We start from the raw sequence: 57,671 nt of genomic DNA, 5'->3' as shown, positions 1-57,671 counted from the left end.
CCGAGGATGATCATCCAGGCATATACGCGTATCAGGAAGTTGCTCCAGAACGGCAGGATCACCAGCAGGATCAGCAGGTCGCGGTACTTCTTCGGGCTGCGCGCAATCAGCAGCGCCAGCGGATAGGCCATCAACAGGCAGCAGCAAGTGGTGATCACCGCATACATCAGTGACTTCAGGAAGATCGCGGTATAGATGAAATCCGATGTGAAACGCTGGAAATTTTCCAGCGTCAAGTCCAGCTTGCCGGCCTCGTCGAACACCGGCGCCAGGCCGCCGTAGTCGCCGGCATAGCGCACCGAGGCAAACACCATGATCAGGCTGGGGATGGCGAAGAACAGCAGCAGGTAGAACAGCGGCGGTCCGCTGATCAGCCAGCGCGCCGTGCGGCCGCGCTTGGCTGCGGCATTTGACAACTTACTCATACAAGAAATGCCCTGCGTCGAATTGCCAGGCGATGTCGACCATGTCGCCGACCTCGAAGAATTTGGCGCGGCCGGCGGCCGAATTCGCCAGCAAGGCTTCGATTGTGGTGCCGCCTTCGGTCTGCACGATGTACACGGTGACATCGCCCAGGTACAGCAGCTCCTTGACGAAGCCCTTGAAATGGTTTTCCGCGGTGTCGGTGCTGATCTCGGCGCTGATATGGATCTTTTCCGGACGCAGCGCCAGCGTGCCTTTCAGGCCGGCCGCGGCATTCGGCGGCACGGCGCTTTTCACCAGGCCGAGGCCGGGCACGTCCAGCTGCATGGCAGCGCCGTCTATGCTGGCGATGGCGCCGTCCAGCAGGTTGCAAGTGCCGATGAAATCGGCGACAAAACGGGTGCGCGGATAGCTGTAGATGCGCGAAGGCTCGTCCAGCTGTTCGACATTGCCGCGGTTCATGACCGCGATCCGGTGCGACAGCGCCAGCGCTTCGCCCTGGTCGTGGGTGACGTAGACGAAGGTGATATCGACTTCTTTTTGCAGATTGATCAGTTCGATCTGCATCTGCTCGCGCAGCTTGGCGTCCAGCGCCGACAAAGGCTCGTCCAGCAGCAGCAGCTTGGGACGCGACACCAGCGCCCGCGCCACCGCGACACGTTGCCGTTGACCGCCAGACAACTCATGCGGAAAGCGCGCCGCGAAGCCGGTCAGGCGCACGTCCTCCAACGCTTCCTCGACCCGGACGCGGATCTGCTCCGCCGGCACCTTGGCCATCTTCAGGGGGAAAGCGATGTTGGCCGAGACCGTCATGTGCGGAAACAGCGCGTAGTTCTGGAATACGGTGCATACCGGCCGGTGTTCCGGCGGGCTGCCCACCAGGTCGACGCCATCCAGCAGGATCTGGCCGGAATCCGGCAGATCGAAACCGGCGATCATGCGCAGCAAGGTGGTCTTGCCGCAGCCGGAAGGGCCCAGCAGGGTAAAGAATTCGCCGGCTTCAATTGACAGGCTGATATTGTCAACTGCGGCAAAGTCGCCAAAACGACGACTGACGTTACGGATTTCTAGCAGCGCCATATTTAGTCATTTCCAGAAGGGCGAAAAACCGCCAATTGTAGCAAGTTGACTGCAAATTATGTGAAAAAAGCCAGTGTATGTACCGTCGGACATACACTGGCTCGTATTTTGACAACTCCGGCGCCGAGACTGCCTGTCAGCCCCGGCGGCGCCATTCCATCCAGCGCTCCTTGCCTGCAAATACGGCAATGGAATCCGTCACATCCTGCTCATCGGCCAACTCGAAATCGGCATGCAATAAGCGTTCCAGTTCGGCCCGGCTGATGCCGAACGGCGGCCCTTTGGGCGAGTCGTCGAAAAAGAAGAAGCCGGCCAGCGTGGCGCCTGACGGCAACAGCTCTGCCCAGCGGCTGACGATATCGGCACGCCGGGCGGGCGGCAAAGCGCACAGAAAGGCGCGCTCGTAGATAAAGCCGAGCGGCTGCTGCGCTTCATAGGTAAAGAAATCGGCTTGCAGCACGCGCCCGGACCATTTGCCCAGCACTGCCCTTGCTGCGCCGACGGCAGCGCCGGAGAAGTCGATGGCGGTTACATCCCAGCCGGCCTCGGCCAGATAGGCTACTTCGTAGCCGGTGCCGCAACCTGGAATCAGGGTCGACGCCGGTTTACTGCGGTTCACGTACTGCTGCAGCGCCAGCGGCACGCCGCCGTTATCCCATGGCATGAAATCCTGCTCGAAACGCTCGCTCCAGAAATCGGGGTGCGAGGGATCGCGGCTGGCAAACTTGGGAGGAAAATCGGGGGGCGGCATGGCTACCACCAGATTCTGTGCGCGAAGCGAAGATAAAGCAGCGTCAGCAATACACCTGCGATGGCGCCGCCGCCGAGATAGACCACGATGCCCAGGAAGTGGTTGGTCTTGCGCTGCTCGGCAATCAGCTGCCACATCAGTTCATTACTGTGTTCGCCGCGCGGCTCGATGGCCTTGCTCATTACCTGATGCGCCAGCCGCGGCAGTTGCGGCAACAGCTTGCTGTAACGCGGCACTTCGATTTTCAGATGCTGCAGCAGGCCGCGCCAGCCCATCTGTTCGCTCATCCAGCGCTCCAGGTGCGGCTTGGCGGTTTTCCACAGGTCCAGCTCCGGATCCAGCTGGCGGCCCAGGCCCTCGACATTGAGCAAGGTCTTTTGCAGGAGCACCAGCTGCGGCTGCACTTCGACATTGAAGCGGCGCGAGGTCTGGAACAGGCGCAGCAGCACCTGGCCGAAGGAGATATCTTTCAGCGGCCGGTCGAAGATCGGTTCGCAGCAGGCACGCACCGCCGACTCCAACTCGTCGACCCGGGTTTCCTTGGGCGCCCAGCCGGATTCGATATGCGCTTCCGCCACGCGCTTGTAATCGCGCTGGAAAAACGCCAGGAAATTCTGCGACAGATAATCCTTGTCGAAATCGTTGAGGGTGCCGACGATGCCGAAATCGAGCGCGATGTAGCGGCCGAAAGTGGCCGGCGCTACCGACACCAGGATATTCCCGGGATGCATGTCGGCATGGAAAAAGCCGTCGCGGAACACCTGAGTGAAGAAAATCTCGACGCCGTCGCGCGACAGCTTGCCGAGATCGACGCCGGCGTCTCGCAGGCGGTCCAGCTGCGAAATCGGGATGCCGTGCATGCGTTCCATCACGATCACCGAAGGCGAGCAGTATTCCCAGTACATCTCGGGCACCACCAGCAAATCCGAATCGGCGAAATTGCGGCGCAGCTGGCTGCCGTTGGCGGCTTCGCGCATCAAGTCCAGCTCATCGTGCAGATACTTGTCGAATTCGCCCACCACTTCACGCGCCTTCAGGCGACGGCCGTCGGCCCACAGCCTCTCCACCAGGCCAGCGGCGATATGCATCAGCGCCACGTCTTCATCGATGGATTTTTTCATGCCGGGACGCAGCACCTTGACCGCTACTTCCTTGCCATTTCGCAGTGTCGCAAAGTGTACCTGCGCAATCGAGGCTGAGGCCACCGGTTCACGCTCGAAGCTGGCGAACAACTCATCCGGATGGGCCTTCAATGATTTTTCGATCTGTGCAATCGCCAGGTCCGAGCTGAAGGGCGGCACGCGATCCTGCAGGCGCGCCAACTCGTCGACCATGTCGCCCGGCACCAAATCGCGACGGGTCGACAGCACTTGTCCGAACTTGACGAAAATCGGCCCCAGTTCTTCCAGCGCCATGCGCAGGCGCTCGCCGCGCGGCGCCGAAATATCGCGCCAGAAAATCAGGGTATCGATCAGCTTGGAAATGCGCGGCGTATCAAAACCCGACATGGCGATATCGTCCAGGCCATAACGCACCGCAACGCGGACGATCTTAAGAACTCGCAAAAATTTCAGAATCATGGGGTTTTCAATTTGTTGATGCGTTTCGCCAGGCGCTCCAGATCGTCGCGCAGCCTGGTGACATCATTCGTAAAATCGGATACAGCTTGCGGCCGTACCAGCATCGGCTGTTCTTCCAGAAAATATTCGGCCAGGTTTTCCGTCAGTTTTTTATGCGTAGAGCGAACGCCGGCGATCAGCGCATTGCCGCCGGAGACGATGCGCACGGCGGCGATATCGCCGACCAGCTTGCTCAGGTCGTGCTCGGCATCCCAGTGCAAACCCTGGCTGACCTGGGAAATCGCATTGGCAAAATCAGCGTCGCCCTGGATCTTCACATAAGAGAAAGCACGCTCGCGGTTCTGCGCGATCAGCGGCAAATCCGCCAGATTGACTCGGATGGTGACATTGGGGACGTTCACCACCTGCTGGTCGCTGTCCGGCGGCGGCGCCTGCAGCAAGCCGTCGGCGCTGACCTGCCAGCTCAGCTTGACGGCGCCGCCGTCAAAACAGGCGACCTTGCCGGCATGCGACGCCAGGATACGCTGCGCCCACGGTTCTTGCGCCAACAGGTGATTGACAGACGCGGTAATCGGCTTGAAGTTTAGTGGTGAAGTCATCGTCATAAAATAAAACCGCCCATGATTATTCATGGGCGGTCCAAGTTTATCAGTTTGTCAGCCCCAGAGCCTGTTTATGCTCTGGGGCGCGGTAAATCAGCCTGCTTATGCTGCCACTTGCTGAATTCCCGCCAAAACCCAGCCACCCTGCCCCGACAAAGGCTTGGACATATTCCAGACTTCGGTGAACGGCTCGGCCGAGGCTTCCGGCACTTCCTTGATCAGGCCGGTGAACTTGACGCTGGCCAGGTAATCGTTGCCGACGGTTTCGATGCCCATCAGTTCGCCATCCAGCTGCACGACGTCGGTGTTATTCGGCGAAGCGCCGCGTTCCTGCAATTGCAGGCGTAGTTCGCCAAACATTTCCGGCGTGGTGAATTCGCGGATATCGTTGATGTCGGCCTTGTCCCAGGCGGCCTGCAGACGGATGAAGTAAGTCTTGGCGCTGCGGACGAAACCGGGTACGTCGAAATCCGCCGGAATTCCCCAAGGAGCGCTGTTAGCCGCGGCAGCCGGAGCGGCTGAGGATTGGAACGATGAAGCGGAATTGACGCGGGAACCGATTTCAGGGGTGAAACTGGACGAATTGCTATCGAAATTGGCCGCGGGAAGATTGCCTCCCAGGTTAGGCGCCGAGCCTGGACCGGAATATGCCGCCGGCGCAGGACTGTTCTTGCGCATTACCAATCGCACAACAAAAATTACCGCGACCGCCAGCAAGGCTATCATCAGGAATGAACCGAAAGCGCCGCCCATACCGAAATGCGACATCAGGGCGCCCAGGCCGAGACCCAGCAAGGCGCCGCCGAGGATGCCCTTCCATGGGCTGGCCGGTTTAGGCGGAACTGCAGACGGGGTGGCGGCAGGCGCTGCCGGCTTGGCCTGGTTGGCGTTGCCGAAATTCTGCGACGGCGCGCTTGGCGCCTGGCGCGAAATGCCGGACGACTGCTTGCCGAACGAGCCGCCGCCGCCGAGCCGACGGGCGTCGGCATTCGAGATTGTCATCGACAAAGTGGTTGCGACCATCAGCAACATCAGCAAAAACTTCTTCATGCGAGCTCCTACAGTTTTATGCCGGTATGCAAGGCCGCCACACCGGCAGTTAAATTGAAATACTCAACCCGCGCCAAGCCCGCATCCGTCATCATCTGTTTCAGAGTGTCCTGATCGGGATGCATGCGAATCGACTCCGCCAGGTAGCGATAGCTTTCAGAATCATTGGCAATCTGCTTGCCCAGCCACGGCAATACGGAAAACGAGTAAACGTCGTAGGGCTTTTTCAAAGGCTCCCATACTTTCGAAAACTCCAGCACCAGCAGTTTGCCGCCCGGCTTCAGCACACGGCGCATTTCCGCCAGTGCGGCATCCTTGTGCGTCATGTTGCGCAAACCGAAGGCCACCGAGACGCGGTCGAAATAATTGTCCGGGAACGGCAATTTCTCGGCGTCGCATAGCAAGGTGGGGGTGGACAAGCCATTATTCAAGAGACGATCACGGCCGACGCGCAGCATCGACTCGTTGATGTCGGTCAGCCAGACTTCGCCGGTAGGCCCGGCGCGCTTGGCGAACGCCTTGGCCAGGTCGCCGGTGCCGCCGGCGATATCCAGCACCTTGAAACCGGGGCGGATGGCGGCCTGGGCGATGGTGAAAATCTTCCAGACCCGATGCAGGCCGGCCGACATCAGATCGTTCATGACGTCGTATTTAGGCGCAACCGAGTGGAAAACTTCGGCGACTTTGTGGACTTTATCGTCCTCGGAGACGGTTTTATAACCGAAATGGGTGGTGTTGGTCATATCAGCAACCTTATTTGGCAGACTAGCATTATACAAGTCCGGCACTCAGGCGTTTGGCTTGTTGCACTTGATTTGCTGTATATCAAGCACAGGCAGATGCTCCTTGGTTCGACCGGCTGCCTGCCGCTTAATTCCGCATTGCGCGTAATTTACGGAAAAATCTGGTGAAAATCGACCAACGTGTGAGAAGAATGCCCGAACCTGGCCTAGGGTGATGTCGTTGCCAAAACCTGCTTATGCTTTATCGGCCTTGCCGGCCGCGTTGGCCAGCTTGCTCAGCATCTGGTCCAGCAGCCACGGTTTGCGGTCCTGGTCTTCCGCCAGTTCCTTGCGGCGGATGGCGTTGCGCACTACCAGCGAACCGAGATAGCGTACCGGCTCCGGCGGAAACTGTCCGCGCGGGCCGGCCGCCAGCGGGCTGCGGCTCCAGTCATTGTCCAGGCCGAGCACCAGCGATGACAGCAGTTGCCCGCCCATGTAGCTGGGGCCGACACCGTTGCCGGAATAGCCGAAACCGTAGAACACATTCGGCATATCGTTCAGCCGTCCGAAGAACGGAAAACCGGTGACCGAGCGGTCTGACGGTCCGTTCCAGCTGGCCGTGATCGGCACGCCGGCCAGCGCCGGGAAGAATTCATGCAGGCTGCGCTTGAGTTGCTGCTCATAGGGGGAACGCTGGTCGAATACCGGCAGGATGCGGCCGCGCCAGGCGAAGGTGTTGCCGCCCTTGCCCAGCATCAGGCGGCCGTCTTCGGTAGTGCGGTAATAGAACACGAAGGTGCGCGAATCGAGCACCGACACACCGTCTGTCAGGCCGATGCGCTGCAGCAGCTCGGGACATTTTTCCGTGATCACCATATCGCTGGACACCACCGCCAGCGTGCGCTCGAACTGCGGGAAGCGGCTGGCCATCCAGGCATTGATCGCCAACACCACCTTGCCGGCCTGCAGGCTGCCGGCGGGTGTTTGCAAGGTAACTCTGGCGCCAGGCGTGAACGACAGCATCGGCGTTCTTTCGTAAATCCGCACCCCCATCTGCAAGGCGACGCGGCGCAAACCGCGCACCAGCTTGCCCGGATGGACGGTCGCCGCCATCGGTGAAAACACGCCGGACAGATTGCGCGCCGAACCAGAGCGGCGCTGCACTTCGGCGTCCGGCAGAGAATGATAGGAACTGATGCCCTGGCGCTTCAGTTCATCCAGCACCGGATCCAGCACGCCCAGCTGCGCTTTGGTGGTGGCGGTGAAGAGCGTGCCGTCCTGGCGGAATTCGGCGTTGATCTTGTGCTCGCGGCAGAAATTGCCGATATGGTCGACCACTGCTTCCGAAGCCTTCACCAGCCTGATCGCTTCGGCCTCGCCGAACAGGCGGCGCAAGGTAAAGAATTTGGTCGACCAGGTCAGCAGGCAGCCGCCGTTGCGGCCGCTGGCGCCGGCGCCGCACAGGTCGCTTTCGACGATGGCGATGTCCAGCGCGGGATTTTGCTGCTTCAGCTGGATCGCGCTCCACAAGCCGGTAAAGCCGCCGCCGACGATCGCGACGTCGGCCTTTTGCTGGCCTTGCAGAGCGGGAGCCAGCTCGCCGTCGGTGAATAATGCATCTTCCAGCCAGAATGGGCGCATGGGGTATCTATCCTAGATAATCAAAAAAGAATGGCCCGGTAATGAGAACACTCTTAGACCTAAACAAATTTCCTCCACGTCATTTCCGCGAACGCGGGAATCCATTTTCGATCGCAATTTGGATTCCCGCGTTCGCGGGAATGACCGTGATTTTGAAGCAAGCTATGTCCTGACTGATGCACAGGCCGACATCAGTCTGGAGAAATGCTGCAGATCGGGCGTCTGCATTCCCGCCACCTTGGCCTGATCGTCCCAAAGACGCAGGCTGACAGCATCGGCAGCGTAGGGCCGGGCAATGAACTGCGCAGCGTCGGCCGCGGAAAATACACCGCCCTGCAATTCCAGGCTGCGCTTGGAATCTTCGGAAAGACGTCCCCAATAGGCGGCGTCTGTCGCGCATAGATAGCGCTTGGCGTCCACGTGCAGACGGATCGGCTCCAGCACCGCCGCGCTGAACAAGCCGCGCAAATAGGGGATGGCAAAATATTGATGGGTGTCGTCGACGCCGCGCGCCGACGGCGTCTCGCCTTGAGGATTGAGCAGATGGCCGAGGTCGTGCAGCAAGGCGGCGCATACCAGTTCAGTATCGGCGCCGGCCTGTTCGGCCAGGGTCGCAGATTGCAGGGCATGCTGCAGCTGATTGACCGGCTCGCCGCTATACATTTCATGGCCGCCCTGTTCGAACAGATCGCAGATTTGCGCAATAGTGAGCATGTTGGAAATCCGATCAGTTCCAGGGCAAGGAATAGGTCTTGGTGTTGCAGAAGCTCTTCATCGCTTCTTGCACGCCTTCCTTGTAGCCGAGGCCGGAATCCTTGATGCCGCCGAACGGCGTCAGCTCCAGCCGGTAACCCGGGACTTCGCGCACATTGATGCTGCCGACTTCCAGTTCGCGCACAAAGCGCGTGATGTAATCGAGCCGGTTGGTGCAGACCGAGGACGACAAACCATAAGGTGTGGAGTTAGAAATGCGGATCGCATCGGCGATATCGGTGCAGCGTATCACTGGCGAGACCGGACCGAAAGTTTCTTCCGCCACCAGCTGGCAGTCGGCCGGAACGTGATCCAGCACGGTCGGTGAATACACAGCGCCGTCGCGCTGGTTGCCGAACAACAGTTTGGCGCCGCGCTGGCAGGCGTCGTTCACCTTGGCTTCGAAGACGCTGGCGGAGCGGGCATCGATTACTGTACCCATGTCGTTCTGCAGATCCATCGGATTTCCGTACTTGACCGCTTTAGTCTTGCGCACCAGCAGATCGACGAATTCGTCCGCCACGGCCTGGTGCACGATCATGCGCTTGATGGCAGTACAGCGCTGGCCGGAATTCTTGTAGGAGCCGGACACCGCCAGCGTTGCCGCTTCTTCCAGGTCGGCGTCTTCCATCACGATGATGGGATCGTTACCGCCCAGTTCCAGCACCTGGCGCTTGTAGACGGCTTTGCCGGCGATGTATTTGCCGATCGGCACGCCGCCGGTAAAGGTCACCAGGTCGACATCCGGATTGACCAGCATCTCGTCGGCGATTTCAGCCGGATCGCCGGTCACCACCGAGAACATTTCCGGCGGCAAGCCTGCTTCATACAGGATATCGGCCAGCAGCAGCGCCGACAGCGGCGTTTTCTCAGTCGGCTTCAGCACCATCCGGTTATTGGTGGCGATGGATGGCGCAACCTTGTGGGCGACCTGGTTGAGCGGATGATTGAATGGCGTGATGGCCGAGATGGCGCCCAGCAGCGGTTCTTTCAGCGTGTAGACCTTGCGCTGCTTGCCATGCGGCGTCAGGTCGCAGGAAAACACTTGGCCGTCATCTACCAGCGCCTGGTTGGCGGCAAACACAAAAACGTCGCAAGCGCGGCCGACTTCGTACAGGCTGTCTTTCTTGCACAGGCCGGCTTCCGCCGTGATCAGGTCGGAGATGGCATCGGTATTGGCGCGCAGCAGTTCCGCAGTGCGCAGCATGATGCGCGAGCGCTCGTAGCGCGTCAGCGGCGAGCGGAATGCGCGCGCCGTCTTGAAGGCGTGACGGATGTCGTCCACCGTGGCTTTCGGCACCGAACCGACCAGCGCGCCATTGAAGGGGTTACGGATTTCTATGCGGCGCGGGTTGCCAACCAGCTTGCCGGCAATCCGCATGTCTTGATGTAAAGGTTCGCCCTGCTTGAGCTTGCTCAGTTCGGTCAGCATCATGTCCTCGAATCAATCGATGGTTGTGGTTTCTTGCTTACTGCGCGTGCTTATTGTGCATGATTCATGGCCAGATAGAACACATCGAAATTGCGCAGACGGTGATCGGCGGGAATCGCGCTCAGCTTGCGGTTGAACATCAGCGGCACTCTTTGTTCCGAGATGCCGCCGTGCGAGCGCAGCGGCAGCTTCAGCTCGGACAGGTCGTGGCGGCTGGCGGCAGTGCCGATCACGGTCAGGCGTTCGCTCACCACCACCAGGTCGCCGATGCGGTCTGGCGGCAGCTCGAAGCGCTGGGCCGCCTGTTCGCGCGTCAGCACCAGCTCGATGCCGGAGATGGCGCGGATCTTGTCGGCGATTTCAGCGGCATTGGCGGCGGCGCCCAGGTACACCGTTGCGTAGGAGCCAAGTGCGCCGTGGTGCACTACGTAAGGATCGGTGATCGGCAGGATGACGCGGGTCTTCTCGACGCCGACCTTGGCATCCAGCACGTCTTGCAGATAAATCACGTTCGGCTTACCGGCGCTGTCGGTCTTGGCGTTCATGCCATGGTCGGCGGTCAGGCCGATCACCGCACCCAAAGTATCGAGCTGGGTCAGGTAATGATCCATCATGGCGTAGAAGGCATTGGCGCCCGGCGTGCCCGGTGCGTACTTGTGCTGGATATAGTCAGTGGTCGACAGATACATGATGTCAGGCCGTTCGCTGGCCAGCAGCTTGACGCCGGCGGCGAACACGAACTCCGACAACTCGGCGCTGTACACTGACGGCAAAGGCATGCCGACCCGCTCCAGCAGATTGGCTATGCCATTCTGTTCCAGCGTGGCCTGGTCAGCCTTCTCCGCCGAGAAGCAGATGCCGCGCATCTTGTGGCCCAGCAGGCCGCGCAGCTTGTCCTTGGCGGTGATCACCGCCACCTTGGCGCCGGCGTCGGCAAAGGTGGCCAGGATGGTGGCGGCGCGCAGGTACTTGGCGTCGTTCATCATCACTTCCTGCTTGGTTTCCAGATCGTAGAAGTAGTTGCCGCAAATACCGTGCACCGCCGGCGGCACGCCGGTCACGATCGACAGGTTGTTGGGATTGGTGAAGCTGGGCACCACGCAATCGGCGCTCAGCACCGTGCCCTGCTCCACCATCTTTTTCATGAAGGGTGCGACGCCGGCCTGGATCGCCTGGTTGATGTATTCCTGCTCGCAGCCGTCAACACAGACCACCACCAGCGGTTGCTGCATCGCTTGATAGCTACGGCCATTAATGTTGAAAGAACCGTTGAAAGAGCCGCTGAGGGTTTTGGTATTGGACATGTGCTTGCCTTCGCTGTAAGTCTGAGGGGCTTGCTACTTCAAAGTGATCTGTTCGGCTGCCGCTGCGGCGGCCATCTTTTCCTGCGCCTTGTGCATGCGCTGGCGGCCGGCTTCGGCGTGTTCGCGCATGATGGCGCCGGCGGCCTGCGCATCGCCGGCGGCGATGGCGTCGACGATCTGGTGATGTTCGGTAGTGGAAGTCGGCAAGCTGCCCTTTTGCGCCAGCGCCGAACGGCGGAACAGGTTGAGTTCGTTGACCAGGCGGCGGTAGGTATGCAACAGCTTCTTATTGGCGCTGAACTGCACCAAGGCATCGTGGAAGGCCAGGTTCAGCTTCAGGTAGCCGTCGACATCGCCCAGGGCGACCATGCCATCCATGCGCTCCAGCAGCGTGCGCAGTTCCTGCACCTGGGCCGGCTTGATGGCGGCGGCCAGCTTGCGGCCGATCAGCTCATCCAGCGCTGCCCGCACTTCATAGATCTCGTCGGCTTCCTCGACCGAGATCTGGCGCACGAAGACGCCGCAATTCTTTTCCTGCTGCACCAGGCCAGCCTCTTCCAGCGCACGGAACGCTTCGCGCACCGGGCCGCGCGAAACACCCAGCATTTCCGCCAGCGACACTTCATTGAGCTTGTCGCCGGCGACCAGGTCGCCGGCCAGGATCATGCGCTCAAGCTCCTTCTGCACCAATGAAGGCAGCGAATTTTTCTGGACCAGGGCGATGGTGTTCATTGTGCGGTTGGTTGTCATGGCGTTTCTTTTTTTTGAGTTGGTGATTGCACTTTAATTTAACAACGTGTAGATTGTCAACAAAATACATAAAACATGATGCAATAAAAAGCGTCAGAAAGGAAAAGCTGGTGTCCATGACAACACAGCAACTGACCCAGGTTTCGGTATTTGCAACGGTGGACGATTTGCTCAACATCTGAGGAGATGAGAATGAAACAGCAATTTGCACGAATCCTGCGCGCCAGCGCAGCAGCCGGGGCAGCCGCTGCCCTGCTCGGCGCCGGCTCCATGCTGGCGGCATCCAGCAGCCATGCCCAGGGAAAAACAGCGCTGCTGGTGTACACCGCACTGGAAACCGATGCCATGAAGCAGTACAAGGATGGCTTCGAAAAGGCCAATCCGACGGTAGAGATCCGCTGGGTGCGCGATTCCACCGGCGTCGTGACCGCTAAACTGCTGGCTGAAAAAAACAATCCGCAAGCCGACGTGGTGGTCGGCCTGGCCGCCACCAGCCTGGCGCTGCTGGGCCAGGAAGGCATGCTGCTGCCGTATGAACCAAGCGGCATGAAAGAACTGAATCCGGCCTATGTCGACACGGCGCGGCCGCCAGCCTGGGTCGGCATGGATGTCTGGGGCGCCACCGTCTGCTTCAATACCGTCGAAGCCAAGAAACTCAACCTGCCCAAGCCAACCAGCTGGCAAGACCTGGCCAAGCCGGTCTACAAGGGCCAGATCGTGATGCCGCACCCGGCTTCCAGCGGCACCGGCTATCTGGACGTCACCGCCTGGCTGCAAATGTTCGGCGAAGCCAAGGGCTGGCAGTACATGGACGCCCTGCACCAGAACATCGCCCAATATACCCACTCCGGCTCCAAACCCTGCACCATGGCCGGCACCGGCGAATTCCCGATCGGCATCTCATTCGAATTCCGCGGCCACCAGGTCAAGCGCAGCGGCGCCCCCGTCGAATTGATTTTCCCGAAAGAAGGCCTGGGCTGGGATGTGGAAGCAAGCGGCATCATGAAGGGTACCAAGAACCTGGCCGCGGCCCAAAAACTGGTCGACTGGATGAGCAGCAAGGAAGCCAACCAGGTGAGCGCCAACTGGTGGGCCATCGTAGCCTATCCCGGCATCGCCAAGAAAGTGGAAGGGATTCCGGACGACTACGAAAAGCTGCTGATCAAACCCAACGATTTCAACTGGTCCGCCAAGAACCGCGAACGCATCCTGGCCGAATGGGGCACGCGCTACAACTCCAAAGCGGAAAAGAAGTAAGCCCACGAGCTATCCGGAGAATTGCCATGATGCCGCAGCAGAGTCCTTGTTCAACCAGCCAGCCGTATCTGGCGCTGGAAAATATCTCTAAGTCGTTCGGCAGTTTCCATGCTCTGCGCGACATCAACCTGAGCGTCGCCGAAGGCGAATTCGTCTGTTTCCTGGGGCCGTCCGGCTGCGGCAAGACCACTCTGCTGCGCATCATCGCCGGCCTCGAAAGCCAGGACCAGGGCCGCATCGTCCAGGGCGGCAAGGATATTTCCTGGCTGGCGCCGATCAAGCGCGACTACGGCATCGTGTTCCAGTCCTATGCGCTGTTTCCCAACCTGACCATCGCCGACAATGTCGCCTACGGCCTGGTGAACCGGCGCCAGAGCCGCAGCGCCAGCGCCGCGCGGGTGCAGGAACTGCTGGCGCTGGCGGGACTGCCGACCAGCGGCAGCAAATATCCTGGACAATTGTCCGGCGGCCAGCAGCAGCGGATTGCGCTGGTGCGGGCGCTGGCCACCTCGCCCGGCTTGCTGCTGCTGGATGAGCCGCTGTCGGCGCTGGATGCGCTGGAGCGGGTACGCTTGCGCAGCGAGATCCGCCAGCTGCAGCAGCGGCTGGGCGTGACCACCATCATGGTCACCCACGACCAGGAAGAAGCACTGACCATGGCCGACCGCATCGTAGTGATGAACCATGGCGTCATCGAGCAGTGCGGCAAGCCGCAGGATATCTACCTGCAACCCGGATCGCCTTTCGTTGCTTCGTTCGTCGGCAAGGTCAACATCCTGCGCGGCACTTCGCTCGGCGACGGCCGTTTCCGCGTCGGCCAGCTGGATTTCCATTGCGAATCGCGGGTCGATCATATTCCAGCGGGGGCGCCGGTCAAGGTCTATCTGCGGCCGGAAGACTTTGTCGCCCGCGACGTCGAGCAGCGCACCCGCAACCACACCATGGCGGAAGTGAAGAAGATCGAATTCCTGGGCGCCTTCAGCTATCTGACGGTGCTGCTGGAAGGCATGGAACAGCAGCCAGTGGTGGCCTCGATGTCGCTCAACCTGTTGAAAGAACTCGGCATCGTTGTCGGCAGCAAGCTGCGCTACGGCCTGCTGCCGGAACGCATCCGCGTGTATCCGGAACACGCACCATGCCAGACGGTGGCGGCGTGAGCAGGCCGGCCAGCACGCTCGGCATCTTGCCGCTGCCGGCCAGTGTCACAGCGGGCGGCCGCCAGCAAAGCCACTGGCACGACCGTATCGCTCATGGCTTGCTGTTGCTGGTATGCGCCGGGCTGGCGGTATTCCTGCTGATGCCGGTGCTGACGATCCTGATCCAGAGCGTACAGGACAAGGATGGCGCTTTCGTCGGCCTGCGCCAGTTCAGCGAATACATGGCGACCCCTGCCTTGCGGCAATCGGTGCTAAACACCTTGCTGGTGGCGGTTTCGGTGACGCTGCTGGTGATCCCGGCGGCCTTCACTTTCGCCTATGCGCTGACGCGCAGCATGATGCCGTTCAAGCGCTTGTTCCGCACCTTGTCGCTGATCCCTATCCTGGCGCCGTCGCTGCTGGCGGCGATTTCATTCATCCAGTGGTTCGGCACCCAGGGCCTGCTCAAGGGCTTGCTGGGCGGCGCTTCCATCTATGGTCCGATCGGCATCATCATCAGCGAATGCTACGCGGTGTTTCCGCACGCGCTGATGATCCTGATTACCGCGCTGTCGCTGGCCGACGGCCGCCTGTATGAAGTTGCGGAATCGCTCGGCACCAGCCGCCTGCGCAAATTCCGCACCATCACCCTGCCCGGCGCCAAGTACGGCCTGATCAGCGCAGCGCTGGTGGTGTTCACATTCACCGTCAACGACTTCGGCGTACCCAAGGTGATCGGCGGCGATTTCAATGTACTCGCCATCGATGTCTACCAGCTGGTGATCGGCCAGCAGAATTTCAACAAGGGGGCGGTAGTCAGCTTGCTGCTGCTGTTGCCGGCGCTGATGGCGTTTGCTGTCGATTTCAGTATACGGCGCAAGCTGCAATCGCAACTGTCGGCGCGCGCCGTGCCTTTCGTGCCGAAGCCACACCGCCTCTTCGACAGCCTGATGTTCTGCTATTGCGCCACGGTTTGCCTGTTGCTGCTGTCCGTGCTCGGCATGGCGGTGTATACCTCCTTCATCAAGCTGTGGCCTTACAACCTGACGCTGGTATGGGACCACTATTATTTCGGCCTGGTCCAGGACGGCATCCTGGAATCCTATTTCAACAGCCTGCGGCTGGCAGCCTATGTGGTCGCCAGCGGCATCGTACTGATTTTCGGCAGCGCTTACCTGGTGGAAAAAACCCGCGGCATGGACGCCGCCCGGCCAATCATCCGCTTGCTGGCGATGCTGCCGATGGGCGTGCCGGGCCTGGTGCTGGGCCTGGGCTACATCATGTTCTTCAACCATCCGGCCAATCCGCTCGGCTTCCTGTATGGCAGCATGGCGATCCTGGTATTGTCGACCGTGGTGCACTATTTCACCTCCAGCTATCTGACCGCCGTCACAGCCCTGAAAGCGATCGACAACGAGTTCGAAGCGGTATCGGCCTCGCTCAAGGTGCCCTTCTACAAGACCTTCATGCGCGTCACGGTGCCGGTCTGCATGCCGGCCATCCTGGATATCGGCCGCTACCTGTTCATCAACGCCATGACTACCATCTCAGCGGTGGTGTTCCTGTATTCGCCCGACACTACCCTGGCCTCGGTGGCGCTGCTGAACCTGGAAGCCGAAGGCAAGATCGGCCCGGCGGCGGCGATGGGCACCCTGATCGTGCTGACCTCGGCGCTGGTCTGCCTGTTGTACGCGCTGGCGACCGGCGTGCTGCTGAAGAAGGCGCAAAACTGGCGCCGCTGCTGAATCATCTGACTACCTGACCAACACCTGTCCCAATATCTGCACCCGACCAAAGGAAATATCATGAGCCTGCAAAGCCGCGACCCGATTCTGCTGACCCCCGGACCATTGACAACTTCGCTCGCCACCAAGAGCGCCATGCTGCAAGACTGGGGTTCATGGGATGCCTCCTTCAATGCGATCACCGCCAAGGTACGCCAGCAGCTGCTGGACATCGCCAACGCCCATGAATCCCATGATTGCGTGCCGATGCAGGGCAGCGGCACGTTTTCGATAGAAGCGGCGGTCAACACCCTGCTGCCGCGCAACGGCCACATGCTGGTGCTGATCAACGGCGCCTACGGCAAGCGCATGGCCAAGATAGTGGAAATGATGGGACGCCAGGTATCTGTATTTGAAACCGCCGACGATGTGCCGACCACCGGCGCCGATGTCGAGCAGGTTTTGAGCAATGACCGCAGCATCACCCATGTTGGCGTGATCCATTGCGAAACCAGCACTGGCATCCTCAATCCGCTGGCGGACATCGCTGAGGTGGTGGCGGCGCACAAGAAGAGCCTGATCATCGACGCCATGAGTTCCTTCGGTGCGCTGGCCATCGATGCAGCCAAAATCCCGTTCGACGCACTGATCGCCGCCAGCGGCAAATGCATCGAAGGTCCCCCTGGCATGGGCTTTGTCATCGTCCGCAAGTGCGTGCTGGAAAAATCCGCCGGCAATTCGCGCTCCCTGTCGCTAGACCTGCACGATCAGTGGGCCTACATGGAAAAGACCACCCAATGGCGCTTCACGCCGCCGACCCATATTGTGGTTGCCTTCCATCAGGCGCTCAATCAGTTCTTTGCGGAAGGCGGCCAGCCGGCGCGTCTGGCGCGTTATACGAAAAACTATGAGACTTTGATGGCCGGCATGCGTGAATTGGGATTAGTGCAGTTTCTGCCGGCAAAAATCCAGGCGCCGATCATCGTCACGATGCACGCGCCGAATAGCGCCAATTATGAATTCAAGGATTTCTACAACCGGGTGCGCGACAAGGGTTTCATTCTCTACCCGGGCAAGCTGACCCAGGCCGAAACTTTCCGCGTGGGTTGCATAGGGGCGATCGGCGCGGAAGAAATGCAGCAGGCGGTGCATGCGATAGGCGATACGCTGCGGGAGATGGGAATCAAGACCAGGAATGCGGTCAATTCCTGATGGATTCTGCGTGGGGCCTTGCGCGCCTCGCTCCGTCATTCCCGCGAACGCGGGAATCCAAACTATTGAATTTGGCAGTGAGAATGGATTCCCGCGTTCGCGGGAATGACGGGATCACCGAGGCGTGACCGACGAGGTGGCGGTGACTAGATTGCCAACTCTTTCAGGCGCAGCCGTGGCCGCCCGCGCTCTTGCTGGTCATCGACAGATCGCGTCCGGCCTCTCGGCCATGACCGGCGGCATCCAGACGCTGCAGGTAGTCTTCCCACATCACTTCCTGATCGCGGCCCAGCTTGTACAGATAGGCCCAGGTAAAGATGCCACTGACGTGGCCGTCCGAGAAAGTCGGTTTGACGGCGTAATTGCCGACCGGATCGAGCGCCGCCATTTCGACATTGCGCTTGCCGGTCTGCAGTACTTCCTGACCGGGACCGTGGCCGCTGACTTCGGCCGACGGCGAATATACGCGCATCAGTTCGAACGGCAGCAAAAACACGGCGCCGTCATCGAAGGCGACTTCCAGCTTGCACGACTGCTTGTGTACTACGAATGACACCGGCGCAGGCGCCGGGGCTGATTGCTTGGAACCGGTCATGGAGATTGCCTGTAGAGAGGATTAAAACTGCTCGGAGATGGCGGAACGCAATGCGCCCAGCAATGCCTGCCGCTGCTCCAGGGTGGATGGCGACGGCTGCCGTTGCGCCTCGGCCCATACCGGACTGGGAAAATGCGCATCGTCCGCATAGCGTGGAATCACATGCCAGTGCAGGTGCGGCGTCATGTTGCCGAGGCTGGCCAGGTTGATTTTCTCCGGCTGCATGACGGCGCGCACTATCGATTCCACCTTGCAGACCGCGGCCATCAAGGTGCTGCGATCGGCCACCGGCAGGTCAGTCATTTCCTTGACGTGATCGTTCCAGACGACACGGCAGAAACCTGGATAGGAGGCGTCATCGACCAGCACCACGCGAAATTCCTTGGCGTAATGGAGTACTTCCCCACCGTCGCCGTTGCACAGTTCGCAATCAGCTGAATGCATTTTCATGGTCACACCAGGATCCGTTCGATGCCGCCGTTGTTGGCGCGCGCAACATAGTCAGGCAACCAGTTCTCGCCCAGCAGGTGACGCGCCATCTCCACCACGATGTAATCGGCGGTGGTGCCGGAATCGTCGTTGTAGCGCGACAAACCCTGCAGGCAGGACGGGCAGGAAGTGAGGATCTTGACGTCGCCGCCAAAACCGTCGGCGCGCAGCTTGTCGGCGCCCTTGTTCATTTCCTCTTCCTTGCGGAAGCGCACCTGGGTCGAAACATCCGGACGGCTGACGCCGAAGGTGCCAGACTCGCCGCAGCAGCGCTCGTTCTTTTCGATCTTGGCGCCGTCGTCGGTGGTGATCAGAGCATTCACTGTCTTCATCGGATCCTGCAGCTTCATCGGGCTGTGGCAAGGATCGTGGTACATATAACGCGTACCGCTGACGCCTTCCAGCTTGAGATTTTTCTCCAGCAGGTATTCGTGGATATCGATGATGCGGCAGCCCGGGAAGATCTTGTCGAACTGGTAGCCCTGCAACTGATCGTAGCAAGTGCCGCAGGAAACGATCACGGTCTTGATGTCGAGATAGTTCAGGGTATTCGCCATGCGATGGAACAGCACGCGATTGTCGGTGATGATCTTCTCGGCCTTGTCGTAATCGCCCGAACCACGCTGCGGATAACCGCAGCACAGGTAGCCCGGCGGCAGCACGGTTTGCACGCCGACCTGCCACAGCATGGCTTGCGTAGCCAGGCCGACCTGCGAGAACAGCCGTTCCGAACCGCAACCCGGGAAATAGAATACGGCTTCGGTATCGGCGGTGGTGCTCTTCGGATCGCGGATGATCGGCACGATCTTGTCGTCTTCGATATCCAGCAAGGCGCGCGCGGTCTTCTTCGGCAGGTTGCCCGGCATCTTCTTGTTGATGAAGTGGATCACCTGCTCTTTGATCGGCGCCTTGCCGACGGTCGCAGGTGGCTTCTTGGTCTGTTTCTTGGCGAATTTCTTCAGCAGGTCGTTGCCGAAGCGCTGCGCCTTGAAACCCCAGTCGGTCATGACCTTGCGCGTCATGTTGATGGTGGCCGGATCGGTCGCATTCAGGAAGAACATGGCCGCGGTGGTGCCGGGATTGAACGATTTCTTGTTCATCTTGCGCAGCAGGTTGCGCATGTTCATCGAGACGTTGCCGAAATCGATATCGACCGGGCATGGCGTTACGCACTTGTGGCAGACGGTGCAATGGTCGGCCACATCTTCGAATTCTTCCCAGTGCTTGATCGAAATGCCGCGCCGGGTCTGCTCTTCGTACAGGAAGGCTTCCACCAGCAGCGAAGTGGCCAGGATCTTGTTGCGCGGCGAGTACAGCAGGTTGGCGCGCGGCACGTGGGTGGCGCACACCGGCTTGCACTTGCCGCAACGCAGGCAATCCTTGACGCTGTTGGCGATGTCACCGATATCGCTTTGCTGCATGATCAGCGATTCGTGCCCCATCAGGCCGAACGACGGCGTATAGGCATTGCTGAGGTCGGCCTCGAAGCCCGGCAGGTTCAGCAGCTTGCCCTTGTTGAAGCGGCCTTCCGGATCGACGCGCAGCTTGTAGCTGCGGAAATCCTTGATCTCGTCTTCGGTCAGGAATTCCAGTTTGGTGATGCCGATCCCGTGCTCGCCCGAAATCACGCCGTCCAGCGAACGCGCCAGGGTCATGATGCGGGCCACCGCGGCGTGCGCGTCCTGCAGCATTTCGTAGTGATCGGAATTGACCGGCAGGTTGGTATGGACGTTGCCGTCGCCCGCATGCATGTGCAAGGCGACAAACACGCGGCCGCGCAAGACGCGCTTGTGCACCGCGCTGCACTCGTCGAGGATCAGCTTGAAGGACGCGCCATTGAAGATCTGCCGCAGCAAAGCCCGCACTTCCTGTTTCCAGGAGATGCGGATGGTGCGGTCCTGCACCACGTCGAACACGGTGGCGTCCGGCTGCTGCAGCAGGCGCTGCTCGAACACGAGGTCGAGTTTTTCCAGGCCGAGTGCGAACAATTGCGGCTTGGCGTCCCGCAGCGGCGTATCCAGGTGCTCCAGCAGATAAGTCCAGCGCGCCTGCACGTTGTCGAGCAGCTGCTCGGCCTGGTGCACGCGGTCTTCCAGGATTTCGGTGGCGGGAATATCGTCGCCGTCGGCGTCATCGCCCTTGCCCAGCGGCAGATTGCCCTTGAGCAGGAATTCGCGCAGCTCGTCCAGCAGCTGCAGCTTGTTCTTGGCCGACAGTTCGATATTGATGCGCTCGATGCCGTCAGTGTATTCGCCCATGCGGTTGAGCGGAATCACCACGTCTTCATTGATCTTGAAGGCGTTGGTATGCTTGGCGATGGCGGCCGTGCGAGCACGATCCAGCCAGAATTTCTTGCGTGCTTCCGGGCTCACCGCGACAAAACCTTCGCCGACGCGGTTGTTGGCCATGCGCACCACTTCCGAGGCCGCTTGCGCTACCGCGTTTTCATCGTCGCCGACGATATCGCCGAAGAGGGCCATCTTAGGCAGTACGCCGCGCTTCGATTTTGTGGTGTAGCCGACTGCGCGCAGATAGCGCTCGTCCAGATGCTCCAGGCCGGCCAGGATCGCCCCGCCCTTTAAGGTCTCGGCATCGAGGAAATCCTTGATCTCGACGATCGATGGGATCGCATCGCGCGCCTGGCCGAAGAATTCCAGGCAGACGGTGCGCGTGTGCTTAGGCATCTTGTGCAGGATCCAGCGCCCGGAGGTGATCAAACCGTCGCAGCCTTCTTTTTGAATGCCAGGCAAACCCGCCAGGAATTTATCGGTGACGTCCTTGCCCAGGCCTTCCTTACGGAAGACGCGTCCGGCGATTTCCAGGATCTCGGTCTTGAACGGCTTTTCGCTTGGCCGGCCTTTTTCGGCCGGATGGCGCCATTCCAGCTGGAAGCGCGCCAGCGGGGTGTCGTGGATCTTGCCGAGGTTGTGGTCCAGACGTGTGACATCCAGCCAGTCGCCGTTCGGGTCGACCATGCGCCAGCTTGCCAGGTTGTCGAGCGCGGTGCCCCACAACACGGCTTTCTTGCCGCCGGCGTTCATGGCGATATTGCCGCCGACGCAGGACGCTTCAGCCGAAGTCGGATCGACCGCGAACACGAAGCCGGCTTTTTCAGCGGCGTCGGAAACGCGTTTGGTGACCACGCCTGCGCCCGAATAAATCGTGGCGTACTCTTTATCCAGCCCTGGCAGGACCGCCATTTCGACCGCGCCCAGCTGCTCCAGTTTTTCAGTGTTGATGACCGCCGACAAAGGCGTCAGCGGAATCGCGCCGCCGGTATAGCCGGTGCCGCCGCCGCGCGGGATGATGGTCAGGCCGAGTTCGATGCAGCCTTTGACCAGGCCGGCCATTTCATCTTCGCCGTCCGGCGTCAGCACCACGAACGGATACTCGACGCGCCAGTCGGTGGCGTCGGTCACGTGGGAAACGCGCGACAGGCCGTCGAACTTGATGTTGTCCTTGGCGGTATAGCGGCCCAGGACCTTGTTGGCGCGCTTGCGCAAGTCGTAGGTCTGGCGGAATTCGTCGGCAAAAGCGGCAATCGCCTTGCGGGCGGCAGCCAGCAGCGCTTCGACATTCTCGCTGCGCTTCTTGGCTTCTTCATCGTTGACGGCGTCGGCGCTGTCGGCCTGGTCGGTGACGATACGCCGTTTGTCGACTTCGCTGAGACGATGATGCAGCGCGTCAATCAGGGCTTGGCGACGCTTGGGATTGTCCAGCATGTCGTCCTGCAAATACGGATTGCGGCGCACCACCCAGATATCGCCCAGTACTTCATATAGCATGCGGGCGGAGCGGCCGGTCTGGCGTTTGCCGCGCAATTCGTCGAGCAAGCGCCAAGACGCTTCGCCTAGCAGACGGATCACGATCTCGCGATCGGAAAACGAGGTGTAGTTATAGGGGATCTCGCGCAATCGCGTAGGGGTGGCGCCTTGTGGCGCATCTGACAATAATGCCTGGATTTTGACTGGGGCGTTCATTGGTCTTGAGAAGTTGGCTACTGCTGCTGAATCAGCATTTTAGCTGATTGCGCCCGTTCGCGACGGCAAGCAGTCGATTTGTGCAGTGCAAGATACAGACTACAACATTCGGTTGACTTATAGCCTATTCATATGGAATTAATTAATATAATCAATTTCTATATTTTAATAGTTTTTGACTACAATCGATGCACCCCCATCACTTTCAGGAGTCCCTCATGTTCAGCCAGATCATCAGCGAAATATTGGAAAGCATTTCCTTCACACTGGCTGACTACGGCCAGTGCAAGGGCTGATCAATTACTTAGTGCAGTGCTTCGTAAGTAATGAAGCAGTACACGCCGGGAGCCTTGCCATGACACCAGTCTCTTTATCCAAAAGAAACCCTTACTTCGGCCTGTCCTATCTGCTGCGCAACCGCGCGTGGCCCGTGCGCATGCTGCCTTACGCGATCCTGCTGCTGATTACGCCGGCGATGTTCTGGGCGGGACTGTCCGCCCTCTGATTCAGACTTGCAGCTCGGTCATCACGGTAGCGACAACTTCTTCCCGCCGCATCACCCTGGTTTCAAATACATAGTGCGACAGATAGGCGGATGCCGTAATGACGCTGGTGTGGAAGGACAGCGGCTCCGATGCCGGCACCAGCTGATGGGCCACCAGATCGCATTTGAGGACGGTGTAGCTGACTTCCTTGTCAAGGATGTGATGCAGCAGCCTGCTGGTGGTCTGCGCCACCGTGTGGACGATGATGGCGACCGGCCATGCCGGGTAATCGAGGAAATGGCCGGCGCAGCGGGCCGGCGCCAGCGCCTTGCTGTGCGCAACCAGCGTATGGCCGACAGCGGCGTCAAATTCCAGCTGCACCGATTGCCGATAGGGGGAATGCTCGGAAAGCGGCGCCGACGGCACCCGGTAATCCTTGAACAGGCGCAGGAAAACCGGCTCCGACAAGGCCTGGTATTCGCAGTACAGATGGGCAAATGGCCTCTCCGCCGAAACGATGGCTTGCGCCGTCAGCGAACGCCGGTCCTGGCTCAACACCTCCGCCGTGGCCTGGTAGCAGGAGCCCGACTCGCGCTGCGCCACATCATGCAATTTGCTGTAACGCGCCTTGGTCGCCAGGTAATAGATCTGCGGCGCCGCTTGCCAGGCAACGGCGGCGCAGGAGCCGAGAATCGCCAGGTGGCGGCCGATTTCCGCGGACGCTACCGGACCGTTTTCAAAACCCAGGGGTTGCTCCGACGCAAATATTCCTTGGACAATCCGATTCGGTACGCCGCGCAACTCTGTGAATGCAAAATACGGCGCTTGCACTGCGATGCGCTCACAAATCTCCCCGATGTCCAGTTTGTTCATGGCGTTCTCTCCTCGAAGGTTTTCGATTTCAAAGAAGCATGCAAACCAGTGTTGATTCAGAGAAATATATCGTAGTGCGCTGCAAAAATCCACGGTTTATTTTCAGCTCACGCCAGCCAGCTCGCGACCTCGCGCCAGAAGCCGTCCGGCACATTCAGCAGCAGCCAGACCACCAGGATGTAGCGCAGGAATTTGCCGATCGCCATGTACATGAGCGAGGGCCAGAACGGCAGCTTGAGCCAGCCGCCCAGGGTGCAGATCGGATCGCCGACGCCCGGCACCCAGGCCAGCAGCATGGTTTTCGCGCCATAGCGCTCCAGCCAGCCGAACCAGCTGCTGCCGCGTTCGCGCGCGAACGCCTGCTTGGCGCCGTAGCCCATCCAGTAATCGACCGCCCCGCCCAGGGTGTTGCCCAGCGTGGCGACGAAGATCACCGGCCAGAACAGTGCGCCATTGACCTTCACCACGGCGAACACCGCCGGCTCGGAGCCCAGCGGCAGCAAGGTGGCGGCGACGAAGCTGATGATAAAGACGGAAGTCAGGCCGACGCTGGGCACGGCCAGGGTCTTGAGCAGCCATAAAACGGCGGATTCGATCATAAAAGCAATTCATAAAGACGGCAGACCGGCCGCGCATGGCGGCTCGAAATGAGACGGATTGCGGTGCGGCCGAGAAAACCTGGTGGCGCTAAAAAAGCCCTCCATTATAATGACCGGCTGTTTCCCGCTGCCTGATCTTGTTGCCGACCACGTTCCATCCACTACTGACTAACGACATGACCACAGATTATTTGCAAAAAATCCTCACCGCCCGCGTCTATGACGTCGCGGTCGAAACCCCGCTTGAACTGGCGACAACGCTCTCGCAGCGAATTGAAAACCAGATTTATTTCAAGCGCGAGGATATGCAAAGCGTGTTCAGCTTCAAATTGCGCGGCGCCTACAACAAGGCCGCCAGCCTGACGCCGGCGCAGCTCAAGCGCGGCATCATTTGCGCATCGGCCGGCAACCATGCCCAGGGCCTGGCGCAGTCCGCGGCCAAGCTCGGCTGCCGCGCGGTCATCGTTATGCCGAAGACCACGCCGCAGATCAAGATCGACGGCGTCAAGGCGCGCGGCGGCGAAGTGGTCTTGTTCGGCGATTCCTATACCGATGCATATAACCACGCGCTGACGCTGGAAAAAAAGCACAAGCTGACGTTTGTCCATCCTTTCGACGATCCTTACGTCATCGCCGGCCAGGGCACCATCGGCATGGAAATCCTGCGCCAGCACTCCGGCCCCATCCATGCGATCTTCGTGCCGATCGGCGGCGGCGGCTTGATCGCCGGCATCGCCGCCTATGTCAAGGCGGTGCGTCCAGAGATCAAGATCATCGGCGTGCAAACCACCGATTCCGACGCCATGGCGCGCAGCCTGAAGGCCGGCCGCCGCGTGACGCTGCCGGATGTCGGCCTGTTTGCCGACGGCACCGCGGTCAAGCTGGTGGGCGAAGAAACCTTCCGCCTGGCACGCCTGTATGTCGATGAAGTGATCCTGGTCGATACCGATGCCGTCTGCACCGCGATCAAGGACGTGTTCCAGGATACCCGCAGCATCCTGGAGCCGTCAGGCGCGCTGGCGGTGGCCGGCGCCAAAGCTTATGTCGAACGCAGCAAGGGCACGCGCAAGCCAATCAAAGACCAGACCCTGGTCACGATTGCTTCCGGCGCCAACATGAATTTCGACCGTTTGCGCTTTGTCGCCGAAATGGCCGATATCGGACAATTGCGCGAAGCGGTGTTCGCCGTCACCATCCCCGAGCAGCGCGGCAGCTTCCGCCGTTTCTGCGAGCAGGTCGGCCCGCGCAACGTCACTGAATTCAACTACCGCATCAGCGATGAAAAGACTGCCCACGTATTTGTCGGCGTGCAGACTTCGAGCCGCGACGAAGCCACCCAGATCGCCAAAAACTTCGAGAAGCACGGCTTCGATACGCTCGACCTGACCCATGACGAACTGGCCAAGGTCCACGTACGCCACCTGGTGGGCGGCAAGAGCGCACTGGCGCACGACGAATTGCTGTACCGCTTTGAATTCCCCGAGCGGCCGGGCGCGCTGATGCGCTTTTTGAATTCGATGGCGCCCAACTGGAACATCAGCCTGTTCCATTACCGCAGCCAGGGCGGCGATGTCGGCCGTATCCTGGTCGGCCTGCAGGTGCCGAAAAAAGAAATGAAAGCATTCCGTACTTTCCTTGCCAGCCTCGGCTATCGTTATTGGGACGAGAGCAGCAATCCGGTCTACAAACTGTTCCTCGGCTAAGTTGCTCAGCCTGCTTGCGGCGCAAGGCCGCAAGCAGGCATCATGGTTTCTGATAAACGCAAATACCAGCAATTTAGCAGCTCATATCAGGAACATCATGCTTATCTGGCAAAATACTGCTTTTAAGTACAAGCAAAAGCCATGACCACACCAAATACACCCGACGCCTCGCCGCTCGGCAAACCCGCCGCCTACCAGACGCAGTACCAGCCTTCGCTGCTGTTCCCGATCGCCCGCCAGGGCAAGCGCGACGAAATCGGCGTCAGCGGCACTTTGCCGTTTTTTGGCGTCGATATCTGGAATGCGTATGAAGTGTCCTGGCTTAACGCACGCGGTAAACCCCAGGTTGCCATCGCCACGTTTACCGTACCAGCCGATTCCCCGAATATTGTCGAGTCGAAGTCGTTCAAGCTGTACCTGAACTCCTTCAATCAAACCAAGCTGGCGGATACCGATGCCTTGCTGCAGCTGTTGCGCAACGATTTGTCGGCCGGCTTCGGCGCGCCGGTGCACGTCACGCTGACCACGGCCGACGCCTTTGCCAGCCAAAGAATACAAGAGCCGCAGGGCTTGCTGCTGGACCGGCTGGATATCGAAGTCGACGAATACCAGCCGAATCCCTCGCTGCTGAAGACGGATCCAAACAAAGTTGTCATTGAAGAAACACTAGTCTCGCATCTGCTGAAATCAAATTGCCTGGTGACCGGCCAGCCGGACTGGGGCAGCGTGCAGATCCACTATGTCGGCGCGGCCATCGACCAGGAAAGCCTGCTGCGCTACCTGATCAGCTTCCGCGACCATAACGAATTCCATGAACAATGCGTGGAACGCATTTTTATGGACATCATGCGCAACTGTGCGCCGCAAAAGTTGTCTGTATATGCGCGCTATACCCGCCGCGGCGGCCTGGACATCAATCCGTGGCGCAGTAATTTTTCCACCGGACAGCCCCCTTCGAATTGGCGCCAAGCAAGGCAGTAATACACAATTCGTTACATTTGTAGCAAAAAGACAGCACTTAAGCAGATAAATACGCATTAAATTGGCGGGGATATTGACGCGTTGTCACTACACGTCTACCGTAGCACCTCGCTGTAAAGGACTCTATATTTTATGACAATTTTTTCTCGCTTCACCGCCGTCAAAAGGACCGCAATATTCTCCGGCATGACTGCAATCGCCACCGTGTGTGCCCCGGCCCACGCTCAGGAAACCCCGGATACCACCGGCTGGTTCAGCAAAACCCTCACCCAGACTCAGGATCGGCTGAGTAATATCGCCAACAATGGCGATATGGAAGTGTATCTGTCCGGCTACGCCTATCACGGCCGCCGTACCTATACCGAAGAAAAAATCCGGGAATTGAATGAAAAGGCCTGGGGCCTGGGCGGCGGCCGCACCATCCGCAATGCCGACGGCAATGACGAATCCCTGTATCTGTTTGCCATTCGCGACTCCCACTACAAGCCGCAGATCATGGCCGGCTATGCCTATGAGTGGATCTGGAACGTGCCCAAGACCCCGGTCGAAGTAGGCGCCGGCTATACCGCCATGCTGATGAGCCGCCAGGATTACTTCGGCGGCTTCCCGTTTCCGATTGCCTTGCCAGTCCTGTCGCTGGGGGTCAAGGGCGCCAAGCTGATGGGTTCTTACGTGCCGCGCCTGTCCCAGAACAAAGGCAATGGCGATGTCTGGCTGGTATTCGCGCGCTTCGAAGTTAAGTAAAACACCAGGCTTTTCAGCGATAAGCATCATTGCAAGTTGATGTTGTTGGCCGGAATCAAGTCTATAATTCGGGTTGGGTGTCGCCAATAGAAACGATATCGGCGCCGTGAAGGCGCCACGCACACCGTAGCCCGAGCCATGCCGGCTTGGACCAGACCGGGGGAGACGTTGTAGTAAAATCTGCGCTCACGTAGCAAGGAGCCGCAGCCTACCCCCGAATTTGGCATGTTTTCGACATGCTGCGGCAGGTTTTTAGCGATGGCGGCTCTGCTAAGTAAGACAAACCATCCATACTGGACCGCATACCAATTTGTATTATGACTAATCTTGCAAAAATCCTGCCCGCACAAAATGTGGCGCTGGATCTGGAAGTCTCCAGTAAAAAACGCGCTTTCGAACAAGCCGGTTTACTCTTCGAAAACAACTGCGGCATTGCCCGCTCTACCGTCTCCGATAACCTGTTTGCGCGCGAACGCCTCGGCTCCACCGGACTGGGCCACGGCGTTGCCGTGCCGCACGGCCGGGTCAAAGGCTTGAAAGCGCCGTTGGCGGCATTTGTCCGCCTGGCCGAACCGATTCCGTTTGAATCGCCGGATGGCGAACCGGTCAACCTGCTGGTTTTCCTGCTGATTCCAGACAACGTCACCCAGCAGCACCTGGAAATCCTGTCGGAAATCGCCGAAATGTTTTCCAGCGACGCCTTCCGCCAGATCCTCGCCAGCGATCCCGATCCGGCCTCGGTGCATGCCCACATTGTCTCTTGGCAGCCCATGGGCACGGAAAATGCGACATAATTGACAGGAGGGCAACCGCCCGCCCAATTACCATGTCAGATGCCAACCATGCCCGCTTCCACGCCCCTCTCGATCCAGCAACTGTATGACGAAAACCGCGAGTCGCTGCAACTAGGCTGGTTTGCCGGCTTCCCCGGCGGCGAGCGCCTGATTTCCGGCGACGCCGCCTCGGCGGCCGACCAGGTCGGCCACCTGAACCTGATCCATCCGGGCCGGATCCAGGTCTTCGGCCATCAGGAAACCGAGTATTACCAGCGTCTGTCGGCTACCTCGCGGGTCTACCAGACCGCCGAACTGGTGGCGGGCGCGCCGCCGGCATTCATCATTGCGCAAGGACTGGCGACGCCGCCGGACATCCTTGAAATCTGCGACGAAAAAAATATCCCGCTGTTTTCCACGCCGCTGCCCGCGGCCCAGGTGATCGATTACCTGCGCGTGTACCTGTCGAAAAAACTGGCGCAGCGCATCACCATGCACGGCGTGTTCATGGATGTGCTGGGCGTCGGCGTTCTGATCACCGGCGAATCCGGACTTGGCAAAAGCGAGCTGGGGCTGGAACTGATTTCGCGCAGCCACGGCCTGGTGGCTGACGATGCGGTCGAATTCGCGCGCATCGCGCCCAACATGATCGAAGGACGCTGTCCACATCTGCTGCAGAACCTGCTGGAAGTGCGCGGCCTCGGCCTGCTCGACATCAAGACCATCTTCGGCGAAACCGCGGTGCGACGCAAGATGCGCCTCAAGCTGATCGTCCACCTGGTGCGCCGCGCAACGCTGGAGGAAAACTACGAACGGCTGCCGCTCGATGCCCATACCCAGGAAGTGCTGGGACTGGCGATCCGCAAGGTCATCATCCCGGTGGCCGCCGGCCGCAACATCGCGGTGCTGCTGGAAGCCGCGGTGCGCAATACCATACTGCAGCTGCGCGGCATCGACACACTCAAGGACTTCATCGCGCGGCAACGGATTGCGATGGACAGCGATAGCGATTTGTAATATTTGCGGGACAGAGTCGCCCGGATAGGGTTTAAGAGCCACCGAAGCGTGGCGAATTACACTCCCCGTGCGGCTCTGTCCCCAACTGACTAGACAAGAAGTACACAGCGATACAAAACCGCAGGCGCAGCGGACACAGGATTCCTACCCGTCACATATAAAATACGGTGTTGCAGATTCGGCGGCATGCGATGCATGCCCCTTTCAATCCGGACACTTCCTGTAAAACCCGCGACTTACGGTATCATTCTCCAATGCGCATTATTCTTATCACCGGCATCTCCGGTTCCGGCAAATCAGTCGCTCTTCGAGTGCTCGAAGACGCGGGTTATTTTTGCGTCGACAATCTGCCGCCGGTCTTGCTGCGCGAGCTGGTCGCCGCCCGCCAGCATGAAGGCGCGCAGATGCTGGCGGTCGCCACCGACGCCCGCAGCGCCGATTCGCTGGCCGGCCTGCCGAGCGATATCCAGCAACTGAGAGCCGAAGGGCACGACGTCAAGGTATTCTTCCTGACGGCGCAGACTGAATCGCTGATCGCGCGTTTTTCCGAGACCCGCCGCAGCCACCCGCTGTCGCACCGGCTGCGGCCTGGCCAGAATCCGAGCGACCGCCTGACCCTGACCGAATGCATCCTGATCGAACGCGAGATGCTGGTCGAGATCGAGAGCATCGGCCATACCATCGATACTTCCGACATGAGCGCCAACCGCTTGCGCAGCTGGATCAAGGAGCTGGTCGATACCGAACCGGCGCCGCTGACCCTGCTGTTCGAATCGTTCGCCTTCAAGCGCGGCGTGCCGCTGGACGCCGACCTGGTGTTCGATGTGCGGATGCTGCCGAACCCGCATTACGACATCAAGCTGCGGCCGCTGACCGGACGCGACCAGCCGGTGATCGCCTTCCTGGAAGGCCTGCCCAAGGTCAGCGACCTGCTGGGCGACATCCGCAATTTTGTCGAAAAATGGCTGCCTGAATTCAAGGACGACAACCGCAGTTACCTGACGGTGGCGATCGGCTGCACCGGCGGCCAGCATCGCTCCGTATATATGGTGGAACAGCTGGCGGAGTATTTCCAGGTGTCGGAACGCGTAGTGCGGCGCCATCGTGAGCTGGCCAAGCGCGCCGGCGACCACTAATCAAGCCGCAGTTCATCCTCTCAGCCGTTCATTTCTTTTTCCATGTCCGAAAACAATTCCTGGATTCCGTTATTTCCTCTCAATGCCGTCCTGTTCCCCGGCGGTGTGCTGCCGCTCAAGGTCTTTGAAACACGCTACCTGGACATGCTGCGCGCCTGCATGAAAAGCGAGCAGCAATTCGGCGTGGTCCTGATCAAATCCGGACAGGAGGTGGGGCTGGCGGCGGAGCCTGAAAACGTCGGTTGCCTGACCCGCATCACCGAATGGGACATGCAAGACCTGGGCGTGATGATGCTGCGCACCGAAGGCAGCCAGCGCTTCCGCATCCTGCAGCAGCGGGTATTGCAGGACCAGCGCCTGGAGGCGCAGGTAGCGTTGATAGCCGATGATCCTGCGACCACGCCGGATGAAGTTCACCTGCAATGCGCCGGCACCTTGAAGCTGGTGATCGACGATATCAACAAGAAGGGACGCGCCACGCACGGCGTGGATTACGCCAGTCCGTTTTCATTGCCTGTCCAATTCGACAATGCCGGCTGGGTCGCCAACCGCTGGTGCGAAATCCTGCCGATTCCTTTGAAAGCCAGACAGAAACTGCTGGAGTTGACCGACGGCCGCGAGCGGCTGGGCATCGTCCACCAGTACCTCCTGCAGCACAATATTATCTAGAAAACCTGAGCTGGACTTGAGGCCTGTTAAAGTGGGGGCCGTGTCGTCATTGACGCGCCTGTCTAGGCGACCCCAGCTACGCGCCCCGGTCTCGGCGACCCCGACTACGCATCCCGGTCTCGGCGACCCCGTCATTCCCGCGAACGCGGGAATCCATTTTTCATACCACGCTCAGCAACCTGGATCCCCGCGTTCGCGGGGATGACCGGGACGCGTAGTCGGGGCCGTCGAGGCGAAGCTGCCGCTTGGGATGCTAAAGCCACGTCATTCGCACTCAGGCAAACAGGTCAGCTTCTCGGAAAACTTCCAGCAACAGTTTCTTGACCGGCGCCGGCAGCGGCGCGTCCGCCAGCCTGTCGGCCGGATACCAGACGTGACCGGACTCGGCAACGCCACCCAGCCGCTGCGCCAGCGTAATCTGGAACGGCGCGATATGCAGCTTGAAATGGGTGAATACGTGGGTGAAGCCGGATAGCGCCTGGTACGAGGCGATGCTGCCGAAGGCTGCCGTGGCGCGCTCCAGCGCTGTCGCGACGTCGCCTTCCGGCGCCACTTCCGGCAGCGACAGCAAGCCGCCCCAGATGCCGCTGTCGGGACGCTGCTCCAGCAAGACCTGGCCCTGATCGACGATGACCAGCATGCCGGTATGCTTTTCCGGGATGGCTTTCTTCGGCTTGCGCACCGGCAGCTCTGCGGTGCGGCCGCTGGCCAGCGCGACGCAGCGTTGCGCCAGCGGGCAAGTCTGGCAAGACGGCTTGCTGCGCGTGCACAGGGTCGCGCCCAGATCCATCAAGCCTTGCGTATATGATTCCACGCCCTGCTGCGGCAGCAGCGCTACCGCGCGCTGCCACATCGCATCTTCCACCGGCTTGGCGCCGGGATAGCCTTCAATCCCGAATACCCGTGCAAACACGCGCTTGACATTGCCGTCCAGGATAGCGGCCTGCACGCCATAGGAAAAAGCGGCGATGGCGGCGGCAGTGGAACGGCCAATGCCGGGTAAGTCCTGCAGCAGCGCCGGATCGTGCGGGAAGACGCCGCCATGCTCGGCCACAACGCGCTGCGCGCAGCGGTGCAGATTGCGGGCGCGAGTGTAATAACCCAGTCCGCTCCAGTGCGCCATCACTGCTTCGCTCGGTGCGGCAGCCAGCGTCTGCACATCGGGAAAGCTGGCCAGGAACTTCTGGTAATAGGGAATCACCGCCGCCACCTGGGTTTGCTGCAGCATGATTTCAGACAGCCAGACGCGATAAGCGTCGCGCGTCTGCTGCCACGGCAAGGCGTGGCGGCCATGCTGCTTCTGCCACCCGATCACTGCCGCCGAAAAAGAGGGATCGGCGTACTGGGCGGCAGTTTGTTGCGAAGAGATACTGCTGTTACTGACTACACGTTTCATTTATACCGCAACTTTCATCGGCGCCAGCTCACTGCCTAGCGCATTTCTCAAATCGTTCTCCAGCGCCATCAAGGTGTTTCTTTGCGCAGTCAATTCATTCTGCAGCATTTCCACCGACTGGATTTTTTCTTCCAGGCTGTCGATCGCCACGTGCACTCTTTCTATCGAATCGGTGCGCTGTTTGAGCTGCGACTTGTGGGCGCGTATCTGTTCTTCCAGCGGCGCCATCACCACCTTGAGCCAGGCGTCGACATCGCGGTTAGCCTGCAGGAAGCTCTGCTTGACGCGCGAGGCGATCGAATCGAAGAATTTCTGCATCAGCACCACCTGGCTGGTCTTCACCAGCGTCACCGTACCGAACTGGCGATGATACGCGGTTTCGATCACGCCGATTTCCTTGCGATACTTATCCAGCGAAAACGGCATCGGCGTCGACAATGCCAGGCCGTGCTCGGTCGAAAACTTGCGGTACATGATGGTCATCATTTCCGAGATTTCATCGGTCTTCTGGCCCGACAGCATCAGGTTTTCCTGCGAATTGTCGAAGAATTCCTTCACCGCGTGGCGGAAGCCGGCGGTAAACATGCTGCCCTCCATGGTTTCGCGCGTCTTGCGGATCTCTTCTTTCAGCAAACCCATGCCCAGCGTCGTGAAGACGCCGGCCGAGAGGCGCGCAAACACCGTGCGCGTACCCTGCAATTTGAGTAAGCTCTCGTCGAATTCCTTTTTCTCGATATCGATGCGCTTCATCATGTGGCTGATGATGGAAGTATTCTTGCCGCGCAGGCTCTTTAGCTCCAGCAGCTGTTCAACCACGCTGCGGATATGCGCCGACATCAGGGCTTGCTTGGTGACGGTCAGATCATGGATGTCAGCGATCAGCTGCGAACGGATGATGTCGCGCTTGGCCGGGATCAGCTCGCGCGACAAGGCGTTCTCCAGCGCCGGCAGGCGGCTGCGGCGTAACAGGCCGGGCTCGCCGTTGATCTTGCCGACCAGCCCTTTCTGCGCCGAGACCGGATAGACCTGCGCCTCCGACAAGCCCAGCGTATGCGCCACGTTGGAAACCTGCTTGCTGATCTGCTGCTCAACTTCGAACGGCGAACGCAGCTCATCCCACATGCTGTCGATCTTGTTGAGCACCACCATGCGGCCGGCGCCGCTGCCGATATGATGGCGCCAGACATCGATATCGCTCTTGGTGACGCCGGTATCGGCGGCCAGGATGAACAATACCGCGTGGGCGTTGGGAATCAGGTTGAGCGTCAGTTCCGGCTCGGTGCCGATGGCGTTCAGGCCCGGCGTGTCGATAATCACCAGGCCTTCCTTCAGCAAGGGATGCGGGAAGTTGACGATGGCGTGGCGCCACTGCGAAATCTCGACCCGGCCGAGGACGTCGACGGCGACCGCGGCGTCGGGATCGTCTTCATCGTACAAACCATACAGCTTGGCCTCTTCCACCGGCACCCATTTGGTCAGGCTGACCTGCTTGAAGGCTTCCAGCATGCCGTCGGTCGACGAGATATCGAGCGGCAGCACGGTCCAGACATGGTGCGCTCCCCTGTAATCGCTGGTCGACTGCGATTCGGCGCGGGTTTCAATCGGCAACAGCCGGATGCAGGACGGGAACGAGGGGTCGTACAGCAACTCGGTCGGGCACATGGTGGTGCGGCCGGCGGCCGACGGCAAGATGCGCTGACCGTAGTCGGCGAAGAAGATCGCGTTGATCAGCTCTGATTTCCCGCGCGAGAATTCAGCCACGAAGGCGATCGACAGTTTATCGTCGGTCAGCCGCGCCAAGGCGCGGGCTATGCGCTGTTCGCTGGCGATATCCGACAATTTCGATGCGCTCGCCCAAGTCTGGTAACGCCGCAGTGCGCCCGCCACGCCGGTACGCCACTCACTGTATTCCTGGAATTTCTGAACTAGATTACTCACTGTCGCTCTCGCCTATCGTTTCTGATATTTTTTGATGATTATTTCTGGAATTCATTTCTGGCACGTCTTGCAATAAAACGTCGACCGCTGCCCCTGCTTGATCTGCGAAATCAGCGTTCCGCAATTTCTACATGGCAACCCAGCACGATCATAGACGAAATAACTCTGTTGGAAGTAGCCGGATTGGCCATCTGCGCCAATAAAATCGCGCAAAGTGCTGCCGCCCTTCTCAATCGCCGCCGCTAAAATTATCCGAATGGCATCAACCAGCCGCTCATAGCGCGCCAGGCTGATGCGATGCGCCGGTGTTTTCGGATTGATGCCGGCGCGGAACAGGCTCTCGGAGGCGTAGATATTGCCGACCCCGACCACGATATCGCCCGCCAGCAGCACTTGCTTGATCGGCGCGCTACGCTTGCGCGTCTCCTTATACAGGATCTGCGCCGAAAAAACCTGCTCCAGCGGCTCCAGCCCGAGACCAGCCAGCAGCAGGTGCTGCTCCAACGGACCGTCGGCGTCGGCATGCCACAGCACGGCGCCGAAGCGGCGCGGATCGGTCAGGCGCAGCAGCTGCTGGCCGACCACCAGGTCGAAATGATCATGCTTTTGCGGCGCCGTGCCGAGTTCCAGGATGCGCAGATGGCCGGACATCCCCAGGTGGATCAGCACCGTGCCGTGATCGAAACGCAGCAGCAGATACTTGCCGCGGCGCTCGACCCGGCGCACCGAGCGGCCCACCAGCAGCGCCGGCAAGTCTTGCGGGAACGGCCAACGCAAACCGCTGTGACGAAAAACGACAGCGGTGACCACACGGCCATCCAGGTACGGCGCAACGCCGCGGCGGGTCACTTCTACTTCAGGTAGTTCTGGCATAAGTCTTTAATTCCGGAGACAGGCTTGAGCAACAACTGACAAAATCTGTCGCGAACTCTCCCGCTCCGGGCTGATCAGATGAATAGTTAAATAAGCAGAAAATAGGCAAATAAGCAGACGCCGCAGCTACAAAGGCCAGCAATTGCATGGCGCCGCCCGATACATTTTTTGAAACAAAACTCCGTCCCGCCGCTGCGCATTGCCCTCTGGTTGGGCGTAAAATCAGGATTACCTCTGAAATTCAGAATTCACCGCTGACAAGCTAGGATATGTCCCTTGAAAAAAGCACTTGCCATTGTAACGCTCTCCACCCTACTGTCGGCTTGCGCCTCTGTAACGCCAAGCAACAACGATGCCACAAGCGCTGATGTCCAGCCTGCCGCGAGTCCGGCAGCAAGTCAGGCAACAAGCGCGGCGGCCAGTCCGGAGCAACTCAAGGCGCGTAAGCTGGCGACCCGCGCCATGCCGGTCAAGCCGCCCGAGGAACATTTACCGGCCGTGCCGCTGACCAAGGAAATCCTCTTCAAGGTGCTCAGTTCGGAAATCGCTTTCCAGCGCGGCAACTGGCAATCCGCCTATGTGACTTTGCTGGGCGCTGCACAGCAGACGCGCGACCCGCGCTTGGCGCGCCGCGCGGCCGAGATGGCGCTGAGCGCCAAGCAGGCCGCCGAAGCACTGGTGGCGATCCGCCTGTGGCGCGAGTTGGCGCCCGATTCGGAAGAAGCGACCCAGTACTATCTTGGCTTCATCATGCTCAGCAATAACCTGGCCGAAGCCAGGCCGATCCTGGAAAAACGCCTGCTGGACGCGCCGCCGCAGGCGCGCGGCGTCATGATGCTGCAAATCCAGCGCCTGCTGATGCGGGCGCAGGACAAGACCGGCGCCTTCGCTTTGCTGGAACAGCTGGTAGCACCTTACACGGCGATGGCGGAAGCCCACTTGGCGCTGGCGCAGGAAGCCTTCAGCATCGGCAACGCCACGCGCGCCAAGGAAGAAGCGCAAATCGCCCTGAACCTGAAACCGGATTCAGAACTGGGGATCCTGACCAGCGCGCAAGTGGCGGCAGACAGCAAGGAAGTCGAGCGCATCCTGACCGATTTCCTGAAAAAATATCCCGGCTCGCGTGAAGTGAGGGTGGCTTATGCGCGCACCCTGATCGACCAGAAGCAGTACGAGAAGGCTCGCAGCCAGTTCGAAATCCTGCTGAAAAGCGATAAGCAGGACGCCACTACCTTGCTGGCGCTCGGCCTGCTGAATGCGCAGATCGGCGACACTCTGGCGGCGGAACGCTACCTGACCAGCTATCTCGACCAGCTCGCCAAGCATCCGGACGAGGCGCGCGACAGCACCCAAGCCTTGCTGATCCTGGCGCAGATCGCAGCCGACCGCAACGATACCGACAGCGCCCTCAAATGGCTGTCGCAAGTCGAACCGGGCGATGCTTACCTGGATGCGCAGCTGCGCCGGGCCCAGCTGCTGTCGAAGCGCGGCGACCTCGACGGCGCGCGCCGGGTGCTGGCTGAAATCGACACCAACGGCGAGCGTGAAAAAACCCAGGTGACCCAGGTCGAAGCCCAGTTGCTGCGCGAAGCTAACCATCCGCAGGAAGCCTTCAAGGTGCTGGAAACCGCGCTCAAGGCGCAGCCGGACAACGCCGACCTCCTGTACGACTACGCCATGATGGCAGAGAAGCTCGACAACCTCAGCACCATGGAAAGCGCGCTGCGCAAGCTGATCGCGATCGCGCCGGAAAACCAGCAGGCCTACAACGCGCTCGGCTATTCGCTGGCGGAACGCAATATCCGTTTGCCGGAGGCGCTGGTCCTGATCCAGAAAGCGCTGACCCTGGCGCCGCAAGATCCTTTCATCGTCGACAGCATGGGCTGGGTGCAATACCGCCTGGGCAATCTGGACGAAGCCGAGACACGGCTACGCACCGCCTACGGCTTGCTGCCCGATCCTGAAATCGCCGTGCACCTCGGTGAAGTGCTGTGGGTCAAGGGACAAAAGACCGATGCGCAAAAACTGTGGCGCGAAGTGCGGCAGAAAGATCCGCAAAACGACGCCCTGAAGAACACCCTGGCACGACTGCGCGCGAACTTATGATGCGCACCCTCCGCAACACCACGAAGCCGTCGGCGCTGCGCCGTGCCGGCTTGGGCGCGCTGGTGCTGGCCGCCATTGCATTGAGCGGCTGCAGCACCCTGCAATCTTCAGGCGGCACTGGTGCGGCCAGCGCCGGCAGCGCCGCGGCCCGCCAGTACCGCCAGGCCATCGATGTCAGCGGCCGGCTGTCCCTGCGTTATCAGCAGGACGGCAAGCAGCAGGCGATGTACGGCAGCTTCACCTGGTCGCAAAGCACGCAGGAAACCGCCATCACCCTGCTTTCGCCGCTGGGGCAAACGCTCGCCACCATCAATATCGGCGCCGGCCAGGCCACCCTCAAACAAGCTGGCCAGCCGCCGCGCATCGCCAGCGACGTCGATGCCTTGACGGTGCAGGCGCTGGGCTGGCCGCTGCCGATCGCCGGCTTGCGCGACTGGCTGCAAGGCTTTGGCGAAGATGCCGGCGGCCAGCGCTTTACCGCGACCCCGAACGCCGACGACAGTTTCAGCGTCACCACCGCCGACAAGTGGCTGATCCAGTACAGCAACTGGCAAGACAGCGGCGCCGAGAGCTATCCGAAACGGATAGACCTGGCGCGCAATACCGCACAGGCTGGCGAAGTGGCTATCCGCATCGCCATCAGCAGCCGCCAATCGCACTGAACCTCGCACACAGAACCACGCAATGACCCGTACGCTGAACAACTGCCCGGCGCCAGCCAAGCTGAATTTATTCCTGCATGTCACCGGCCGCAGGCCGGATGGCTATCATTTGCTGCAAACCGTGTTCCAGCTGGTCGACTTCAATGACCTGCTGCATTTTGAATTGCGCGACGACGACCAGATCCGGCGCAGCACCGATATCCCGGGCGTGCCGGAAGAAAGCGACCTGATCGTGCGCGCCGCCAGGTTACTGCAAAGCGCGATCCGGCAAAAGGCCGTTGCATCTGCAGGATCGGCGCCGGCGCCATTGGGAGCAAATATCGGCATCGAGAAAAATCTGCCGATGGGCGGCGGCCTGGGTGGCGGTTCTTCCGACGCCGCCACCACGCTGATGGCGCTCAACCGCCTGTGGCAAGGCGGCCTGTCGCGCCAGGAACTGATGGCTTTGGGGCTGCAACTGGGCGCCGATGTCCCGTTTTTCCTGTTCGGCCGCAATGCATTTGCAGAAGGCATCGGAGAATCTCTACAAAAGCTTGACACCCCCGGGCTATGGTTCGTTATAATTCAGCCCGGCGTAACAATTCCGACAGAAATAATTTTTTCATCTTCGGAATTGACAAGGAGTACGAAACCCGTCAAAATGACGGACTTTTCGATAGGTACTAAAAAGCTCTTCGGAAAGAACGATCTGGAAGCCGTGGCGGTAAGCAAGTTCCCGGAAGTTGCAGCAGCCATCAAGTGGCTAGGCAATTACGGAGAAGCCCGGATGACCGGCTCAGGTGCTTGTGTTTTTTGTGCTTTTACCGAAGAACACGACGCTGACGAAGTACTGAAATCAGTACCTGCTCAGTGGAAAGCATGGAAAGCCAAGGCGATGCAGGAACATCCTCTCGCCGGATTGTTGGATAATTAGTTGAGTTGTACAGAATTCGGTTTAGCATCAGATTCAAGCGCAGCAGATAGTGCTGGCGCGGATTTATGATAGACAACAAGTTGCGTAGGGGAATCGCCAAGCTGGTTAAGGCACTGGATTTTGATTCCAGCATTCGAAGGTTCGAATCCTTCTTCCCCTGCCATTAAATACGGACAATGATGTCCAGCAGGCACTAGTCTTATAGCGGCAGTAAGTTACCCCGCATCAGAAATACAACACTGCACACAGCGAACACATAAGCCGCCAACGCAAGACTGCATCAGTCTGGCATTGTCGGCTTTTCAACTTTTTAACGACAGTATCCAGGGAACTCCATGGCAAACGAAAACCTGATGGTTTTTACCGGCAACGCAAACCCGGAACTAGCTATTGGAGTTGTCAAGCAACTCGGTATTCCGCTAGGCAAGGCCAACGTCACTAAATTCTCCGACGGCGAAGTCATGGTCGAGATCAACGAGAACGTACGTGGCAAGGATGTCTTCGTGCTGCAATCGACTTGCGCACCGACCAACGACAACCTGATGGAAATCATGCTGATGGTCGACGCCCTCAAGCGCGCATCCGCCGGCCGTATCACCGCTGCGATTCCTTACTATGGCTATGCACGGCAAGACCGCCGCCCGCGTTCGGCGCGGGTTGCGATTTCCGCCAAGGTAGTTGCCAACATGCTGCAGGAAGCCGGCGTCGAACGGGTCCTGATCATGGACTTGCACGCTGACCAGATTCAAGGTTTCTTCGATATTCCGGTAGATAACATCTACGCATCGCCGATTTTGCTGGGCGACCTGGTAAGCAAGAACTACGACGACCTGCTGGTCGTATCGCCGGACGTCGGCGGCGTGGTGCGCGCCCGTGCCCTGGCAAAACGCCTGAACTGCGACCTGGCGATCATCGATAAGCGCCGGCCGAAGGCGAATGTCTCCGAAGTCATGAACATCATCGGTGAAGTCGAAGGCCGCAACTGCGTGATCATGGATGACATGGTCGATACCGCCGGCACCCTGACCAAGGCAGCCGAAGTATTGAAAGAGCGCGGCGCCAAGAAAGTGGTTGCTTACTGTACGCACCCGGTCCTGTCCGGCCCTGCCCTCGAGCGCATCGTCAATTCGCCGCTGGATGAGCTGGTCGTGGTCGACACCATCCCGCTGTCGGCGGAAGCCAAGGCCTGCGGCAAGATCCGCCAGCTGACATGCGCCAGCTTGCTGGCTGAAACCTTCAAACGTATTACCAAGGGCGATTCGGTGATGTCGCTGTTTGCAGAATAAGTTTTAATAGATTTTATCGTCCTTGCATCTGGCGACAGATGCAGAGATGACCTTAAATCCCCTGGTCGCGGGGGATTTTTACCGCCGGACAATAATAAATAGTCCGGCACACAATGGAGCTTCAAAATGAAAGTAATCGCATTTGTACGCAAAGAGCAGGGGACCGGAGCGAGCCGCCGCCTGCGCAATGCTGGCCAAACACCAGGTATCGTTTATGGTGGTTCCGACGCGCCGGTCAATATCTCGCTGGACCACAACGCGCTGTACCACGCACTGAAAAAAGAAACTTTCCACTCCTCGATCCTCGACCTCGAAATCGACGGCAAGGTACAGAAAGTTCTGCTGCGCGACTTCCAAGTCCACGCATACAAGCAACTGGTCCTGCACGCTGACTTCCAGCGCGTCGATGCCAAACAGGCAATCCACGTCAAAGTGCCGCTGCACTTCATCAATGCAGAAGTTGCTCCTGCAGTGAAACTGTCCGGCGCCATCATCAGCCACGTGCTGACTGAACTGGAAATCACTTGCCTGCCAGCAGACCTGCCAGAGTTCGTTGAAGTCGACCTGACCAGCATCGAAGTCGGTCACTCGATCCACTTGGCTGACCTGAAGCTGCCTAAGGGCGTTTCGGCTGTGTCGCAAGAACACCTGACTGTCGCTACTGCATCGATCCCAGCTGGCAAGGTCGAAGCTGAAGCCGAAGCTGCTGCTCCAGCCGCTCCTGCTGCTGACGCTGCCGACAAGAAGTAATAGTCGCTGCATTTGCCAGAGGCTTCTTTTCTGGCTGAAAAACCCGCCTTCGTGGCGTAATGCCGTTCAGTTAAGACTGAACGGCATTTTTATTTGCGGAACTCGTAGGGTGGGCACTCCGTGCCCACGCGGACGGGCCGGGGCGCGTAGCCGGGGCACGAATGTCAGGGACACGAATATCCATGATACTGCGTGGACACGGAGTGCCCACCCTTCGCCATGTCGTTCTGCCCTAACTGAACAGCATTGGCCTTCGTGGCGGGTTTTTTATTGTCGACCCCCGCTTTCTTTATGGTCGACCTCCGCATCTTCTATAATCTGCGCTAGTCACTTATACGAAAATCAAGCAAACATGTCCATCCGCCTCATCGTCGGCCTCGGCAATCCCGGTCCGGAATACGAACAAACGCGTCACAACGCCGGTTTCTGGCTGGTCGATAACCTGGCCAACGATCTCCGCTGCCGGCTGGCCAGGGAAGCGCGCTTCAACGCCTTCGTCGCCAAGACCAACATCGCCGGCCAGGAAGTCTGGCTGCTGGAGCCGCAAACCTTCATGAACCGCTCGGGCCAGTCGGTGGGCGGCATTGCGCGTTTCTACAAGATCGCGCCGGAAGAGATCCTGGTGGTGCACGATGAGCTGGACCTGCCTCCCGGCAGCGCCAAGCTGAAAAAAGGCGGCTCCTCGGGCGGCCATAATGGCTTGAAAGACATCACGGCGGCGCTCGGCACCCAGGATTACTGGCGCCTGCGGCTTGGCATCGGCCATCCGCGCACGCTCAACCTGCAGCAGGTGGTCGCCGATTTCGTGCTGCACCGGCCGCGCAAGGATGAGCAGGCGCCGATCGAAGAGGCGATTGCCGACAGCCTGAGGATCATTCCGCTGCTATGCGAAGGCAAATTCGAGGCGGCAACCATGCAGCTGCACACCGCCAAATAAGGCCATTAAGCCCCGCCAATGCGATTGCCGACGCTGCATCCGGTAAAATAGCGGGTTAGTTCCAACAATTCACTCTCTAAAGTCCAAATCATGAGTCTCAAATGCGGCATCGTCGGCCTACCCAACGTCGGCAAATCTACCCTCTTCAATGCCCTGACTAAAGCGGGCATTCCGGCGGAAAATTACCCTTTCTGCACTATCGAGCCGAACGTCGGCATGGTTGAGGTGCCGGATCCGCGCCTGAAGGCGCTGGCCGAGATCGTCAAGCCGGAACGCATCCTGCCTGCGACCGTAGAGTTCGTCGATATCGCCGGCTTGGTGGCGGGCGCATCCAAGGGCGAAGGCCTGGGCAACCAGTTCCTCGCGCACATCCGCGAAACCGACGCTATCGTCAACGTGGTGCGCTGCTTTGAAGACGACAACGTGATCCACGTCGCCGGCAAGATCAATCCGCTGGACGATATCGACGTCATCCAGACCGAGCTGGCGCTGGCCGACATGGGTACGGTTGAAAAAGCCATCCATCGCGAAAACAAGAAGGCCCGCTCCGGCGACAAGGATGCCGCCAAGCTGGTGGCCCTGCTGGAACGCCTGATGCCGGAACTGGACCAAGCCAAGCCGGTGCGCGCCTGCGGCCTCGACGCCGAAGAAATGGCCCTGATCAAGCCGCTCTGCCTGATCACCGCCAAGCCGGCGATGTATGTCGCCAACGTTTCCGACCACGGCTTCACCAACAACCCGCTGCTGGACCAGTTGACCGCTTACGCGGCTTCGCAAAATGCGCCCATCGTGGCCATCTGCGCTGCGATCGAATCGGAAATCGCCGACCTGGACGAAGCCGACAAGCACGAATTCCTGGCCGACATGGGCATGGAAGAACCCGGCCTGGACCGCCTGATCCGCGCCGCCTTCAAGCTGCTCGGCCTGCAGACCTACTTCACCGCCGGCGTCAAGGAAGTACGCGCCTGGACCATCCACGTCGGCGACACCGGCCCGCAGGCAGCCGGCGTGATCCACACCGACTTCGAACGCGGCTTCATTCGCGCGCAGACGATCGCCTATGAAGACTTCATCAGCCACAAAGGCGAGCAAGGCGCCAAGGAAGCCGGCAAGATGCGCGCCGAAGGCAAGGAATATGTGGTCAAGGACGGCGACGTGCTGAATTTCCTGTTTAACGTTTAAACCTCCATTCGACACATAGGGGGTATTGAACGCCCTCATTGAATTTTGCTGCATGTCGAACAGACATCCCGCAAACTCAAAACACGACGAAGCCCGGCTCTCTCCCTGCAAATTAGGGATGGGCGCCGGGCTTTTTCTCTATCAAACGCTGATGAACAAAACCACGCGCCATGCACTCTAATGAGATGTGGTCCGACACTCACACGTTGCCTTCTCGCCACCTCTATTTCCGGAGGAGCCATGAACCCGAAATTGCTTATCCCGGCCATTGCTGCGGCCACGTTATGCGCGGCATGCTCATTACCGCCTAGAATCGATCTGCTAGGCGATCCGGCGGTAGTGACGGCCGCCACACGCACCATCGTTATCACTCCGGATACCAGCTACGTAAATGTAACCGGCGGCGAAATCATCAGATTCGTCGTGGGCGACAAATCATTTGCGTGGAATTTTGACGGCGCCGATTATCTTGAGAAATTCGATTTGAATCAGACCGCGCCGCCAGGAATGCTTGATCACAAAGTCATCGCCTATGTCGCCGCCAATCCCCTATATTCCGGCGGTGGCGATGGCCACCATCACGGCGACGGCCATGGTGGCGGTCATGGAGGCGACCATGGCGGCGACTTCACCAGCGGCGGCGGTCATGGCGGCGGTCACAAATAATCAAACCGAAGCAACGGCCTGATTATTCTCCTGCGCGGCTTGTTGCAAGAGCGGTTCCGCCGGCGTGGCAGCCGCAGAACTTCAGTAAACACGATAAGAGGAGCCCCTCTTCTTATCGCGAACACCCTCCCCTCCTTTCGTAAGCATTGTCTTAATTGCACAGTATTTGTTGCCACAAAAGCACCAAATTGCAATACTTCTTGCCATTCCCTGGCTACCCGGCTCCAGCTGATTCCGGCGAATCCGCTACGGCCTGCGCGCCAGAGACCCACCACAAGAATCGCTTTCAACTACCCACAGGAGGAGTTTGATCATGATCAAGGAACGGAGACTATCGCATTCGCTACGCATGATGTGTTCAGGAAGCCTGGCTGTCGGCCTGGGCCTGCTGGCCCCGCCGCTGCAGGCGCAGGAAAACGACAAGGAAGAGGAAGCGCCGCAGCAGATGCAACGGGTCGAAATCACCGGCTCGTCGATCAAGCGCCTGGTCGCGGAAGGGGCATTGCCGATCACAGTCATCAAGGCAGATGATTTCACCAAACTGGGATCAACCACGGCTGCCGAAGTGCTGTCCAATATTTCCGGCAACCAGACAAATTACACGACTACCGCCAACGTCGGCGCCGGCAGAACAGTCGGCGCCGCTGCCGACCTGCGCGGCCTGGGTCCCAACAAGACTCTGGTGCTATTAAATGGCCGCCGCCTCGCCAATGCCGCATTCGACGGCTCCGCCGTGGACCTGAATGTGATCCCGGTAGCCGCGCTGGACCGCGTTGAAATCCTGCGCGACGGCGCTTCCGCGATCTACGGCACCGACGCCATCGGCGGCGTCATCAACTTCATCACCAAGCGTTCTTATACCGGCCTCAACCTGAGCGCCGAAGGCATTGCGCCGGAACAGAGCGGCGGCGCGGAAAAACGCTTCAACCTGTCGGGCGGCTTCGGCGACCTCGACAAGGACGGCTACAACATCTTCGGCGTGATCGACTACCACAGCCAGAACGCAGTGAAGGCCAGCGACCGCCGCTTCTCTGCGCCGGGAGGGCAAAATCCGGGCATAGGGCTGAACGCCGGCAGCGGCAATTCCTATCCCGCCAACTACTACGACATCGATGCCGACAAATCCGGCAACCCGTACGCAGCGTCCGGCTGCCGCCCGCCCTATGCCTTTGCCCAGGATGGCGTTTGCCGCTACAACAGCCAGGCGGTGATCGGCATCGTACCGAAGACGGAAGAAATCGCCGTGATCGGCAAGGGCACCTTCAAACTGGATGCCGACAATACAGCATCGGTCGAATACCTGCATGCACAAAGCAAGGTGAAAACCTATATCGCCGGCGACGTCTTCGGCGGCGATGGCAGCGGCGGCAGCAGCGACTATGTCGTCAATCCAAACAGCCCCTATTATCCCGGCAACGGCATTACGCCGGGCAGCGCCAGCGGCGGTCCATTGTCGCTCAACTGGCGCTCGGTAGATGCTGGCCAGCGCGTCGGCGAATCCAGGAACAGCACCGACCGCCTGCTGTTCAGCCTGGATGGCACGCTAGCCGGCTGGGATTACAAGACCGGACTGGCCTACGCCATGAGCAAGGCCAGCGAAGCCCTTGTCAGCGGCTACCTGAACAGCAACATGGTGCGGGAAGGATTCCTGAGCGGCATCCTTAATCCCTTCGGCCCGCAGAGCGCGGCCGGCATCGATTACCTGAAGCGGGCGCAGGTGAGCGGCGTTTACCTGGACGCCAAGACACAAGTCACTTCGCTCGACTTCACCGCCAGCCGCGAATTGTTCCAGTTACCGGCCGGGCCATTAGGTTTCGCGCTCGGCGGCGAATTCCGCAAGGAGCAGGCCAGCTTCAACGTCAACCATGCGCTATCCGACCTGGTGGAGAGCACCGGTTCGCAAGACTCCAAGTCCGCTTCCGGCAGCCGCAATGTGAAAGCCTTGTTCACTGAACTCAACATGCCCATCGTAAAGTCACTGGAAGCGCAGCTGGCATTGCGCTATGACAGTTACAGCGATGTCGGCAGCACCGTCAATCCCAAGGTGGCGCTGCGCTTCCAGCCGGCCAAGGAAATCATGTTCCGCAGCTCGTACAGCACCGGTTTCCGTGCGCCCAGCCTGTACGAATTAAACGATCCGAACGCAAAGACCTATACAGCGGCGCCATACAACGATCCTCTGCTGTGCCCCGGCGGCAACGTTGCGCCGGGCGGAATTTCCGCGCGCGATTGCAAGCAGCAATTTTTCAAAATGCAGGGCGGCAATAAAAATCTGCAGCCGGAAAAATCCAATTCATTCACGCTAGGCATGGTGATCGAGCCACATCCCAATTTTACGGCCTCGGTCGACTATTGGAACATCAGGATCAAGGATCAGATTTCCGTCATTCCTGAAAGCGACATCTTTGGCGATCCGGTCAAGTACGCTGACAATTTCGTGCGCAATCCCGACGGCTCGCTCAGCCATATCATCGACACTAACGTCAATCTCGGCAATGTACATACTTCCGGCTTCGACCTTGGCTTCGCATGGCGTTGGCCCAAGACTGCCTGGGGTAATTTCGGGCTGGCGCTGGACGGCACCTATGTCGGCCAGTACGACTACCAGACCGAGGCCGGCGGCGACTACCTGAACAATCTCGCGGTCTACTCGGGCGGCGGCGTGATTTTCCGCTGGCGCCATGCGGCCACCTTCAACTGGAGCCGCGGACCATGGAGCGCCGCCCTGCAGCAAGTCCACACCACCGGTTATCGCGACCAAAATAGCTCGCAGGTGGCTGAAGGCTACAGGAATCACCAGGTCGGTTCCTATACACGCTATAACGTATCGGGTAGCTACGCCGGCTTCAAGAACCTGACCCTGACAGCGGGCATCAAGAACCTGTTTAATACCGATCCGCCGGCTTCCAACGTCATCGACAACTTCCAGTATGGCTACGACGCGCGCTATGGGGACGCAATAGGCCGCGCGTTCTTCGTCCGCGCCAACTATCAATTCTTTTAAGCGACCAAGGCATGAGCGCCGATTTGTTAACAAAAGTCACAACGGCGCTCATTGTCCGATAAATTCCATACAACCCATCGAAAATTCAATAGACTGTCCAGTAACCGCACAACAAAGAGCGACGATGGACAGAGTAGAAACCATGCAGGTGTTCGTGCGTGTAGCTGAAACCGGCAGCTTTACCAAGGCCGCCGACGGCCTGGGGCTGCCGCGCGCCACCGTTTCCGCTGCTATCCAGCAGCTGGAAGCCAGCCTCGGCGCGCGCCTGCTACAGCGCACCACGCGCCGCGTGCACCTGACGCAGGACGGCAGCGCCCTGCTGGAACGCTGCTATCAACTGCTGTCCGACTTTGAAGAAATTTCCGGGCTGTTCAGGCAAACCCCGGCGCAGGCCAGCGGCAAGCTCAAGGTGGACGTGCCGAGCCGCCTCGCCAGGCTGGTGATAGCGCCGGCCCTGCCGGAATTCTTCAAACTATATCCCGATATCGAACTGGAACTGCGCTGCACCGACCGCTCTATCAACCTGATCCAGGAAGGCGTCGATTGCGTGATCCGCGTCGGCCAGCTGGAAAACAGCAGCCTGGTGGCGCGTCCGCTGGGTCAGTTTGAACTCGTGAATTGCGCCAGCCCGGCGTATCTGCGGCAATATGGCAAGCCCGCCACGCCATCCGAACTGGGACAGCACTGGGCCATCAACTATCTATCGCCCACCACCGGCCGCAGCGCGCCCTGGGAATATGCAGAAGATGGCGTGCTCAAGATCCTGGAAATGCGCAGCCGCGTGGCGGTAAACAATGCAGAAACCTACATCGCCTGCTGCCTGGCCGGTCTGGGCTTGATCCAGATACCGGCCTATGACGTGCGCAACCACATACGCGCGGGCGAACTGCAGGAAGTCATGCCGCAGGCGCGCGCCAACGCCATGCCCGTGTATGCGCTCTACCCGCACCGGCGGCATTTGTCGCGCCGGGTGCAGGTGTTTATCGACTGGGTCGAAATCCTGCTGCAGCGGCACCATTAACGCGCAGCAATCCTGTTCTATTTCGCGGCCTGCCTGATCGGATCACCGGGACAAGGTCCGCCGGCGTCAGCCCAGGCCTGCAGTTTCTGCACGAACTCTTCATGAGAAATCACCGGTGTGGTGCGGCCGGCGCCCGGGTTCCAGGCCCACAGCACCAGCGGATCGGTCTTCATGTGCTCGATCACTTCATCCATGGTCTTGCGGTTGCCGTTCTTGCCCGGATCTTTCATCGCCTGGCAGATCAGCACCTTGCTCAGCGACTGCCAGGCCATGCTGACCGGCGGCATTTTCCAGTGCGGTGCGCCCGGCACCTTGCCGTCAGCGCTATTGCTGGCCTGGTGACAAGCCGCACACTGCAAGGTAGCGACGCCGCTGTCATGCGGACCACGCATCACCAGCTGTGCGTGTTCGATGCCGATATCCTTCTGATGCGGCGCCTGCACCTGGTGGCAATTCAAGCAGCGTGGCCCCATCACCACGCTGGCGATGGGTTCGAACAGTTGCTGGCCGGTCGGCGCAGCTGCTTGCTGGGACAGTACCGGAACGCAGATCAGGGCCAGCAGCAAGACAGGCAAGGCGCCGAGCAATTTCAGAAATTTCATCATGTCACCCTATGCGATCTGGAACTGGTGATTCTTGAGAGGCAGCGAACGTATGCGTTCGCCGGTCGCAAAAAATATGGCGTTCGCCAAGGCCGGCGCAACACAAGCCACGGCCGGCTCGCCGACACCGCCGGGATGTTCGCTGCTCGGCACCAGTATCACCTCTATCCTCGGCGTCTGGTACATGCGCAGCACCGGGTAGTCGTCGAAATTGCTCTGCTCGACCACGCCGTTTTTAAGGGTGATCTCGCCAAACAAGGCGGACGACAAGCCGAACACCACGCTCGATTCCATCTGCGCTCGCACCAGGTCGGCGTTGACCACCACGCCGCAATCGATGGCGCACCAGACCTTGTGCACGATGAGCTTCCTGTCCTTGCCGACGCTAGCCTCGACCGCCATGGCGACAAAGCTGCCGTAGGAATCGTGCACCACGATGCCTCTGTGTGCGCCGTTGGCGGGCGGCCGCGGCCAGGCACAGGCTTTTGCCACCGCGTCCAGCACGCCCAGGTGACGCGGCTTGTTTTTCAGCAGCTCGCGCCGGAACTGATAGACATCCTTGCCTGCCGCATGCGCCAGTTCATCGATGAAGGTTTCCACCGCATAGGCGTTGAACGAGTGCCCTACCGAACGCATCCACAGCACCGGGATCTGGTAGTGCGTGGTGTGCAGGTCCACCATCACATTCGGGATCGCGTATGGAATATCCTGGGCACCTTCGGTCGACAAGGAATCGATGCCATCCTTGACGATGAACGGTTCCATGATGGTGCCGCCGCCGATCGACTGCACCGCGATGCGGTCGGTCCAGGAGCTGATCCGGCCTTGTCCGTCCAAGGTTGCACTCAAGCGGCAATAAGACGCAGGGCGATAGTAGCCGCCCTTGATGTCCTGGTCGCGGGTCCACACCACTTTGACCGGCTTGTTGAGATCCTGGGCCACCGCCTTGGCTACGTGCGCGGCATCGACCACCACGTCGAAGCCGAGGCTGGAACGGCGGCCGAAGCCACCGCCGGTGAACATGGTGTTCAGCTTGACCTGCTCCGGCTTAAGTCCCAGCACGCCGGCGATCGCCAGCTGGTCGCCGCCCGGCCATTGCGTGCCCAGCCACACTTCACAGCCGTCGGCGCGGACGTCGAACACTGCGTGCAAAGGCTCCATGGTGGCGTGGGTCAGGTAGGGAAACTGGTAGTCGGCGGTGAAGCTTTGCTTTGCAGCCTTGCGCGCATTGGCCACATTACCGTCATTACGCGCTACCGTGCCGGCGACATCCATCAGCTGCCGGTACACGATGCCTTGCATATCCGAGGACATCCGCTCGCCGGCCACCGCGTCCCATTCGATCACCAGAGCATCGCGCCCCAGCTTGGCGGCCCAGAAATCCTTGGCGACTACCGCGATGCCGGCCGGCACCTGGTACACGCCCAGCACGCCGGCGACCTGGCGCGCCTTGCTGGCATCGAAGCTGTGCACCTTGCCTTGGAAAATCGGCGGCCGTGCAATCAATGCGGTAAGCATGCCGGGCAGCATGACATCCATGCCGAATTTCGCGCTGCCGTCCGACTTGGTCTTGCCATCGAGGCGCCGCACCGGACGGCCGATGATCTTGAAGTTGCGCGGATCTTTCAGCACTACATTGTCCGGCACCGCCAGTCCCGCCGCTTCCGAGGCCAGCTCGCCATAACTGGCGCTGCGGCCGCTGGCCGCATGCAGCACCCTGCTCTTGTCGGTATGCAGGCTGCCGCTGTCGACATTCCAGCGCTTGGCCGCGGCCGCCAGCAATATGGCGCGCACTGCGGCGCCCGCCTTGCGTTGCGGCTCATACTGCGCCATGGTGGTGATGCTGCCGCCGGTGAGCTGGGTATGCATGAGCGGGTGGGCGTAGGCCGGCGCCGTCGGCGACTGCTCCCAGCGCACCAGGTTCCAGTCGGCGTCCAGTTCTTCCGCCACCAGCATCGGCAAGGCAGTGGATACGCCCTGGCCCATTTCGGTATGGCCGACGATCACGGTGACCAGGTTATCCGGGGTGATGCGGACAAAGGCATTCGGCTGCAATACGGCGCCCGCAGCCGGCGTGGCCGCCATGGCGCCGCGCATCGTTGCGCTGATGTGCCAGCCGACCAGCATGCCGCCGCCGACCAGAGCGCTGACCTGCAAAAATCCACGACGCGAGATGGAAACGGAATCGGCAGCGGCATCAGAGGGGGGATTGGTCACGCTCATTTTTTCGCTCCACTCTCGGCGACGCTGTGCACGGCGGCGCGGATGCGCGGATACATGCCGCAGCGACAGATATTGCCCGACATGGCCTGGTCGATATCGGCGTCGCTCGGCTTCGCTATGCTGGTCAGCAAGGCTACCGCCGCCATCACCTGGCCCGACTGGCAGTAGCCGCATTGCGGCACGTTCAACTCTTCCCAGGCTTGCTGCACTTTCTTGCCGATCGGATGCGCGCCTATGGCTTCGATGGTCGTGATCTGCTTGCCTTCCAGCGCCGCTGCCGGCGTCACGCAGGAGCGCACCGGCAAGCCATCCACATGCACGGTGCAAGCGCCGCACAGCGCCGCGCCGCAGCCGAATTTGGTGCCGGTCATGGCCAGCTCGTCGCGCAAGACCCACAGCAGCGGCTTTTGATTCGATGCATCTACCTGGTGTGCCTTGCCGTTGATATTAAGTGTAGTCATCACGCTCCCCGTTGATCGTGCACTGTGAATAAGCCTGGACGGCCAATCTTTTGCGAGCCGCCTGCCTGGCTGCTGTGCGTTAATTTTAAGTTAATCAAAAGCAAAAAATAGACACAATTCCTGAATGCAGTATTCACAAAATCCGCCCAATACCCATGTTCCCGGCTTAGGTTTTCCCTTAATGCAATAAACAAGTACAGATATAATTAAAAATGTAACTGTGCTTTAAATCTACCGTGCTGACTGTATATGCCAAGGTAGAAAACTGCCAATTACACTCCACCCTATCCTGCGCATTTTGCGCAATCGGCATCGCGTGGCTTCGGCAGCGTCACAAGGAATAACATTGAGCAACGAGAAGATCGAGCAGTACAACCATCCGGCCGGCGGCTGGGGCGCCCTGAAATATGTCGCACTACATTTGCTGAAGGAAAAAGTGCCGGGCGGCGGCATACGCACCCTGCTGAAGCAAAACCAGCCGGACGGCTTCGACTGCCCCGGATGCGCCTGGCCGGACCGCGATCACGCCTCGACCTTTGAATTCTGCGAAAACGGCGTCAAGGCGGTGGCGGCGGAAGCCACTTCCAAGCGCGTTACAGCCGCTTTCTTTGCGCAGCACAGCGTCAGTTCGCTGCTGCAGCAATCGGACTATGAACTGGAAGAACACGGCCGCCTGACCGAGCCGATGGTCTACCATGCCGCCAGCGACAGATACCAGCCGATTTCCTGGTCTGATGCCTTTGCCCTGATGGCAAATCACCTCAACGCACTGCCAGACCCGAACCAGGCTTCGTTCTACACCTCCGGTCGCACCAGCAACGAAGCGGCCTTCCTGTACCAGCTGTTCGTGCGCGCATACGGCACCAACAATTTTCCCGACTGCTCCAACATGTGCCACGAGCCGACCAGCGTCGGCTTGCCGGAAACCGTCGGCGTCGGCAAAGGCACGGTGACGCTGGACGATTTCGACCTCGCCGACACCTTCCTGATCTTCGGCCAGAATCCCGCCACCAACCATCCGCGCATGATGGGCGAATTGCGTGAGTGCGCCAAGCGCGGCGCCGCCATCGTTTCCATCAATCCGCTGCGCGAGCGCGGCCTGGAACGTTTCTCCAGCCCGCAACATCCGTCCGACATGCTGTCGCGCTCAGGCACCACCATCAGCAACATGTTCATCCGCCCGACCTTGTGCGGCGACCTGGCGCTGGTCAAGGGCGTGATCAAGCGTGTGCTGGAGCTGGACGACCTGGCGCTGCAAAACAATGACGAGCGCATCATCGATGTGCAGTTCATCGCTGAACACACCGCCTACTTCGACGAGTTCGCCGCCGACATCCGCGCCGAGAGTTGGGACGATATCGTCACCGAATCCGGCGTCAGCCGCGACGATATTGAAAAGCTGACGCAAGTGTATGTACGCGGCAAGAACGTCATCGCCACCTGGGGCATGGGCCTGACCCAGCACAAGCATGGCGTCGATACCATCCAGATGGTGTCCAACCTGATGCTCTTGCGCGGCAATATCGGCCGCCCCGGCGCCGGCCTGTGTCCGGTGCGCGGCCATTCCAATGTGCAGGGCGACCGCACCGTCGGCATCGATGAAAAGCCAACCACGGCTTTCCTCGACCGCATTGAAAAAGTGTATGGTTTCAAGCCGCCGCGCGAGCATGGACTGGATGTGGTTGGCACTATCGAAGCCATGCTGCAAGGCCAGGTCAAGGTCTTCATCGGCCTCGGCGGCAACTTCGCCATGGCGACGCCGGACACGCCGCGCACCTGGCAGGCGCTGCAATCCTGCGCGCTGACCGTGCACATCACCACCAAGCTCAACCGCAGCCACCTGATCCACGGCAAGGATGCACTGATCCTGCCGACCATGGGCCGCACCGAGATCGACATGCAGGAAAGCGGCGCACAGGGCGTGACGGTGGAAGATTCGATGAGCATGGTGCACGTCTCTTATGGCATCAATAAGCCGGTCGCCAAGACCTGCTTGTCGGAAATCGACATCGTCGCACGCCTGGCGCAGGCGACGCTCAAGGACAGCCGCATCCAATGGCTGGAATACGTCAAGAACTACGCCCTGATCCGCGACGACATTGAAAAAGTGTATGACGCTTTCAAGGACTATAACGCGCGCATCGCCCAGCCCGGCGGCTTCCACCTGGGTGTCGCTTCGCGCGAACGGGTCTGGAAAACCGCCAGCGGCCGCGCCCAGTTCAAGACCCTAGCGATTCCCAAGGACACGCCTATCCACCGCGCGCGACGCCAGCATGGCCCCGAACTGATGATCCTGATGACCACCCGTTCGCATGATCAGTACAACACCACCATCTACGGCATGGATGACCGTTATCGCGGTGTGTTCGGCCAGCGCCGCGTGGTGTTTGCCAATCCGCTGGATATCGCCATGCTCGGCTTCAAGGCTGGCGACTGGGTCGACCTGGTCGGCGTCTGGGAAGACGGCATCGACCGCCGCGCTGACCGTTTCCTGCTGGTGGAATACGACATCCCGCGCGGCTGCATCAGCAGCTATTATCCGGAAACCAATCCGCTGGTGCCGCTCAACAGCTTTGCCGACAAGGCGCGCACGCCGACTTCCAAGTCGATCCCGGTGCTGCTGCGCCGTTCCTTGCAGCTGGCGGCGTGATCCGATGCTGATACTGGAAAATGAAATCGACGACGCCGTGCTGCTGATCCTGTCGGCGCTACATGCCGACGCCAGCGATCAGGACAGCCATCGCGGCGAACCCGGCCTGTCGCTAGCCAGGCTCAGCAAGCGCACCGAACTGCGCATGAGTACGCTGCGGCGTCATCTCACCGCACTGGAAGAAGCAGAGATCGCCAGTGTCGTCATCAACGAAGACGGCACCGGGCGCGCCGCCCTGACACCTTACGGCATGGCGATTTTCAATGCGCTGGATGAAAGCCAGAGCGCCAACGTAGATTATTGAAATTTCATAAAACACGACAAAACCGTAACCCGTTTTTTGGTCGCGCTTTGCATGTGCAGCTAAGTGGGGTCAGAGTGAACTTTCTGCGCGCTTCTTGCAGAAACTTCACTCTGACCCCACTTAGCGGGCCAAGGAGTACATTCCGTGTCGCGTCAAAAAACCGGCACAATGCACTCTACTTTTCTCCGAATCCGTCATGTGGGGTCAGAGTCGAGTTTCGCGATAAAACGCCGCGAAACTCGACTCTGACCCCAGATGACTCTGATAGCGTAGCGCCACAAAGCGCCAACACGGCCTGATGCTGGAACAATCAATCCAGCATGGCCGCCACCAGCTCACTCAATCGACGCAAGGCTTGCTCGATCTGGGGCGTCCAGCTGTAGCTGTAGTTCAGGCGAATGAAACTGCGATAAGCATCCGAAGTTGAAAACAGGCGGCCCGGCGCAATCGTGATCCCCTCCTCCAGTGCCTGCTGGTACAGCGCCATGGAATCGATCGCCGGCGGCAGCTCCACCCATAGCACATACCCGCCGCTGGGCCGCGTGATGCGGGTGCCGGCTGGAAAAAAGCGGCCGACGAAAGCGCTCATGATGTCGCAGCGCTGCTGCAAGGTGCGGCGCACCCGGCGCAGGTGACGATCGTAACCGCCCGCCGTCAGGTAGGCGGCGATCGCCCGCTGAGGCAGGCTTGAGGTGCTCAGGGTATTCAGGAATTTCAGCTTCTCCACCTGCGCCCGGTAGCGCCCCGGCAAAGTCCAGCCGATGCGGTAGGCCGAGGTCAGGCTCTTGGAAAACGAGGAACAGTAGAGCACCATGCCGCGCTTGTCGTAGGCCTTCAGCACGCTCGGGTGCGCATTGCCGAAATACAGTTCGTTGTAGACGCCGTTTTCGATGATCGGCATGTTGTAGCGTGCGCCCAGCTCGACCAGCTGGCGCTTGTTTTCTTCCGGCATTTCAAAACCCAGCGGATTCTGGAAATTCGGCATCACCATGCAGGCTGCCACTGGCTGCGATTGCATGATCTTGCTCAGCGCTGCGATATCCATTCCCAGCCGCGGATCGGTCGGCACTTCGATGGCGCGCATGCCGAGTCGTTCGATGGCGTGCAGCATGGCGTAGAAAGTCGGCGACTCGACGGCGATGGTGTCGCCCGCCTTAGCCACGGCCTGCAGGCAAAGATTGATCGCTTCGGTGGCGCCGACCGTCACCACCACATCGTCCGGGCTGATGCTGAGCCCGGTTTCCAGATGGCGCCTGACGATCTGCCGTATCAGCTCTGGATGGCCCGGCGGCAGATCGTCCAGCACGCCCAGCGGGCCGCCGCTGCGCAGGACCGAACCGTGGTACTGGCTGATGCGGTGGGCCGGAAACAGCAAGGGATCTGGATAGGGCGAGCCGAGCGGAATCGCATCGTGCTGGTGTATCGATTTCAGCGTCGCCAGCACGTGGCGGCTGACATCGACCTCGGCCGAGACCGGCAGTGGCATCGAGCGGCCGGGCTCGGCCGGGGGCATCGGCAAGGCCGCGGCGGCAAAGCGGGCGCGCACAAAATAGCCGGATTGCGGATGGCTTTCGATCAAGCCGCTGCTTTCCAGCAATTCGTAGGCCCGCACCACGGTTGTGATGCTGAGGCCATGCTGGCGGGCGGCCAGGCGCACCGAACTCAGGCGATCGCCGGGCCGCAGCGCGCCATTCTGCAGCGAAGCCCTGATCTGCTCGGCAAAACGTTGGTACAGCGGTTGGCGCGGAGTTTTCAATGCGGGGACGATGACAGGAATCGAAGAACGGCTCATTATAGTTAAAATCAAGCATTTTCCTTGCACCTGCCATGACAGAACGGCAGTTGTCAGCCAGGCATGGCAAAAATGCGGTATCCATCTATAGTAATTAGCGGCAGCATGGCTTGCGCCTCGACTGGCGCGTTTCCGGTGAATTTATGGCGACCTTGATTTTCACTCCGCAACTTGCGCGCTTTACCGCAGCGCCGCAAATCGACACCGATGCCCTCACCTTGCGTGCCGGCCTGGAGACCGCGTTCTCGGCCAACCCGCGCCTGCGCGCCTATCTGCTGGACGAGCAGGGCTGCCTGCGGCCCAATGTAGCCATTTTCATCGACGGCCGCACCGTACGCGACCATGTGCGCCTGGATGCGCCGCTGACCGCGCATAGCAAGGTGCACGTCTTGCAAGCTCTCTCTGGAGGTTGACCATGACTGAACGAGCCTGGATCGCCAGCCGCAAAGGATTGTTTGAACTGCTGCAGCAAAACGGCCGCTGGAGTTTGGGACCGATCGCCTTTCTCGGCGAACCGGTGTCCATGGTGCTGGCCGATCCGCGCGACGGCGCCGTCTACGCCGCGCTGAACCTCGGCCATTTCGGCGTCAAGCTGCATCGCAAGGACGCCGGCGCCGCGCAATGGACTGAAATCGTCGCGCCGGCCTATCCACTCAAGCCGGAAAACTCGGCCGACCCGGTCGACTGGACCGTCAAATTCATCTGGTCGCTGGCTTGCGGCGGCGCCGATGAGCCGGGCGTGATCTGGGCCGGCACCTTGCCGGGCGGCTTGTTCCGCTCGGCCGACCGCGGCGCCTCGTGGACCCTGGTGCACTCGCTGTGGGATGCGCCCGAGCGCAGCGAATGGTTCGGCGGCGGCTACGACGTCCCCGGCATCCACAGCATCTGCGTCGATCCGCGCGACAGCCGCCATGTGCTGGTCGGCATTTCTTGCGGTGGCGCCTGGGTCACGCATGACGGCGGCAACAGCTGGACCTTGAGCGCCAAGGGCATGCGCGCCAGCTACCTGCCGCCGGAACGCGGCGACGACCAGAACGTGCAAGACCCGCATCGCATCGTCGGCGCCCGCGACACTCCCGACCAGCTGTGGTGCCAGCATCACAACGGCATCTGGCGCTCCGCCAACTTCGGCGTCGATTGGCAGGAAGTCAGCCCCGCCCCCTTGTCGAATTTCGGCTTCGCGGTGGCGGTCCATCCGGCCGACGGCAATACCGCATGGTTTGCGCCGGCGCTGGCCGACCAGACCCGCATCCCGGTCGACGCCGCGCTGACCGTCACCCGCACCACCGACGGCGGCCGGACTTTCACCGCCCTGCGCGCCGGCCTGCCGCAGCAGCACTGCTACGACCTGGTGTATCGCCACGGCCTGGCTGTGGCGGACGACGGCCGCACCCTGCTGATGGCGTCCACCACCGGCGGCGTCTGGCTGTCGGAAAACAGC

At 60.0% G+C, this 57,671-nt stretch carries 50 protein-coding genes and 1 tRNA gene (2 of these 51 cut by a window edge); 27 read left to right on the top strand and 24 right to left on the bottom strand.

Going from position 1 to position 57,671, the window contains the following annotated elements:
* The 12 genes from BCF11_RS14425 to BCF11_RS14370 all read right to left on the bottom strand — a co-directional run.
* Positions 1-425, bottom strand: the 5' portion of a protein-coding gene (locus BCF11_RS14425) for an ABC transporter permease (RefSeq protein WP_098495339.1). Its footprint begins 484 nt before the window's first position; the window shows 425 of its 909 coding nt (coding positions 1-425); it begins with the start codon at positions 423-425; its stop codon lies off the left edge, out of view.
* On the bottom strand, positions 418-1,503 hold the full coding sequence (locus BCF11_RS14420) for an ABC transporter ATP-binding protein (RefSeq protein ID WP_098495338.1): 1,086 nt from the start codon (positions 1,501-1,503) through the stop codon (positions 418-420). The genes BCF11_RS14425 and BCF11_RS14420 overlap by 8 nt, the downstream gene beginning before the upstream one ends.
* 136 nt (positions 1,504-1,639) lie before the next feature.
* Entirely contained in the window at positions 1,640-2,254 is a 615-nt protein-coding gene (locus BCF11_RS14415) for a methyltransferase domain-containing protein (RefSeq protein WP_098495337.1), read from the bottom strand.
* A 2-nt stretch (positions 2,255-2,256) separates the two neighbouring features.
* Positions 2,257-3,834, bottom strand: coding sequence for a ubiquinone biosynthesis regulatory protein kinase UbiB (ubiB, locus tag BCF11_RS14410; protein WP_098495336.1), 1,578 nt, complete (start codon positions 3,832-3,834; stop codon positions 2,257-2,259).
* A complete protein-coding gene (locus tag BCF11_RS14405; RefSeq protein ID WP_098495335.1) occupies positions 3,831-4,439 on the bottom strand; it encodes an SCP2 domain-containing protein in 609 nt (202 codons plus the stop codon). Before BCF11_RS14405 ends, ubiB begins: the two co-directional genes overlap by 4 nt.
* A 99-nt stretch (positions 4,440-4,538) precedes the next feature.
* Positions 4,539-5,486 (bottom strand): Tim44 domain-containing protein, encoded by a 948-nt coding sequence (locus BCF11_RS14400; protein ID WP_098495334.1) that lies wholly within the window; start codon positions 5,484-5,486, stop codon positions 4,539-4,541.
* Between the two features lie 8 nt (positions 5,487-5,494).
* Positions 5,495-6,229, bottom strand: a complete 735-nt coding sequence (ubiE, locus tag BCF11_RS14395; RefSeq protein WP_098495333.1) for a bifunctional demethylmenaquinone methyltransferase/2-methoxy-6-polyprenyl-1,4-benzoquinol methylase UbiE — start codon at positions 6,227-6,229, stop codon at positions 5,495-5,497.
* A gap of 234 nt (positions 6,230-6,463) precedes the next feature.
* Positions 6,464-7,852, bottom strand: a complete 1,389-nt coding sequence (locus tag BCF11_RS14390) for an FAD-dependent oxidoreductase (RefSeq protein ID WP_098495332.1) — start codon at positions 7,850-7,852, stop codon at positions 6,464-6,466.
* 162 nt (positions 7,853-8,014) lie between these two features.
* Positions 8,015-8,566: a phosphonate degradation HD-domain oxygenase gene (locus BCF11_RS14385; protein WP_098495331.1), complete on the bottom strand. Its 552-nt coding sequence runs from the start codon at positions 8,564-8,566 to the stop codon at positions 8,015-8,017.
* Positions 8,567-8,579: 13 nt separating this feature from the next.
* The gene (gene phnY, locus BCF11_RS14380) at positions 8,580-10,037 is read right to left on the bottom strand and encodes a phosphonoacetaldehyde dehydrogenase (RefSeq protein ID WP_369827854.1); all 1,458 of its coding nucleotides are present in this window, start codon (positions 10,035-10,037) and stop codon (positions 8,580-8,582) included.
* A gap of 50 nt (positions 10,038-10,087) precedes the next feature.
* Entirely contained in the window at positions 10,088-11,341 is a 1,254-nt protein-coding gene (gene phnA, locus BCF11_RS14375) for a phosphonoacetate hydrolase (RefSeq protein WP_098495329.1), read from the bottom strand.
* A gap of 33 nt (positions 11,342-11,374) precedes the next feature.
* Entirely contained in the window at positions 11,375-12,091 is a 717-nt protein-coding gene (locus BCF11_RS14370; RefSeq protein WP_098495328.1) for a phosphonate utilization associated transcriptional regulator, read from the bottom strand.
* A 192-nt stretch (positions 12,092-12,283) separates the two neighbouring features.
* Here BCF11_RS14370 and BCF11_RS14365 point away from each other — a divergent pair, with 192 nt between their 5' ends.
* From BCF11_RS14365 to BCF11_RS14350, 4 genes are read left to right on the top strand one after another with little or no spacing between them, the layout of a single operon-like run.
* Positions 12,284-13,348 carry a putative 2-aminoethylphosphonate ABC transporter substrate-binding protein gene (locus BCF11_RS14365; protein WP_233212487.1) on the top strand — a complete coding sequence of 355 codons (1,065 nt, stop codon included), beginning with the start codon at positions 12,284-12,286 and terminating at the stop codon, positions 13,346-13,348.
* 29 nt (positions 13,349-13,377) lie between these two features.
* Positions 13,378-14,505 carry a putative 2-aminoethylphosphonate ABC transporter ATP-binding protein gene (locus BCF11_RS14360; RefSeq protein WP_098497508.1) on the top strand — a complete coding sequence of 376 codons (1,128 nt, stop codon included), beginning with the start codon at positions 13,378-13,380 and terminating at the stop codon, positions 14,503-14,505.
* The gene (locus BCF11_RS14355) at positions 14,484-16,229 is read left to right on the top strand and encodes a putative 2-aminoethylphosphonate ABC transporter permease subunit (protein WP_233212485.1); all 1,746 of its coding nucleotides are present in this window, start codon (positions 14,484-14,486) and stop codon (positions 16,227-16,229) included. Before BCF11_RS14360 ends, BCF11_RS14355 begins: the two co-directional genes overlap by 22 nt.
* A gap of 60 nt (positions 16,230-16,289) precedes the next feature.
* Complete coding sequence (locus tag BCF11_RS14350; RefSeq protein ID WP_098495327.1) at positions 16,290-17,420, top strand: 2-aminoethylphosphonate--pyruvate transaminase; 1,131 nt, start codon at positions 16,290-16,292, stop codon at positions 17,418-17,420.
* A gap of 163 nt (positions 17,421-17,583) precedes the next feature.
* On the opposite strand, the gene BCF11_RS14345 is transcribed toward BCF11_RS14350, so the two are convergent.
* From BCF11_RS14345 to BCF11_RS14335, 3 genes are read right to left on the bottom strand one after another with little or no spacing between them, the layout of a single operon-like run.
* The gene (locus BCF11_RS14345) at positions 17,584-18,015 is read right to left on the bottom strand and encodes a gamma-butyrobetaine hydroxylase-like domain-containing protein (RefSeq protein ID WP_098495326.1); all 432 of its coding nucleotides are present in this window, start codon (positions 18,013-18,015) and stop codon (positions 17,584-17,586) included.
* A gap of 21 nt (positions 18,016-18,036) precedes the next feature.
* Complete coding sequence (locus BCF11_RS14340) at positions 18,037-18,465, bottom strand: HIT family protein (protein WP_098495325.1); 429 nt, start codon at positions 18,463-18,465, stop codon at positions 18,037-18,039.
* Positions 18,466-18,467: 2 nt separating this feature from the next.
* Positions 18,468-22,484, bottom strand: coding sequence for a DUF3683 domain-containing protein (locus tag BCF11_RS14335; protein WP_098495324.1), 4,017 nt, complete (start codon positions 22,482-22,484; stop codon positions 18,468-18,470).
* Between the two features lie 355 nt (positions 22,485-22,839).
* Here BCF11_RS14335 and BCF11_RS28005 point away from each other — a divergent pair, with 355 nt between their 5' ends.
* On the top strand, positions 22,840-22,989 hold the full coding sequence (locus BCF11_RS28005; protein WP_158229199.1) for a hypothetical protein: 150 nt from the start codon (positions 22,840-22,842) through the stop codon (positions 22,987-22,989).
* A gap of 1 nt (position 22,990) precedes the next feature.
* Here BCF11_RS28005 and BCF11_RS14330 read toward each other — a convergent pair whose 3' ends face one another.
* Both BCF11_RS14330 and BCF11_RS14325 read right to left on the bottom strand, forming a co-directional pair.
* Complete coding sequence (locus BCF11_RS14330) at positions 22,991-23,842, bottom strand: hypothetical protein (protein ID WP_098495323.1); 852 nt, start codon at positions 23,840-23,842, stop codon at positions 22,991-22,993.
* A gap of 107 nt (positions 23,843-23,949) precedes the next feature.
* Positions 23,950-24,441 (bottom strand): YqaA family protein, encoded by a 492-nt coding sequence (locus tag BCF11_RS14325; RefSeq protein WP_098495322.1) that lies wholly within the window; start codon positions 24,439-24,441, stop codon positions 23,950-23,952.
* Between the two features lie 176 nt (positions 24,442-24,617).
* Here BCF11_RS14325 and ilvA point away from each other — a divergent pair, with 176 nt between their 5' ends.
* The 7 genes from ilvA (at position 24,618) to BCF11_RS14290 (ending at position 31,464) form a co-directional block, all read left to right on the top strand.
* Positions 24,618-26,144, top strand: a complete 1,527-nt coding sequence (gene ilvA, locus BCF11_RS14320) for a threonine ammonia-lyase, biosynthetic (RefSeq protein ID WP_098495321.1) — start codon at positions 24,618-24,620, stop codon at positions 26,142-26,144.
* A gap of 141 nt (positions 26,145-26,285) precedes the next feature.
* The gene (gene queF, locus BCF11_RS14315; protein WP_098495320.1) at positions 26,286-27,125 is read left to right on the top strand and encodes an NADPH-dependent 7-cyano-7-deazaguanine reductase QueF; all 840 of its coding nucleotides are present in this window, start codon (positions 26,286-26,288) and stop codon (positions 27,123-27,125) included.
* Positions 27,126-27,257: 132 nt separating this feature from the next.
* Positions 27,258-27,869: a hypothetical protein gene (locus BCF11_RS14310; RefSeq protein WP_098495319.1), complete on the top strand. Its 612-nt coding sequence runs from the start codon at positions 27,258-27,260 to the stop codon at positions 27,867-27,869.
* Between the two features lie 317 nt (positions 27,870-28,186).
* On the top strand, positions 28,187-28,663 hold the full coding sequence (locus BCF11_RS14305) for a PTS sugar transporter subunit IIA (protein ID WP_098495318.1): 477 nt from the start codon (positions 28,187-28,189) through the stop codon (positions 28,661-28,663).
* Positions 28,664-28,711: 48 nt separating this feature from the next.
* Complete coding sequence (hprK, locus tag BCF11_RS14300) at positions 28,712-29,659, top strand: HPr(Ser) kinase/phosphatase (protein WP_038485268.1); 948 nt, start codon at positions 28,712-28,714, stop codon at positions 29,657-29,659.
* A gap of 254 nt (positions 29,660-29,913) precedes the next feature.
* Entirely contained in the window at positions 29,914-30,795 is an 882-nt protein-coding gene (gene rapZ / locus BCF11_RS14295; protein ID WP_098495317.1) for an RNase adapter RapZ, read from the top strand.
* A 42-nt stretch (positions 30,796-30,837) separates the two neighbouring features.
* Positions 30,838-31,464 (top strand): LON peptidase substrate-binding domain-containing protein, encoded by a 627-nt coding sequence (locus BCF11_RS14290; RefSeq protein ID WP_098495316.1) that lies wholly within the window; start codon positions 30,838-30,840, stop codon positions 31,462-31,464.
* 274 nt (positions 31,465-31,738) lie between these two features.
* On the opposite strand, the gene mutY is transcribed toward BCF11_RS14290, so the two are convergent.
* The 3 genes from mutY to mutM are packed head-to-tail and all read right to left on the bottom strand — an operon-like array spanning position 31,739 to position 35,671.
* On the bottom strand, positions 31,739-32,860 hold the full coding sequence (gene mutY, locus BCF11_RS14285) for an A/G-specific adenine glycosylase (RefSeq protein ID WP_098495315.1): 1,122 nt from the start codon (positions 32,858-32,860) through the stop codon (positions 31,739-31,741).
* Positions 32,861-34,798, bottom strand: coding sequence for a dynamin family protein (locus BCF11_RS14280; RefSeq protein ID WP_098495314.1), 1,938 nt, complete (start codon positions 34,796-34,798; stop codon positions 32,861-32,863).
* 51 nt (positions 34,799-34,849) lie between these two features.
* Entirely contained in the window at positions 34,850-35,671 is an 822-nt protein-coding gene (gene mutM / locus BCF11_RS14275) for a bifunctional DNA-formamidopyrimidine glycosylase/DNA-(apurinic or apyrimidinic site) lyase (RefSeq protein WP_098495313.1), read from the bottom strand.
* Between the two features lie 276 nt (positions 35,672-35,947).
* Here mutM and BCF11_RS14270 point away from each other — a divergent pair, with 276 nt between their 5' ends.
* From BCF11_RS14270 to BCF11_RS14220, 11 genes are all read left to right on the top strand, one after another.
* Entirely contained in the window at positions 35,948-37,777 is a 1,830-nt protein-coding gene (locus BCF11_RS14270) for a tetratricopeptide repeat protein (protein WP_199110865.1), read from the top strand.
* Positions 37,774-38,439 (top strand): lipoprotein insertase outer membrane protein LolB, encoded by a 666-nt coding sequence (gene lolB, locus BCF11_RS14265; protein ID WP_098495312.1) that lies wholly within the window; start codon positions 37,774-37,776, stop codon positions 38,437-38,439. Before BCF11_RS14270 ends, lolB begins: the two co-directional genes overlap by 4 nt.
* Before the next feature lie 22 nt (positions 38,440-38,461).
* Positions 38,462-39,352: a 4-(cytidine 5'-diphospho)-2-C-methyl-D-erythritol kinase gene (gene ispE, locus BCF11_RS14260; RefSeq protein ID WP_098495311.1), complete on the top strand. Its 891-nt coding sequence runs from the start codon at positions 38,462-38,464 to the stop codon at positions 39,350-39,352.
* A gap of 86 nt (positions 39,353-39,438) precedes the next feature.
* Positions 39,439-39,515: transfer RNA gene (locus BCF11_RS14255), tRNA-Gln, on the top strand.
* Positions 39,516-39,687: 172 nt separating this feature from the next.
* The gene (locus BCF11_RS14250; RefSeq protein ID WP_061936920.1) at positions 39,688-40,638 is read left to right on the top strand and encodes a ribose-phosphate pyrophosphokinase; all 951 of its coding nucleotides are present in this window, start codon (positions 39,688-39,690) and stop codon (positions 40,636-40,638) included.
* A 126-nt stretch (positions 40,639-40,764) separates the two neighbouring features.
* On the top strand, positions 40,765-41,388 hold the full coding sequence (locus BCF11_RS14245) for a 50S ribosomal protein L25/general stress protein Ctc (protein WP_098495310.1): 624 nt from the start codon (positions 40,765-40,767) through the stop codon (positions 41,386-41,388).
* A gap of 352 nt (positions 41,389-41,740) precedes the next feature.
* Positions 41,741-42,325: an aminoacyl-tRNA hydrolase gene (gene pth, locus BCF11_RS14240; RefSeq protein WP_098495309.1), complete on the top strand. Its 585-nt coding sequence runs from the start codon at positions 41,741-41,743 to the stop codon at positions 42,323-42,325.
* Positions 42,326-42,415: 90 nt separating this feature from the next.
* Positions 42,416-43,507 (top strand): redox-regulated ATPase YchF, encoded by a 1,092-nt coding sequence (gene ychF / locus BCF11_RS14235; RefSeq protein WP_098495308.1) that lies wholly within the window; start codon positions 42,416-42,418, stop codon positions 43,505-43,507.
* Positions 43,508-43,747: 240 nt separating this feature from the next.
* Positions 43,748-44,173, top strand: a complete 426-nt coding sequence (locus BCF11_RS14230) for a CzcE family metal-binding protein (RefSeq protein ID WP_098495307.1) — start codon at positions 43,748-43,750, stop codon at positions 44,171-44,173.
* Positions 44,174-44,486: 313 nt separating this feature from the next.
* Entirely contained in the window at positions 44,487-47,177 is a 2,691-nt protein-coding gene (locus BCF11_RS14225; protein WP_098497507.1) for a TonB-dependent receptor, read from the top strand.
* Positions 47,178-47,301: 124 nt separating this feature from the next.
* Positions 47,302-48,198: a LysR family transcriptional regulator gene (locus BCF11_RS14220; protein WP_098495306.1), complete on the top strand. Its 897-nt coding sequence runs from the start codon at positions 47,302-47,304 to the stop codon at positions 48,196-48,198.
* Between the two features lie 17 nt (positions 48,199-48,215).
* On the opposite strand, the gene BCF11_RS14215 is transcribed toward BCF11_RS14220, so the two are convergent.
* Genes BCF11_RS14215 through BCF11_RS14205 form a run of 3 tightly spaced genes read right to left on the bottom strand, consistent with a single transcriptional unit; the run spans position 48,216 to position 51,484 of the window.
* Positions 48,216-48,803 (bottom strand): hypothetical protein, encoded by a 588-nt coding sequence (locus BCF11_RS14215; RefSeq protein ID WP_098495305.1) that lies wholly within the window; start codon positions 48,801-48,803, stop codon positions 48,216-48,218.
* Positions 48,804-48,809: 6 nt separating this feature from the next.
* On the bottom strand, positions 48,810-51,023 hold the full coding sequence (locus BCF11_RS14210; RefSeq protein WP_098495304.1) for a xanthine dehydrogenase family protein molybdopterin-binding subunit: 2,214 nt from the start codon (positions 51,021-51,023) through the stop codon (positions 48,810-48,812).
* Positions 51,020-51,484 (bottom strand): (2Fe-2S)-binding protein, encoded by a 465-nt coding sequence (locus BCF11_RS14205; protein WP_098495303.1) that lies wholly within the window; start codon positions 51,482-51,484, stop codon positions 51,020-51,022. Before BCF11_RS14205 ends, BCF11_RS14210 begins: the two co-directional genes overlap by 4 nt.
* A gap of 346 nt (positions 51,485-51,830) precedes the next feature.
* On the opposite strand from BCF11_RS14205, the gene BCF11_RS14200 reads away from it, so the two are divergent.
* Complete coding sequence (locus BCF11_RS14200) at positions 51,831-54,134, top strand: FdhF/YdeP family oxidoreductase (protein WP_098495302.1); 2,304 nt, start codon at positions 51,831-51,833, stop codon at positions 54,132-54,134.
* Between the two features lie 4 nt (positions 54,135-54,138).
* Positions 54,139-54,438, top strand: a complete 300-nt coding sequence (locus BCF11_RS14195) for a helix-turn-helix domain-containing protein (protein WP_098495301.1) — start codon at positions 54,139-54,141, stop codon at positions 54,436-54,438.
* A gap of 310 nt (positions 54,439-54,748) precedes the next feature.
* Here the strand turns inward: BCF11_RS14195 and BCF11_RS14190 are convergent, their stop codons facing one another.
* A complete protein-coding gene (locus BCF11_RS14190; protein ID WP_098495300.1) occupies positions 54,749-56,230 on the bottom strand; it encodes a PLP-dependent aminotransferase family protein in 1,482 nt (493 codons plus the stop codon).
* Positions 56,231-56,373: 143 nt separating this feature from the next.
* Between BCF11_RS14190 and BCF11_RS14185 the strand changes: the two genes are divergently transcribed.
* Both BCF11_RS14185 and BCF11_RS14180 read left to right on the top strand, forming a co-directional pair.
* Positions 56,374-56,643 carry a MoaD/ThiS family protein gene (locus BCF11_RS14185; RefSeq protein ID WP_098497506.1) on the top strand — a complete coding sequence of 90 codons (270 nt, stop codon included), beginning with the start codon at positions 56,374-56,376 and terminating at the stop codon, positions 56,641-56,643.
* Between the two features lie 2 nt (positions 56,644-56,645).
* Positions 56,646-57,671 carry the 5' portion of a sialidase gene (locus BCF11_RS14180; RefSeq protein ID WP_098495299.1) on the top strand. Its footprint extends 63 nt past the window's final position, so 1,026 of the gene's 1,089 nt are visible here — the first part of the coding sequence; its start codon is at positions 56,646-56,648; the stop codon falls past the right edge of the window.

This window comes from Collimonas sp. PA-H2, assembly GCF_002564105.1.
GTDB lineage: Bacteria > Pseudomonadota > Gammaproteobacteria > Burkholderiales > Burkholderiaceae_D > Collimonas.
Note: the sequence above shows the minus strand (reverse complement) of the source record. Positions and strands in the feature narration are given on the sequence as shown.

Excerpts from the sequence above, each read along its gene's own strand:
- BCF11_RS14420 (WP_098495338.1), bottom strand. The coding sequence starts at position 1,503 with ATGGCGCTGCTAGAAATCCGTAACGTCAGTCGTCGTTTTGGCGACTTT.
- BCF11_RS14415 (WP_098495337.1), bottom strand. The coding sequence starts at position 2,254 with ATGCCGCCCCCCGATTTTCCTCCCAAGTTTGCCAGCCGCGATCCCTCG.
- ubiB (WP_098495336.1), bottom strand. The coding sequence starts at position 3,834 with ATGATTCTGAAATTTTTGCGAGTTCTTAAGATCGTCCGCGTTGCGGTG.
- BCF11_RS14405 (WP_098495335.1), bottom strand. The coding sequence starts at position 4,439 with ATGACGATGACTTCACCACTAAACTTCAAGCCGATTACCGCGTCTGTC.
- BCF11_RS14400 (WP_098495334.1), bottom strand. The coding sequence starts at position 5,486 with ATGAAGAAGTTTTTGCTGATGTTGCTGATGGTCGCAACCACTTTGTCG.
- ubiE (WP_098495333.1), bottom strand. The coding sequence starts at position 6,229 with ATGACCAACACCACCCATTTCGGTTATAAAACCGTCTCCGAGGACGAT.
- BCF11_RS14390 (WP_098495332.1), bottom strand. The coding sequence starts at position 7,852 with ATGCGCCCATTCTGGCTGGAAGATGCATTATTCACCGACGGCGAGCTG.
- BCF11_RS14385 (WP_098495331.1), bottom strand. The coding sequence starts at position 8,566 with ATGCTCACTATTGCGCAAATCTGCGATCTGTTCGAACAGGGCGGCCAT.
- phnY (WP_369827854.1), bottom strand. The coding sequence starts at position 10,037 with ATGCTGACCGAACTGAGCAAGCTCAAGCAGGGCGAACCTTTACATCAA.
- phnA (WP_098495329.1), bottom strand. The coding sequence starts at position 11,341 with ATGTCCAATACCAAAACCCTCAGCGGCTCTTTCAACGGTTCTTTCAAC.
- BCF11_RS14370 (WP_098495328.1), bottom strand. The coding sequence starts at position 12,091 with ATGACAACCAACCGCACAATGAACACCATCGCCCTGGTCCAGAAAAAT.
- BCF11_RS14365 (WP_233212487.1), top strand. The coding sequence starts at position 12,284 with ATGAAACAGCAATTTGCACGAATCCTGCGCGCCAGCGCAGCAGCCGGG.
- BCF11_RS14360 (WP_098497508.1), top strand. The coding sequence starts at position 13,378 with ATGCCGCAGCAGAGTCCTTGTTCAACCAGCCAGCCGTATCTGGCGCTG.
- BCF11_RS14355 (WP_233212485.1), top strand. The coding sequence starts at position 14,484 with ATGCCAGACGGTGGCGGCGTGAGCAGGCCGGCCAGCACGCTCGGCATC.
- BCF11_RS14350 (WP_098495327.1), top strand. The coding sequence starts at position 16,290 with ATGAGCCTGCAAAGCCGCGACCCGATTCTGCTGACCCCCGGACCATTG.
- BCF11_RS14345 (WP_098495326.1), bottom strand. The coding sequence starts at position 18,015 with ATGACCGGTTCCAAGCAATCAGCCCCGGCGCCTGCGCCGGTGTCATTC.
- BCF11_RS14340 (WP_098495325.1), bottom strand. The coding sequence starts at position 18,465 with ATGAAAATGCATTCAGCTGATTGCGAACTGTGCAACGGCGACGGTGGG.
- BCF11_RS14335 (WP_098495324.1), bottom strand. The coding sequence starts at position 22,484 with ATGAACGCCCCAGTCAAAATCCAGGCATTATTGTCAGATGCGCCACAA.
- BCF11_RS28005 (WP_158229199.1), top strand. The coding sequence starts at position 22,840 with ATGACACCAGTCTCTTTATCCAAAAGAAACCCTTACTTCGGCCTGTCC.
- BCF11_RS14330 (WP_098495323.1), bottom strand. The coding sequence starts at position 23,842 with ATGAACAAACTGGACATCGGGGAGATTTGTGAGCGCATCGCAGTGCAA.
- BCF11_RS14325 (WP_098495322.1), bottom strand. The coding sequence starts at position 24,441 with ATGATCGAATCCGCCGTTTTATGGCTGCTCAAGACCCTGGCCGTGCCC.
- ilvA (WP_098495321.1), top strand. The coding sequence starts at position 24,618 with ATGACCACAGATTATTTGCAAAAAATCCTCACCGCCCGCGTCTATGAC.
- queF (WP_098495320.1), top strand. The coding sequence starts at position 26,286 with ATGACCACACCAAATACACCCGACGCCTCGCCGCTCGGCAAACCCGCC.
- BCF11_RS14310 (WP_098495319.1), top strand. The coding sequence starts at position 27,258 with ATGACAATTTTTTCTCGCTTCACCGCCGTCAAAAGGACCGCAATATTC.
- BCF11_RS14305 (WP_098495318.1), top strand. The coding sequence starts at position 28,187 with ATGACTAATCTTGCAAAAATCCTGCCCGCACAAAATGTGGCGCTGGAT.
- hprK (WP_038485268.1), top strand. The coding sequence starts at position 28,712 with ATGCCCGCTTCCACGCCCCTCTCGATCCAGCAACTGTATGACGAAAAC.
- rapZ (WP_098495317.1), top strand. The coding sequence starts at position 29,914 with ATGCGCATTATTCTTATCACCGGCATCTCCGGTTCCGGCAAATCAGTC.
- BCF11_RS14290 (WP_098495316.1), top strand. The coding sequence starts at position 30,838 with ATGTCCGAAAACAATTCCTGGATTCCGTTATTTCCTCTCAATGCCGTC.
- mutY (WP_098495315.1), bottom strand. The coding sequence starts at position 32,860 with ATGAAACGTGTAGTCAGTAACAGCAGTATCTCTTCGCAACAAACTGCC.
- mutM (WP_098495313.1), bottom strand. The coding sequence starts at position 35,671 with ATGCCAGAACTACCTGAAGTAGAAGTGACCCGCCGCGGCGTTGCGCCG.
- lolB (WP_098495312.1), top strand. The coding sequence starts at position 37,774 with ATGATGCGCACCCTCCGCAACACCACGAAGCCGTCGGCGCTGCGCCGT.
- ispE (WP_098495311.1), top strand. The coding sequence starts at position 38,462 with ATGACCCGTACGCTGAACAACTGCCCGGCGCCAGCCAAGCTGAATTTA.
- BCF11_RS14250 (WP_061936920.1), top strand. The coding sequence starts at position 39,688 with ATGGCAAACGAAAACCTGATGGTTTTTACCGGCAACGCAAACCCGGAA.
- BCF11_RS14245 (WP_098495310.1), top strand. The coding sequence starts at position 40,765 with ATGAAAGTAATCGCATTTGTACGCAAAGAGCAGGGGACCGGAGCGAGC.
- pth (WP_098495309.1), top strand. The coding sequence starts at position 41,741 with ATGTCCATCCGCCTCATCGTCGGCCTCGGCAATCCCGGTCCGGAATAC.
- ychF (WP_098495308.1), top strand. The coding sequence starts at position 42,416 with ATGAGTCTCAAATGCGGCATCGTCGGCCTACCCAACGTCGGCAAATCT.
- BCF11_RS14230 (WP_098495307.1), top strand. The coding sequence starts at position 43,748 with ATGAACCCGAAATTGCTTATCCCGGCCATTGCTGCGGCCACGTTATGC.
- BCF11_RS14225 (WP_098497507.1), top strand. The coding sequence starts at position 44,487 with ATGATCAAGGAACGGAGACTATCGCATTCGCTACGCATGATGTGTTCA.
- BCF11_RS14220 (WP_098495306.1), top strand. The coding sequence starts at position 47,302 with ATGGACAGAGTAGAAACCATGCAGGTGTTCGTGCGTGTAGCTGAAACC.
- BCF11_RS14215 (WP_098495305.1), bottom strand. The coding sequence starts at position 48,803 with ATGATGAAATTTCTGAAATTGCTCGGCGCCTTGCCTGTCTTGCTGCTG.
- BCF11_RS14210 (WP_098495304.1), bottom strand. The coding sequence starts at position 51,023 with ATGAGCGTGACCAATCCCCCCTCTGATGCCGCTGCCGATTCCGTTTCC.
- BCF11_RS14205 (WP_098495303.1), bottom strand. The coding sequence starts at position 51,484 with ATGACTACACTTAATATCAACGGCAAGGCACACCAGGTAGATGCATCG.
- BCF11_RS14195 (WP_098495301.1), top strand. The coding sequence starts at position 54,139 with ATGCTGATACTGGAAAATGAAATCGACGACGCCGTGCTGCTGATCCTG.
- BCF11_RS14190 (WP_098495300.1), bottom strand. The coding sequence starts at position 56,230 with ATGAGCCGTTCTTCGATTCCTGTCATCGTCCCCGCATTGAAAACTCCG.
- BCF11_RS14185 (WP_098497506.1), top strand. The coding sequence starts at position 56,374 with ATGGCGACCTTGATTTTCACTCCGCAACTTGCGCGCTTTACCGCAGCG.